General features: G+C 61.9%; 52 protein-coding genes and 2 riboswitches (2 of these 54 cut by a window edge). Of the genes, 25 read left to right on the forward strand and 27 right to left on the reverse strand.

Annotated elements, in window-relative coordinates:
• Positions 1–1,242: the 3' end of a dermonecrotic toxin domain-containing protein gene (locus B9N88_RS23785; protein ID WP_027606442.1), read on the forward strand. It extends 3,864 nt beyond the left edge of the window; only the last 1,242 of its 5,106 coding nucleotides appear in the window; its start codon lies off the left edge, out of view; it ends in the stop codon at positions 1,240–1,242.
• A 20-nt stretch (positions 1,243–1,262) separates the two neighbouring features.
• On the opposite strand, the gene B9N88_RS23790 is transcribed toward B9N88_RS23785, so the two are convergent.
• Complete coding sequence (locus tag B9N88_RS23790) at positions 1,263–1,532, reverse strand: PepSY domain-containing protein (protein ID WP_027606443.1); 270 nt, start codon at positions 1,530–1,532, stop codon at positions 1,263–1,265.
• Positions 1,533–1,674: 142 nt separating this feature from the next.
• Between B9N88_RS23790 and B9N88_RS23795 the strand changes: the two genes are divergently transcribed.
• The 7 genes from B9N88_RS23795 (at position 1,675) to B9N88_RS23825 (ending at position 7,688) form a co-directional block, all read left to right on the forward strand.
• Entirely contained in the window at positions 1,675–2,670 is a 996-nt protein-coding gene (locus tag B9N88_RS23795) for a FecR family protein (protein WP_027606444.1), read from the forward strand.
• 325 nt (positions 2,671–2,995) lie between these two features.
• The gene (locus B9N88_RS23800; protein ID WP_027606445.1) at positions 2,996–3,445 is read left to right on the forward strand and encodes a hypothetical protein; all 450 of its coding nucleotides are present in this window, start codon (positions 2,996–2,998) and stop codon (positions 3,443–3,445) included.
• On the forward strand, positions 3,445–3,996 hold the full coding sequence (locus tag B9N88_RS23805) for a hypothetical protein (protein ID WP_027606446.1): 552 nt from the start codon (positions 3,445–3,447) through the stop codon (positions 3,994–3,996). The genes B9N88_RS23800 and B9N88_RS23805 overlap by 1 nt, the downstream gene beginning before the upstream one ends.
• Positions 3,997–4,063: 67 nt before the next feature.
• Positions 4,064–4,810 carry a hypothetical protein gene (locus tag B9N88_RS23810; RefSeq protein WP_027606447.1) on the forward strand — a complete coding sequence of 249 codons (747 nt, stop codon included), beginning with the start codon at positions 4,064–4,066 and terminating at the stop codon, positions 4,808–4,810.
• A gap of 61 nt (positions 4,811–4,871) precedes the next feature.
• Positions 4,872–5,552 (forward strand): C39 family peptidase, encoded by a 681-nt coding sequence (locus B9N88_RS23815; RefSeq protein ID WP_027606448.1) that lies wholly within the window; start codon positions 4,872–4,874, stop codon positions 5,550–5,552.
• A 38-nt stretch (positions 5,553–5,590) separates the two neighbouring features.
• A complete protein-coding gene (locus tag B9N88_RS23820) occupies positions 5,591–6,334 on the forward strand; it encodes a hypothetical protein (RefSeq protein WP_027606449.1) in 744 nt (247 codons plus the stop codon).
• Positions 6,335–6,383: 49 nt separating this feature from the next.
• Complete coding sequence (locus tag B9N88_RS23825; protein WP_027606450.1) at positions 6,384–7,688, forward strand: hypothetical protein; 1,305 nt, start codon at positions 6,384–6,386, stop codon at positions 7,686–7,688.
• A gap of 81 nt (positions 7,689–7,769) precedes the next feature.
• On the opposite strand, the gene B9N88_RS23830 is transcribed toward B9N88_RS23825, so the two are convergent.
• Positions 7,770–9,092 (reverse strand): sigma-54 dependent transcriptional regulator, encoded by a 1,323-nt coding sequence (locus tag B9N88_RS23830; RefSeq protein WP_027606451.1) that lies wholly within the window; start codon positions 9,090–9,092, stop codon positions 7,770–7,772.
• Positions 9,093–9,436: 344 nt separating this feature from the next.
• Between B9N88_RS23830 and B9N88_RS23835 the strand changes: the two genes are divergently transcribed.
• Positions 9,437–9,697 carry a hypothetical protein gene (locus B9N88_RS23835; RefSeq protein ID WP_027606452.1) on the forward strand — a complete coding sequence of 87 codons (261 nt, stop codon included), beginning with the start codon at positions 9,437–9,439 and terminating at the stop codon, positions 9,695–9,697.
• 65 nt (positions 9,698–9,762) lie between these two features.
• Here the strand turns inward: B9N88_RS23835 and B9N88_RS23840 are convergent, their stop codons facing one another.
• The 3 genes from B9N88_RS23840 to gnd are packed head-to-tail and all read right to left on the reverse strand — an operon-like array spanning position 9,763 to position 13,132.
• Entirely contained in the window at positions 9,763–10,587 is an 825-nt protein-coding gene (locus B9N88_RS23840) for a Cof-type HAD-IIB family hydrolase (RefSeq protein WP_027606453.1), read from the reverse strand.
• A complete protein-coding gene (gene zwf, locus B9N88_RS23845; protein WP_027606454.1) occupies positions 10,584–12,107 on the reverse strand; it encodes a glucose-6-phosphate dehydrogenase in 1,524 nt (507 codons plus the stop codon). Before zwf ends, B9N88_RS23840 begins: the two co-directional genes overlap by 4 nt.
• On the reverse strand, positions 12,104–13,132 hold the full coding sequence (gene gnd, locus B9N88_RS23850; RefSeq protein WP_223841635.1) for a phosphogluconate dehydrogenase (NAD(+)-dependent, decarboxylating): 1,029 nt from the start codon (positions 13,130–13,132) through the stop codon (positions 12,104–12,106). The genes zwf and gnd overlap by 4 nt, the downstream gene beginning before the upstream one ends.
• A gap of 226 nt (positions 13,133–13,358) precedes the next feature.
• Between gnd and B9N88_RS32695 the strand changes: the two genes are divergently transcribed.
• The 4 genes from B9N88_RS32695 (at position 13,359) to B9N88_RS23865 (ending at position 18,150) form a co-directional block, all read left to right on the forward strand.
• A complete protein-coding gene (locus B9N88_RS32695) occupies positions 13,359–13,538 on the forward strand; it encodes a DUF6026 family protein (protein WP_256221270.1) in 180 nt (59 codons plus the stop codon).
• 160 nt (positions 13,539–13,698) lie between these two features.
• Positions 13,699–15,456: a phosphoethanolamine transferase CptA gene (locus B9N88_RS23855; RefSeq protein ID WP_027606456.1), complete on the forward strand. Its 1,758-nt coding sequence runs from the start codon at positions 13,699–13,701 to the stop codon at positions 15,454–15,456.
• Between the two features lie 114 nt (positions 15,457–15,570).
• The gene (locus B9N88_RS23860) at positions 15,571–17,796 is read left to right on the forward strand and encodes a TonB-dependent siderophore receptor (protein ID WP_027606457.1); all 2,226 of its coding nucleotides are present in this window, start codon (positions 15,571–15,573) and stop codon (positions 17,794–17,796) included.
• Between the two features lie 144 nt (positions 17,797–17,940).
• Positions 17,941–18,150, forward strand: a complete 210-nt coding sequence (locus B9N88_RS23865) for a hypothetical protein (RefSeq protein WP_027606458.1) — start codon at positions 17,941–17,943, stop codon at positions 18,148–18,150.
• Positions 18,151–18,252: 102 nt separating this feature from the next.
• Here B9N88_RS23865 and B9N88_RS23870 read toward each other — a convergent pair whose 3' ends face one another.
• From B9N88_RS23870 to B9N88_RS23925, 12 genes are all read right to left on the reverse strand, one after another.
• Positions 18,253–18,744: a GNAT family N-acetyltransferase gene (locus B9N88_RS23870; protein ID WP_027606459.1), complete on the reverse strand. Its 492-nt coding sequence runs from the start codon at positions 18,742–18,744 to the stop codon at positions 18,253–18,255.
• A gap of 173 nt (positions 18,745–18,917) precedes the next feature.
• Positions 18,918–20,021, reverse strand: a complete 1,104-nt coding sequence (zapE, locus tag B9N88_RS23875; RefSeq protein ID WP_027606460.1) for a cell division protein ZapE — start codon at positions 20,019–20,021, stop codon at positions 18,918–18,920.
• A gap of 15 nt (positions 20,022–20,036) precedes the next feature.
• Positions 20,037–20,372: a nuclear transport factor 2 family protein gene (locus tag B9N88_RS23880; RefSeq protein ID WP_027606461.1), complete on the reverse strand. Its 336-nt coding sequence runs from the start codon at positions 20,370–20,372 to the stop codon at positions 20,037–20,039.
• 51 nt (positions 20,373–20,423) lie between these two features.
• Complete coding sequence (locus B9N88_RS23885; RefSeq protein WP_027606462.1) at positions 20,424–21,140, reverse strand: helix-turn-helix transcriptional regulator; 717 nt, start codon at positions 21,138–21,140, stop codon at positions 20,424–20,426.
• Between the two features lie 566 nt (positions 21,141–21,706).
• Positions 21,707–24,364: an aminopeptidase N gene (gene pepN, locus B9N88_RS23890; protein WP_027606463.1), complete on the reverse strand. Its 2,658-nt coding sequence runs from the start codon at positions 24,362–24,364 to the stop codon at positions 21,707–21,709.
• A 13-nt stretch (positions 24,365–24,377) separates the two neighbouring features.
• The gene (locus tag B9N88_RS23895) at positions 24,378–25,208 is read right to left on the reverse strand and encodes a DUF2797 domain-containing protein (protein WP_027606464.1); all 831 of its coding nucleotides are present in this window, start codon (positions 25,206–25,208) and stop codon (positions 24,378–24,380) included.
• Complete coding sequence (locus B9N88_RS23900) at positions 25,205–25,465, reverse strand: YeaC family protein (RefSeq protein WP_027606465.1); 261 nt, start codon at positions 25,463–25,465, stop codon at positions 25,205–25,207. Before B9N88_RS23900 ends, B9N88_RS23895 begins: the two co-directional genes overlap by 4 nt.
• Positions 25,466–25,527: 62 nt before the next feature.
• A complete protein-coding gene (locus B9N88_RS23905; protein ID WP_027606466.1) occupies positions 25,528–26,451 on the reverse strand; it encodes a tetratricopeptide repeat protein in 924 nt (307 codons plus the stop codon).
• A complete protein-coding gene (locus B9N88_RS23910; protein ID WP_027606467.1) occupies positions 26,451–26,936 on the reverse strand; it encodes a hypothetical protein in 486 nt (161 codons plus the stop codon). The genes B9N88_RS23905 and B9N88_RS23910 overlap by 1 nt, the downstream gene beginning before the upstream one ends.
• A complete protein-coding gene (locus B9N88_RS23915) occupies positions 26,936–28,285 on the reverse strand; it encodes an ATP-binding protein (protein ID WP_027606468.1) in 1,350 nt (449 codons plus the stop codon). Before B9N88_RS23915 ends, B9N88_RS23910 begins: the two co-directional genes overlap by 1 nt.
• A gap of 38 nt (positions 28,286–28,323) precedes the next feature.
• A complete protein-coding gene (locus tag B9N88_RS23920) occupies positions 28,324–29,298 on the reverse strand; it encodes a metallophosphoesterase (RefSeq protein WP_166655324.1) in 975 nt (324 codons plus the stop codon).
• On the reverse strand, positions 29,295–30,185 hold the full coding sequence (locus B9N88_RS23925) for an NAD(+) kinase (RefSeq protein ID WP_003190745.1): 891 nt from the start codon (positions 30,183–30,185) through the stop codon (positions 29,295–29,297). The genes B9N88_RS23920 and B9N88_RS23925 overlap by 4 nt, the downstream gene beginning before the upstream one ends.
• Positions 30,186–30,332: 147 nt before the next feature.
• On the opposite strand from B9N88_RS23925, the gene B9N88_RS23930 reads away from it, so the two are divergent.
• Positions 30,333–31,280, forward strand: coding sequence for a DUF1853 family protein (locus tag B9N88_RS23930; protein ID WP_027606470.1), 948 nt, complete (start codon positions 30,333–30,335; stop codon positions 31,278–31,280).
• Positions 31,281–31,406: 126 nt separating this feature from the next.
• Here B9N88_RS23930 and B9N88_RS23935 read toward each other — a convergent pair whose 3' ends face one another.
• The 4 genes from B9N88_RS23935 to cobW all read right to left on the reverse strand — a co-directional run bounded on the left by B9N88_RS23935 (position 31,407) and on the right by cobW (position 38,116).
• Complete coding sequence (locus B9N88_RS23935) at positions 31,407–32,009, reverse strand: vWA domain-containing protein (RefSeq protein WP_027606471.1); 603 nt, start codon at positions 32,007–32,009, stop codon at positions 31,407–31,409.
• Between the two features lie 53 nt (positions 32,010–32,062).
• A complete protein-coding gene (locus B9N88_RS23940; RefSeq protein ID WP_027606472.1) occupies positions 32,063–33,061 on the reverse strand; it encodes an ATP-binding protein in 999 nt (332 codons plus the stop codon).
• A 228-nt stretch (positions 33,062–33,289) separates the two neighbouring features.
• Positions 33,290–37,051 (reverse strand): cobaltochelatase subunit CobN, encoded by a 3,762-nt coding sequence (gene cobN, locus B9N88_RS23945; RefSeq protein ID WP_027606473.1) that lies wholly within the window; start codon positions 37,049–37,051, stop codon positions 33,290–33,292.
• 3 nt (positions 37,052–37,054) lie between these two features.
• On the reverse strand, positions 37,055–38,116 hold the full coding sequence (gene cobW, locus B9N88_RS23950) for a cobalamin biosynthesis protein CobW (RefSeq protein ID WP_027606474.1): 1,062 nt from the start codon (positions 38,114–38,116) through the stop codon (positions 37,055–37,057).
• A 92-nt stretch (positions 38,117–38,208) separates the two neighbouring features.
• Positions 38,209–38,409, reverse strand: a riboswitch (cobalamin riboswitch).
• Positions 38,410–38,451: 42 nt separating this feature from the next.
• A riboswitch (cobalamin riboswitch) is annotated at positions 38,452–38,657 on the forward strand.
• Between the two features lie 96 nt (positions 38,658–38,753).
• On the opposite strand from cobW, the gene B9N88_RS23955 reads away from it, so the two are divergent.
• The 4 genes from B9N88_RS23955 (at position 38,754) to cobM (ending at position 40,864) form a co-directional block, all read left to right on the forward strand.
• Positions 38,754–38,942, forward strand: coding sequence for a CbtB domain-containing protein (locus B9N88_RS23955; protein ID WP_027606475.1), 189 nt, complete (start codon positions 38,754–38,756; stop codon positions 38,940–38,942).
• 11 nt (positions 38,943–38,953) lie between these two features.
• Entirely contained in the window at positions 38,954–39,658 is a 705-nt protein-coding gene (locus B9N88_RS23960; RefSeq protein ID WP_027606476.1) for a CbtA family protein, read from the forward strand.
• Positions 39,655–40,047: a cobalamin biosynthesis protein gene (locus tag B9N88_RS23965; RefSeq protein WP_027606477.1), complete on the forward strand. Its 393-nt coding sequence runs from the start codon at positions 39,655–39,657 to the stop codon at positions 40,045–40,047. The genes B9N88_RS23960 and B9N88_RS23965 overlap by 4 nt, the downstream gene beginning before the upstream one ends.
• Before the next feature lie 70 nt (positions 40,048–40,117).
• Positions 40,118–40,864 carry a precorrin-4 C(11)-methyltransferase gene (cobM, locus tag B9N88_RS23970; RefSeq protein WP_027606478.1) on the forward strand — a complete coding sequence of 249 codons (747 nt, stop codon included), beginning with the start codon at positions 40,118–40,120 and terminating at the stop codon, positions 40,862–40,864.
• Between the two features lie 247 nt (positions 40,865–41,111).
• On the opposite strand, the gene nfuA is transcribed toward cobM, so the two are convergent.
• Both nfuA and B9N88_RS23980 read right to left on the reverse strand, forming a co-directional pair.
• Positions 41,112–41,696 (reverse strand): Fe-S biogenesis protein NfuA, encoded by a 585-nt coding sequence (gene nfuA, locus B9N88_RS23975; protein ID WP_027606479.1) that lies wholly within the window; start codon positions 41,694–41,696, stop codon positions 41,112–41,114.
• A gap of 93 nt (positions 41,697–41,789) precedes the next feature.
• The gene (locus B9N88_RS23980; protein ID WP_027606480.1) at positions 41,790–44,081 is read right to left on the reverse strand and encodes a fatty acid cis/trans isomerase; all 2,292 of its coding nucleotides are present in this window, start codon (positions 44,079–44,081) and stop codon (positions 41,790–41,792) included.
• 165 nt (positions 44,082–44,246) lie between these two features.
• Here B9N88_RS23980 and metH point away from each other — a divergent pair, with 165 nt between their 5' ends.
• Positions 44,247–47,957, forward strand: a complete 3,711-nt coding sequence (gene metH / locus B9N88_RS23985) for a methionine synthase (RefSeq protein ID WP_027606481.1) — start codon at positions 44,247–44,249, stop codon at positions 47,955–47,957.
• A gap of 52 nt (positions 47,958–48,009) precedes the next feature.
• Entirely contained in the window at positions 48,010–48,228 is a 219-nt protein-coding gene (locus tag B9N88_RS23990) for a DUF2970 domain-containing protein (RefSeq protein WP_027606482.1), read from the forward strand.
• Here the strand turns inward: B9N88_RS23990 and B9N88_RS23995 are convergent.
• Positions 48,225–49,292, reverse strand: a complete 1,068-nt coding sequence (locus B9N88_RS23995) for an ABC transporter substrate-binding protein (RefSeq protein ID WP_027606483.1) — start codon at positions 49,290–49,292, stop codon at positions 48,225–48,227. The genes B9N88_RS23990 and B9N88_RS23995 overlap by 4 nt on opposite strands.
• 422 nt (positions 49,293–49,714) lie before the next feature.
• On the opposite strand from B9N88_RS23995, the gene B9N88_RS24000 reads away from it, so the two are divergent.
• Both B9N88_RS24000 and B9N88_RS24005 read left to right on the forward strand, forming a co-directional pair.
• Positions 49,715–51,373 carry a nitrite/sulfite reductase gene (locus B9N88_RS24000; protein WP_027606484.1) on the forward strand — a complete coding sequence of 553 codons (1,659 nt, stop codon included), beginning with the start codon at positions 49,715–49,717 and terminating at the stop codon, positions 51,371–51,373.
• Positions 51,357–51,851 (forward strand): DUF934 domain-containing protein, encoded by a 495-nt coding sequence (locus tag B9N88_RS24005; protein ID WP_003235539.1) that lies wholly within the window; start codon positions 51,357–51,359, stop codon positions 51,849–51,851. The genes B9N88_RS24000 and B9N88_RS24005 overlap by 17 nt, the downstream gene beginning before the upstream one ends.
• Positions 51,852–51,891: 40 nt before the next feature.
• Here B9N88_RS24005 and B9N88_RS24010 read toward each other — a convergent pair whose 3' ends face one another.
• On the reverse strand, positions 51,892–52,296 hold the full coding sequence (locus B9N88_RS24010; RefSeq protein WP_027606485.1) for a MerR family transcriptional regulator: 405 nt from the start codon (positions 52,294–52,296) through the stop codon (positions 51,892–51,894).
• Between the two features lie 71 nt (positions 52,297–52,367).
• On the opposite strand from B9N88_RS24010, the gene B9N88_RS24015 reads away from it, so the two are divergent.
• Both B9N88_RS24015 and poxB read left to right on the forward strand, forming a co-directional pair.
• Positions 52,368–53,600 (forward strand): NADH:flavin oxidoreductase/NADH oxidase family protein, encoded by a 1,233-nt coding sequence (locus tag B9N88_RS24015; protein WP_027606486.1) that lies wholly within the window; start codon positions 52,368–52,370, stop codon positions 53,598–53,600.
• Positions 53,601–53,677: 77 nt separating this feature from the next.
• Positions 53,678–55,402, forward strand: a complete 1,725-nt coding sequence (gene poxB / locus B9N88_RS24020) for a ubiquinone-dependent pyruvate dehydrogenase (protein WP_043293613.1) — start codon at positions 53,678–53,680, stop codon at positions 55,400–55,402.
• A gap of 250 nt (positions 55,403–55,652) precedes the next feature.
• Here the strand turns inward: poxB and B9N88_RS24025 are convergent, their stop codons facing one another.
• Positions 55,653–56,210: an NADPH-dependent FMN reductase gene (locus tag B9N88_RS24025; protein WP_027606488.1), complete on the reverse strand. Its 558-nt coding sequence runs from the start codon at positions 56,208–56,210 to the stop codon at positions 55,653–55,655.
• Between the two features lie 226 nt (positions 56,211–56,436).
• On the opposite strand from B9N88_RS24025, the gene B9N88_RS24030 reads away from it, so the two are divergent.
• Positions 56,437–56,673, forward strand: coding sequence for a hypothetical protein (locus B9N88_RS24030; RefSeq protein WP_027606489.1), 237 nt, complete (start codon positions 56,437–56,439; stop codon positions 56,671–56,673).
• A 63-nt stretch (positions 56,674–56,736) separates the two neighbouring features.
• On the opposite strand, the gene B9N88_RS24035 is transcribed toward B9N88_RS24030, so the two are convergent.
• Positions 56,737–56,777, reverse strand: partial view of a hypothetical protein gene (locus B9N88_RS24035; protein WP_027606490.1) — the 3' portion only. The gene runs 304 nt beyond the window's last position; the window shows 41 of its 345 coding nt (coding positions 305–345); its start codon lies beyond the right edge, outside the window; the stop codon is at positions 56,737–56,739.

Here is a 56,777-nt window from a genome sequence, read left to right on the forward strand (position 1 = left end):
GACAAGGCCTTTGCGCCCTCACCCGATAGGTCGGCTGACCTGGACCTGACCGCTCCCGGGCGTACCCATTTGCAAGCGTTTGAAAACCATGGGGTGGCCTTGGCTGATTTGAAGCAAGTTTCACCCAACAGCCCCTATCGAGATGAGACCGGCACCCGCGATTTTGTCGCGGTGGCAGGCAAGGTCTACCCGGTGAAAAAAGCCGGGCAACGCTGGCGCCTGAGCAACGGCGAGTTGCACGGCCCTTATGTACAACACCATGCCCAGGGCGGCTGGACACTGGACCTGGATCGACATCATCCACGCTACGGAAAAACCTTGAGTCGCTACACCGGCAGGGTGCAAACACGGGCGGCCGAGCGCGATGCCATCAATATCGAAGCGGCGGGCATGCGGGAAATTGCGGCGTTGTCGAGTTGGAAAGCCCAGTGCATCGATGAAGCGCTCAATGTCGCGACGTACTATGCGGTCACCTGCAAGCGCAACCTCCTGCACTTTGCCACGCACCTGGACCCCAACAGTCGTGCCGGGCGGTTTTTCAGTGAGTTGTTCGGCGTGATCACGCTGACCTCCGATCAAGTGCAAAGAGTCGAGCGACGCGTCGACGAACTGCTCGATGAGTTGACCAATCACACCCTGATCGGTCCCGACTCACAGCGTTTTGTCGCCGGCACCCATCGCTATAGCCCACACGACACGTTTGCCTTCGTGCTGCCCAATGACACGGAGCAGAAAATCTATTTGCTCGATCGCTTCTTCGACCCGCACATGGATATCTACCAAAACCGTCTGAACACGCCCTTCAACCTCTCTGCCCATGCACGGGCAACGGTGCTGATTCACGAAATCACCCACATCAAATCCTTGACCGAAGACCTGGCCTACCTGGACAGCATGCGGCCGTTCCACGACCTGATCAATGTCAGCATCCGCGGCGCCAGGCCGATGCAGACCGACCTGGCCGACTTGCGTGAGACCGCCTTGTCCACCCTCACGCCCGCCGCCCTGCTGTTCAAGACCTGGGACGATTTTTCCCAGGAATGGGAAGACTTCGGCAGCAACCGCGGGACCACACCGGCCAAGGACAAGGTGCTGAGCACCACCGGCACTCGCACCCTCAGTGATGCCCGTGCCATCTTCATGAGCGACGCCGATAAACGTATCGATACCATTCTGGCGAATGCCGACTCGGTGACCTACATGATCAGCCAACTCGGCCGGGAACTGGATGCGGGAGCCTGAACAGGCTCCCGGCGGGTCTATCAGTCTTTCTGGTCACGCAGGATATTGCCCGAAGCGCCATCGATGCGCGCTTCATACACGGTGCCGTCTGACTTGCGGCCCTTGACTTCCCAATAGCCGTTGTCATCGGCTTCGGCCGCATAGACTTCGATGTAGCCGGCCTTGGTCTTGGCCACTTCAATCGCCTTTTCAATGGTGATCCAGCCCGCACCGGGCTTATCGGCCATGGCGGCGCCGGCACTGAGCAGCGCGGTGGTTGCACACAGGGCGGCTAAGGTTTTCTTCAGCATATTCGTACTCCATTGTGGGAATGTCCTGAATTTTTTAGGTCCTGGCAAATAAGAATAAGTTCCAATTGATGTGCAATCGCCATGACGCCTGTTCTCGCGGTCCACCTCGGGAGGTTAGAATGTGCGAAATCAGGATGAGTTAATGAGCGAAAAGTCCGTTTCAGAAGCCGAATATGACGCCATCACCGACGCTGCCGCGCATTGGTGCATGCGCCTGCACGCCAGTGATTGCACCGCGGATGAACGTCAGGCTTTTGCGCAATGGCATGACTCCCATCCGCTGCACGCCTTTGAATACGCGGCCATGCTGGAAATCTGGGACGTCGCCGACCACCTGCCGCGCCACGAGATCCCGTCGGTGGTGGTGCCGTTCAAGCCGCGCAGCCGGCTGCGCACCTACGCGGTCGCGGCGGCGATCTGCCTGGTCGCCTTGCCTCTGGCCGCCTTCACTGGCTGGGAAGCCGGCTGGCTGCCGAGTTCCTATGAGCGTTTCCAGGCCGCCAACGGCTTGCGCCAGGTCACCCTGGGCGACGGCAGCCAGGTGGAACTCAACCTGGGTACCGAGCTGGTCTTCAGCAACTACAAGGATCAGCGCCGCGTCACGTTGAACAAGGGCGAGGCGTTCTTCAAAGTCAGCCATGACAGCGCCCATCCGTTCATCGTGCACGCAGGCGAAGGCCAGGTGCGCGTCACGGGCACCCAGTTCAACGTCTGGAAGTATGAAGACCAGGTGCGGGTCACGTTGCTCGAAGGCTCGGTGCAGATTGCCAGCGACGCGTTACACGGCAGCGTGCCCCTGACGCCGGGCATGCAGGCCAGCTACCAACAGGGCGATGCAACGCCGCGCATACAGGCAATCACCGCCAATGACAGCGCCCTGGCCTGGCGCCAGGGCAAGCTGGTGCTCGACAACCTGGCGCTGGTGGATGCGTTGCCGTTGATCAACCGCTACCTGAACAAACCGGTGATGCTGGCAGACGCCAACACCGGGACGATTCGCATCGGCGGCATCTACAACATCACCGAGGTCAATAACCTCATCCCCTCCTTGCCCAAGGTCTTGCCGGTCTATCTGACCCAGAACCAGGATGGCAACCCCGTACTCAATTCCATCCCGCGTAAATCCCCCAAAGGCTGAGCTTGCCCCCGGCTCGGGCGTCGTTGCGCCTGAAGTGTCCATTTTTGAGACACTCGACTCCCCTGGACCGCCCCTGTGGTGCGGATTCATCGTTTTGTCATAGGCAGTGTTACAACGCTGATACAGCTTGGTGAATCGTTTGTGGTACGGCGCTGTGTGTATGCCTGGGCGGCAGGTGTCTCAGCGCTGAAACAGCACTGACATCACTTCGCCCACAAACAACTCCAACCCATTGAATAACAACGGTAAATAAAAAGCGGCACGGCTTCTGCTCTATCCCTTGCAGCGCTGTTTAGGGTCAGCGCGACGAATAAGGAATGCCGCCGTGGCCACACTCACTCAAGGTTCGATGAACGTGCTGCTGATCAGCTGTGTACTCAGCGTCGGCATCAGTGTTCCCAGCTTTGCAGAGGATGGCGTGATCGTGACAGGGCGCAACGTACAGGCTCATATGTACGGCCGCGCCGCCTTCGGTAAAGACCCCTACCCCACCACCGCCAACGCCAACCCCAGCCGGGACATCATCGGTGCCACTGGCGAGCTCAGTGATATGGATATCGGCGGCATCAGCAGCGGCTCAAGCATTGTCCGCGCAGTTCAGACCAACGGCACCTTGACCGGCCTGCACGCCACACAAAACAGCATGTCCACCCTGGGGGCCGGCTCCGCTGCGGGCCACGGTGCGGGCAGCGGCATGGGCGGGCAGATCAGCGACTCGGTCCAGCGCGGCATGGCGCCGTTGAATAACATCGGCAGCATGCTGGGGGGCAAGTGATGAATCGTTCCCTGCTCGTTCTCGCCCTGTTGGCCAGCGCCCCGGCATTCGCCGACGACACGGCGGTGATCCACAACAGCGGCCAACAATACCAGGGTGTCGTGTCGATCAACCAGGCGGCCGGCAACCAGCAACAAATGTCCAACAGCCGCGCCATCGCGCTCGGTGGCCAGGCCACCAACGTCAACATCCAGCGCCTCGACGGCAGTGTCGACCCGTCCCTGAACGCCAGGGCGGCGATCCAGGGCAGCTCATTTACCAACGGCAACGGTGTACTGGGCATCAACCAGTCGGCCGGGGCCAATAACCAATCCATCAATGCCGTGCGGATCAGCATCAACCCTGGCCCGCAAAGCATCGATGACAGCGTCCTGTTGCAACAGAACACCACGACGCTGGCAACCGACTCAGGGCTCACCCCCACCACTGGCAGCCGCCTTGTCGTTACGAGCGACCAGGCCTTCACAGGCAGCCGAGGAGTGATTCAGGTGAACCAGAGTGCCGGGGTGGGGAACCGAGTGGCTAACACCCTGGGCATCACTATCAAGTAAACGCTTGGTAGCACTCGTTAGACCGTACCAACACTTAACCAACTAATTAGAAGCAAGGAGAAACACCATGAAACCTCAAATGGCTCTGAAACCACTGGTTTTCGCACTGGCCGCACTCATGGCTGCTGCTGCTCAAGCAGGTGGTGGCTGGCACCCTGCGCCTCAACCCACCGGTGTGGTTGCCTCTGTGGTGACCGATGTGCAGAACAGCGTGGGCAACAAGTTCGATGACACCAAAACCGAAAACAACGCCTCCGCCGACGGCTCGGTCACCAGCAACAGCGGTAACACCGGGGTCAACGTACAGGCGGGCAGTGGTAACCAGGCCGACAACTCCGGCGCCATCTCCAGTGCCAAAGGTGACTTTGCAACGGTATTCGCTGTCGTCGATGTCAATCAAAACAGCGGGCTCAACAACTTCGTCAACAAAGGCACCCAGAACAACGCCTCGTTGGATAACTCGGCTAACGGGAACTCCGGCAACCTGGGTTACAACGGCCAGGCCGGTCAAGGCAACCAGGGTAAAAACAACCTGGCAATCACCACCGCTGATGGCAAAAACATCGCAGCGGCCGCCAACACCGAGCAAAACTCGCTCGCCAACAGCTACCTGAACACTGCCGCTACCAGCTACGGGTATGGCCATGGCAGCAAAGCCCAATACGTGTCCAACAACTCCAGCCTCGACAACTCGGTTAACCGCAACTCCGGCAATGTGGGTGTGAACCTGCAATCCGGTTCGGGCAACCAAGGCAGCAACAGCCTGTCGATCGGTCAAGGTTGCAGCGTCTGCGCCAGCGGCGTGCGCTTCTGATCCAACGGGGCCTTGGCAACAAGGCCCTTTTTTATTCCAGTGTCCAGCAGGTCACACGATCATGCGCCTCGCGACCCTCACCCTCCTGATGCTGCTCACCGGCCCGACCTGGGCAGGCACCATGGCGATCTCCGCCCTGCCTGGCGGTACAGTGATCTACAAGAAGGTCGAGAGTATTCGTGAACGCCGGTTCGCCAACCTGGTGGAACAGAAAACCGATTTCAGCTGCGGTGCTGCGGCACTCGCTACCATTCTGCGCCAGGGTTATTGGCTGGATGTAGACGAAGATCACGTCATCAAAGGCATGCTGGTCAATGCCGACCAGGACCTGGTGCGTACCCAGGGCTTTTCCATGCTGGACATGAAGCGCTACCTCGAAAGCATCGGCATGCGTGCCCGGGGCTACAAAATCGCGCCAGAAACACTGGTCACCGTAAGGATCCCCGTGGTGGTCCTGCTGGAAATTCGTGGCTACAAGCACTTCGTGGTGATGCAGCGGGCCGACAAGGACTGGGTCTATATCGGCGACCCGGTACTGGGCCATAAGCGCTATTCCCATGATGACTTCGTCAAGGGCTGGAACGGCATCGTGTTCGCCGTGCTGGGTGAAGGTTACGACAAGGCCAACGCCCTGCTCGACCCGCCCACGCCACTGACCGCCAAGAACCAGTTGAATGAGTTCAGGCCCGTAGGCGATGCCGAGCTGATGGATTTCGGTTTTATCCAGAGCGACTTCTTCTAAGAAGCGCAATAAGGGGCAGGACGCTCCAGGAGCAAAAGATGAACACTTCCCGTTGGCTGACGGTCTTGTGTCTGGCAGCCTCAATGCCCGCTTATGCTTCGTCGGGGTTCAAACCCATCGAGCTCAAGGATTCGGAAATGGCCGACCTGCGCGGTCGTTACGTGATGCCGGGACGGATCATCAGCTTCGGCATTGTCATGAGCAGCACCTGGACCAACGCCGTGGGTGACACCATCACCGGCAAGGCCAGCATGCAGATCGATTCGTCGACCATCACCCCGCAATTCTACGTACAAACCACCGGCTCGACCGGCAACGGCACGAACCCGAACACCGGCACCGGCACGGTAACCGGCGGCGCCGGCCTGGGCAGCGGCCAGGGTGTGACACAAAGCGTACGCACCGCCGGCGATGGCAACACCGCCTACAACAATGTGGGCATCACCGTCGAGAACGGTTTTGCGCCCTCCAACATCGTGCAATCAGGACAGGTGCTGGTCGCCGGCGGCACGGTGACCGGTGACAGCGCGGCAGGCCGCGTGAGCGTGTCGGCCAACAACGGTGGCTTGCAGATGGCGATCCAGGCCAACCACAACCAGGGCAACAGCCTGCAGCAGATCGGCGGCGGGAATGTGCTGCAAGGCACGGTGCTGACCGGCAACACTAACTTCGTCAACAACATGACCCAACTTAACGTCGTGATGAACAACAACGGTTTGAACAACGGTGCGTTGAACTGCAATCTGGATCAACTCAAAGCCCTACGCACGCTCGGTTATTGAACTACGCTGACCGTCGACACTTACGCATTAGAAAAGGACGGCTTATTTCATGCATCGATCGTTATCGCTCCGTGCTGTGATCTGTTTAAGTACGCTCTTGCCCGCATCCGTTCTGTATGCAGCGCCAGACAGCGACATCGAAACCCTCAAACGGGAACTCCTGGAACTCAAGCAGCGGTACGAAGTGCAGCAAAAAGCGCTGGCCGTGCTGGAGCAGCGCGTGCGTCAGGTCGAAGACCAACCGGCAACCCCGGCCCCCAAACGCCTGGCCAAGTCGCCGGCAGACTTTCAAAAAGCCAACGGCACCACCGTCGCGGGCACGGGGGCCGCGGCGGCATCCGGTGGGGCGGGGGGCGGCGGCAGTTCCTACGGCCAGTCCCTCAAGGATGATTCGGCCCCGGCGCAAAGTGTCAGTAACCTCTATAACGAAGCCAGCGGCTTTTTCGGCAACGGCAAGTTCAGCTTCGAAACCGGCGTTACCTATGCCCGTTACGACGCCCGTCAGTTGACCCTCAACGGGTTCCTGGCGCTGGACTCGATTTTCCTCGGCAATATCAACCTGGACCGAATCAAGTCCGATAACTGGACCCTGGACCTGACCGGGCGCTACAACGTCGATAACCGTTGGCAGTTCGACGTGAACGTGCCGGTGGTGTACCGCGAGTCGACTTACCAGTCTGCCGGTGCCGGCAACAACGGCACCGCCACATCGGAACAATCGGTCACCCGCGACCCGACCATCGGCGACGTCAACTTCGGCGTGGCCTACAAGTTCCTCGACGAAACCCCCACCCTGCCGGATGCGGTGGTGTCGGTGCGGGTCAAGGCGCCCACCGGCAAAGAACCGTTTGGTATCAAGCTGATCAATACACCCGGCAACGACAACCTGTTCGTGCCGGAAAGCCTGCCTACGGGCAATGGCGTGTGGTCGATCACTCCGGGCATTTCCCTGGTCAAGACCTTCGATCCTGCCGTGTTATTCGGCTCGCTGTCCTACACCCATAACTTCGAAGAATCCTTCGATGACATCAGCAGTGACGTCAACCAGAAGGTCGGCGGCAAGGTCAGCCTGGGCGACAGCTTCCAGTTCGGGGTCGGCGTGGCCTTTGCCCTCAACGAGAAGATGAGTATGTCGTTCTCGGTGTCCGACCTGGTGCAGCGCAAGAGCAGGCTCAAGCCCAACGGCGGCGACTGGCAATCGGTGGTTTCCAGCGATGCCAACGCCGGTTATTTCAACGTGGGGATGACCATTGCCGCGTCGGATAACCTGACCATCGTGCCGAACCTGGCAATCGGCATGACAGACGATGCGCCGGACTTTACGTTCAGCTTGAAATTCCCGTATTACTTCTAACCCGACCGCTACAGAATCCGGTGCACAAGGAAAAGCCCCGCAACGATAAGGGTCGTTGCGGGGCTTTTCGGTTTACCCGCCCTAGCGGATCTGGTGTTTGTGCAGCAACCGGTAGAACGTCGGCCGGGAAATCCCCAGCACACGGGCCGCGACACTCAGGTTGTCGCTGTGCCGATTGAGCACATCGCACAGCGCCTGGCGTTCAGCACGGTGCTTATAGTCTTCCAGTGTAGCCATGGGTGGCGAAATTGCCTGTTCGCCCAGCAATCCCAGATCGGCGGCTTCGATCTGGCGCCCTTCGGCGAGTACCAGGCCGCGGCGCACGCGGTTGGCCAGTTCGCGCACATTGCCCGGCCACGGGTGTTGCCCCATGGCCACCAGGGCGTCATCGCTGAAGCTGCGGGGGCGGCGGCCGGTTTCCTGGCTGTAGAAGCGTGAAAAGTGGTTGGCCAGCATCGCCACATCACCATGGCGCTCGCGCAAGGGCGCGGTGACCACCTGCAGCACATTGAGCCGGTAGTACAAGTCTTCGCGGAAAGCGCCCTTGGCGACGGCCGCCTCAAGGTCGACGTGGGTGGCCGCCAACACCCGCACGTCCACCGGAATCGGCTGGCTGCCGCCGACCCGCTCGACCTGCTTTTCCTGGAGAAAGCGCAGCAGGTTGGCTTGCAGTTCCATGGGCAAATCGCCGATTTCATCGAGGAACAGGGTGCCGCCATGGGCCGCTTCGATGCGCCCGACCTTGCGTTGATGGGCGCCGGTAAACGCGCCCTTCTCATGGCCGAACAGTTCGGATTGGATCAGGTGTTCAGGAATGGCGCCGCAGTTGATCGCGACAAAGGGCCTGGCATGGCGCTGGGATTGGCGGTGCAGGGTCTTGGCCACCAGCTCCTTGCCGGTGCCGCTGTCGCCACGGATCAGTACCGGGGACTCCGTGGGCGCCAGCTTGGACAATAATTTGCGTAACTCACGAATGGGGCGGCTTTCCCCCAGCAACTCGTGCCCTTCATCTACCGGGGTGTGACCCTTGCCACGCAGGCGCGCCATGCCAAACGCGCGGCCCAGGGTCACCTGCACCCGCGCCACGTCGAATGGCAGGGTATGGAAGTCGAAAAACCACTCGCAGACGAAGTCCCCCACATTTTGCAGGCGCAACACATCCTGGCTGAGTACGGCGATCCACTCGGTGCCACTACGACTGATCAGTTCCTTGACCGCTTCAGGCCGCTCCAGATGATAGGGCTGCAGGCGCAATAGGCCGACATCGCATGAGCGCTCTCCTACCGATTCCAATGTGCAACTGTCGACATCCCACCCGGCCGTACGCAAACCGGGCAGCAACCCGTGGCAGTCGTCACAGGGGTCAACCACGAGCAAACGACGTTGGACGAGGGGCACACCCATGACTGATCCTTGGCGTCAAAAATCACTAAAGTTATTTAGAAACAACAGTTTGTAATGGTTGCCGATAACCCTAGCAAGATCTTGACAGCGTGCTTGTATCGTTTCGCTATAAGTGCGGACAAAAAGCCACTACTCGCGTTTGCAGGTCAAAAAGTTGCGTCTTCGCAAAACTTTCAATCAGCTTTCAAAACAGCCGCTTACATGACGTCCATCAGGAAAAGTTGAAATTTGTTGCTCTAACATGTGACCCGCACCCCGTCATCGCGCATCAGTACAAGTAACCCGCCGCACGGTCAGCCCAACCGCCGGTACTCACTTGAATGGGCATTTAGAGAGAGACCCACATGAACGCCCCGCTCCGCATCAACGAAGCTCTTTTGATCGCAGACCGTGCTTTCCAGCCCTTTCAATGCGTGGCCTGGCACGATGGCAATGGCGCCCTGAGCCTGAGTGTCATCGACCGCACCAATAACCGTATCGGCAGCAAACAGCTGTCGTCGAACACCTATAGCGACCCGGCGCAATTGGAAGACTTGCTGTTGCAGGCCCGCGCCGAACTCGACAAAGATGGCTACCAGTTGCAGTCCTGGGCCATGCCGAAGTAAATCGCGGCTAACTTGCGATCACTGCAAAACAGTGATCGCGAGTTGCACAATGGAACTTAAGACGCTTATCGCGCCGCTAGAATAAACCGTTCGATTGCTTCCGCAGCGCCCTCCTCGACATTGCTGCCGGTGACCACGCTGGCCTGGCGCTTGACGGCTTCTTCCGCCTGCCCCATGGCAATCGACAGCCCGGCCACCTGAAACATCGCCGGATCGTTCCCCCCGTCCCCGATGGCCGCCGTCTGCTCCAGCGGCACCCCAAGGTGCGCCGCCAGGGTCTTCAACGCCTCGCCCTTGTTGGCCAGCATGGCCGTCACATCCAGGTAAATCGGCTGCGAACGCGACACCTGGGCCAAGCCCTGGACCTTGGGCTGCAATTGCGCTTCCAACGCCACCAGCAATGGGGTGTCGTTGCTCGCGGCGACGATCTTGTCGATACGCTCCAGGTAGGGTTCGAAACTTTCCACCACCACCGGCCCATAACCCAGGCCATGGGCTTCCCGCGGTTCCACCGGCCCTGGCGGACCACGGCGCAGCCAGTCGCCGTCGGCAAACACCCAGACTTCCACATCCGGCTCGGCCGAGAACAGCGCCAAGGTCACCAGCGCCGCCTCCGCCGGCAGGTGGTGGGCAACCAGGATGCTGCCATCCGGGTTGATCAAGGTGCCACCGTTGAAGCCCGCCACCGGCACATCGATCCCGAATGTCTCGATCAGGTGCAGCATGGCCTTGGGCGGTCGCCCGCTGGCCAGGCTGAAAAACACCCCGGCCTCGCGCAGGGCGCTCACCGCGTCGACAGTACGCTGGCTCAGGCGGTGATCCGGATGCAGCAAGGTGCCGTCCACGTCGCTGAGGATAAAACGGATGGGATGAATCGCTGCATCACTCATCCGAGCGAGTGCCAGGTGCGGCCATCGCGCGCCAGCAACCCATCAGCCGCTGCGGGCCCGTCTTCACCGGCCTTGTAGGTCTGGATCCCGTCGTCCTCCTTCCATGCATCGAGGAACGGTTGCACTGCTCGCCAGCCGTTTTCGATGTTGTCGGCGCGCTGGAACAAGGTCTGGTCGCCGGTCATGCAGTCGTAGATCAGGGTTTCGTACCCGGTCGACGGTTGCATCTCGAAGAAGTCCTTGTAGGCAAAGCCCAGCTGGATGTTGGCCATGTCGAGGGTCGGCCCGGGCTTTTTCGCCAGCAGGTCGAACCACATGCCTTCGTTGGGCTGGATCTGGATCTTCAAGTAGGTGGGCTTGACCTCGTCCACCTCGGTGTCACGGAATTGCGCATAGGGCGCCGGCTTGAAGCAGATCACGATTTCGGTGTCGCGCACGCTCATGCGCTTGCCGGTGCGCAGGTAGAACGGCACGCCGACCCAGCGCCAGTTATCGATCATCACCTTGAGGGCGACGAAGGTCTCGGTGCTGCTGTCGGGAGCGACGTTGGCTTCTTCGCGGTAGCCGGGCAGTGGCTTGCCGGCGATTTCGCCCGCGGTGTATTGCCCGCGCACCGAGTTGGCCCGCGCGTCTTCCAGGGACCACGGGCGTACCGCACCGATGACCTTGGCCTTTTCACCGCGCACCGCATCGGCACCAAAGGCAGCCGGGGGCTCCATGGCCACCATCGCCAGCAGCTGGAACAGGTGGTTGGGCACCATATCGCGCAGGGTGCCGGTTTTTTCGAAGAAATTGCCTCGCGTCTCCACGCCGACGGTTTCGGCGGCGGTGATTTGCACGTGGTCGATGTAATGGTTGTTCCAGAACGCTTCGAACAGCACGTTGGAGAAACGGCTGATGAGGATGTTCTGCACCGTCTCCTTACCCAGGTAATGGTCGATGCGATAGATCTGCTTCTCGCTCATCACCTTGAGCAGGCTGGCGTTCAACGCTTCGGCGGTGGCCAGGTCGGAGCCGAAGGGCTTCTCGATCACCACGCGCCGGAAACTGTCATCGGTTTCCGTCAACAGGCCGGCACTGCCCAGGCGCTGCACCACGTCACTGAAGAAGCGCGGTGCGGTGGCCAGGTAGAACACCGCGTTGCCGGTACCGCTGCCGGCGATCTTCTTGCCGATGTCGGCGTAGGTGCTGTCATCGAGGAAATCGCCCTCGACGTAGCTGATGCCTTTGGCCAGTTGCGCCCACAATGCCGGATCGAGGGCGTTATCCCCATTGCCCTTGACCTTGCTCGCCGCCTCGGTGCGGATAAAATCCTCGAGTTTCTTGGCGAAGTCGGCATCGCTGATGGCGTTGTGATCGACGCCAACGATACGCAGGCCATCGCCCAGCAAGCCATCACGACTGAGGTTGTACAGCGCCGGCATCAGCAGGCGCTTGACCAGGTCGCCATGGGCGCCAAACAGAAACAGGGTGGTGGGTGGAGCAGGTTCGGCCTTGAGTTTCTTGCCGTTGGCGGTCATTTTTTGGAAGTCTCCACGTGGCCGCCAAAGCCAAAGCGCATGGCAGACAGCATCTTGTCACCGTAGGTGCTCTGCTGGCGCGAGCGGAACCGCGCGAACAACGACGTGGACAGTACCGGCACCGGTACGGCTTGCTCCATGGCGGCTTCGATGGTCCAGCGGCCTTCGCCACTGTCGGCCACGGAACCGGAGTAACCGTCCAGCTTGGGGTCGGTGGCCAGGGCGTCGGCGGTCAGGTCCAGCAACCAGGACGAGACCACGCTGCCACGGCGCCAGACTTCGGCGATATCGGCAACGTTGAGGTCGAAGCGCTGGTCTTCGGGCAGGTTTTCCGAGTTCTTGGTCTTGAGGATGTCAAAACCCTCGGCAAACGCCTGCATCATCCCGTACTCGATGCCGTTGTGGATCATCTTGACGAAATGCCCGGAGCCCGCCGGGCCGGCGTGGATGTAGCCCTGCTCGGCACGCTTGTCAGCCGACGCGGAACGGTCCTTGGTGCGCGGGATGTTGCCCAGGCCCGGTGCCAGGCTGGCGAAGATCGGGTCGAGGCGCTGCACCGTCTCGGTGTCGCCGCCGATCATCATGCAGTAGCCACGCTCCAGGCCCCAGACCCCGCCGGAGGTACCGACATCGACATAGTGCAGGCCCTTTTGCGCCAGGGCCTTGCCGCGACGCACGTCATCCTTATAGTTGGTGTTGCCGCCGTCGATGATCACGTCACCGTCTTCCAGCAGCTCACTGAGTTCATTGATGGTGTTTTCGGTGGGGTCGCCTGCCGGCAACATCACCCAGACGGCACGGGGTTTCTGCAGCCCGGCCACCAGGGCCTTCAAGTCGGCAACGCCGGTGGCGCCCTCTTCGCTCAAACCTTTGACAAATGCTTCGTTACGGTCGTAAACAACGGTGGTATGCCCATTGAGCATCAGGCGCCGTGCAATATTCCCGCCCATGCGGCCTAGTCCGATAATCCCCAGTTGCATGTGCTGATGCTCCCAACTACTGAATAAATGTGTGACATAGTTTATAGCGCAATGAGGCTAATGAGGGTTAGTCCAGGGCAGATCCGTGTAGTTTCATGGGAAAAAATTGCCATCGTTTCACCATCACGCCTCCGAAAGTCACACGACCACCAAAAATAAAAAAGTTCCATTGAAGTGGAAAAGAATTCAGAATTGCTTCCGACTGTTGCCGAGAACCTCGACTCAAGCGTTCTGGCACACCGCGACACACCGGCTATTTGCGAGGCAAGCAATGAGCACAGCACAGATGACCCGTCCTCCACAGACCCTCTACGTCACACTCCGTCGCGATGAATTGCGCCAGTTGAAAGACGAACGCGATCAGTTGCAGCTTGAGGTCATGCGCCTGCGTGCCCATATCATTCAAGCCCAGCTGGACCAGCCTTCCGGTGTGCAGCCCGCGCTCTGCTGAGCCCGTCATCACTTTGTAAGATAACGGCTACATAAATCTCACAAAGTTTTCACATGCCCTTCCCGATACTCCCGCCCCCAAGGGCCATCCCATGCAAGGGTGGCCTCTGTTGCGTGCAGCCCTGCGCGTCAACTGAAAAATTATCGGGTTGGAGCGCTGGATGGCGATGTTCGAACGCAGCAGCAAGTCTGCGAAAGGCTTTGATTGGGCCGGTCTTGCCTGGCTATTCGTGTTTTTCTGGTACTTCTCCGGCATTACCCAACTGCTGATCCAACTCAGCGGCACTTCCGGCTTCAGTGGTTTTCGCCAAGCCTTCTTCATGAGCGCGATATGGCTCGCGCCCCTGCTGGTATTCCCCCGCCGTACGCGCCTGCTGGCCGCTGTGATCGGCGTGGTGCTGTGGGCCTGTTCCATGGCCAGCCTGGGTTATTTCTTCATCTACCAGCAGGAATTTTCCCAAAGCGTCATCTTCATCATGTTCGAGTCGAACATCTCCGAAGCCGGCGAGTACGCCACCCAATACTTCGCCTGGTGGATCGTGCTGGCGTTCATTGCCCACACCGCCGTGGCTATTTTCCTGTGGACCCGGGTACGCCCGGTGTATTTGCCGCGCGGCCAGGCCCTGGTGGCGGCAACGGCGATCCTGGTGGCGATCATCGGTTACCCGCTGGTCAAGCAGATTGCCCGCAGCGACACCCTGGACGACGCCATCGACCGCTTCGAATCGCGCATCGAACCGGCCGTGCCCTGGCAGATGATCGTTGCCTACCGCCGCTACACCGAACAGCTGGACAACATGCAGGGCATGCTCGACAGCGCCAGCCAGATCGCGCCCTTGACCAACCTCAAGGACACCATGGCCGGCCAGCCGTCGACCCTGGTGCTGGTGATCGGCGAGTCCACCAACCGTCAACGCATGAGTCTCTACGGCTATCCGCGCAACACCACGCCGGAACTGGACAAGCTGCGCGACCAACTGGCGGTGTTCGACAATGTCATCACCCCGCGCCCCTATACCATCGAAGCCCTGCAACAGGTACTGACGTTCGCCGACGAGGAGAACCCCGATCTCTACCTCAAGACACCGTCGATCGTCAGCGTGATGAAACAGGCCGGGTACAAGACCTACTGGATCACCAACCAGCAGACCATGACCAAACGCAACACCATGCTCACGACCTTTTCCGAACAGGCCGACGAGCAGGTGTACCTGAACAACAACCGCAACCAGAACGCCCGCCAATACGACGGCGATGTACTGGAGCCATTCTCCAAGGCCCTGGCCGATCCGGCCGAGCGCAAGTTCATCGTGGTGCACCTGCTCGGCACCCACATGAGCTACCAGTACCGCTACCCACCGACCTTCGACAAATTCACCGACCGCCAGGGCGTGCCTGCCGGGATCAGTGACGATCAACTGCCCATCTACAACAGCTACGACAATGCGGTGCTGTACAACGATTTCGTGGTGTCGAGCCTGATCAAGGACTACGCCAAGACCGATCCCAACGGCTTTTTGCTGTACCTGTCGGACCACGGCGAAGACGTATTCGATTCCGCTGGCCACGCCACGCTGGGGCGTAACGAAGGCAAGCCGACAGCGCCGATGTACACCATTCCGTTCATGGCCTACGCCTCGCCGAAATGGCGTGAAACCCACGACTGGAAGTTTGCCGGCGACTTGCAACGCCCTTACAGCAGCTCGCAATTGATCCACACCTGGGCCGACCTCGCAGGGCTGAGTTTCAACGAACTGGACCGCAGCAAGAGCGTCGTGAGCGACAGCTTCACGCCGCGCCCGCTGATGATCGGCAACCCCTACATGCGCCCGCAAAAGGCCTTGATTGACTTCAGCCTGATCAAGCCCAAGAAGGTTAATCCGACCGATGTGGTCCTGCAGGAACCGCCGGCCTTGTAACAGAAAGATAACAATCATTCTCGTTTAGCCCTAAAGTTCCCCCGCTCCTTTCGTCTTTGAGCCAAGGCCTTCCCTTTCCGGGGTGGCCGCAAAGACGACAAGGAGTCTTCCGCGATGTTCGCGCCTTTTACCCGCTCCATGACCCTCACGCTCGGCCTGTGCGGCGCCGCCCTAAGCCCGGACCTGCTGGGTGAAACCGACCCCGAACACACCCCGCTCGAACTCGGCGCGACCAACATCTCCGCCGAAGGCCTGGGCGCCACCACCGAACACACCGGTGCCTACACCACCGGCTCGATGAGCACCGCCACCCGCCTGAACCTGTCGGTCAAGGAAACCCCACAATCGATCTCGGTGATCACTCGCCAGCAGATGGATGATTTCAATCTCAACACGTTGACCGACGTGCTGCGCCAGACCACCGGGATCAACGTCCAGCACAACGACTCCGACCGCGTGTCCTATTCCTCCCGCGGCTACGGCATCACCAACTTCCAGATTGACGGAATGCTCAATACCTTCGGCTACATGAAGTCCGACGCCGATACCATCATCTATGACCACATCGAGGTGGTACGCGGTGCCACGGGCTTGACCACCGGCGCCGGCGACCCCTCGGCCACCATCAATATGGTGCGCAAGCGCCCGACGGCCCAATGGCAGGCGAAAACCGGCGTCAGCGCCGGCAGCCATGACAACTATTACAGCTACGTGGACGTGGGCGGCCCGCTGGCGTTCGACGGCAAGCTGCGCGGACGCACGGTGCTGGCCTACCGTGACAGCCAATCGTTCCGCGACAACTATGGCCTGCAGCGGGCGGTCGGCTACGGCATCCTGGAAGGCGATCTTTCCGACGATACCGTGCTGGCCGTAGGTTTCGATTACCAGAACAAGCAGGTCCAGGGCACCTCATGGGGTACCGTGCCGTACTGGAACAGTGAGGGCGGCAAGGCCGGACTGTCGCGCTCCACCAATATGGCGGCGCACTGGAGTTCCTGGCCGCTGACGGACAAGACCACCTTCGCGACCCTCGACCATCGGCTGGGCGGCGACTGGCACGTGAAGGCCGCCTACACCCATCGCCAGAGCGATACGGATGGCAAGGTGTACTACGGCGGCGCAGGCTTCCCCAACGATGACCGCAGCGGCATGACCGCCTGGGCGAGCCATATGCGCGGCACATCGAGAATGGAGGCCGTCGACCTCAACCTCGCCGGCAGCTATGCACTGCTGGGCCGCGAACATGCACTGATGATGGGCTATGGCGAGGCCACGCAGCGGGACGTCTCCCCCGTGATGCGCAGCAACCTACCCGCCGGCTATTACACCATCGAAGACTGGAAATACATGGGCGGGATCGCCAAGTTCGGCGACACCGTCACCGACCTCAAGGGCGAACACAGCAGCAAGCAACAAAAGGCCGGCTACCTGGCCACGCGACTGAGCCTTACCGACCGCTTGCATGCGGTGCTGGGCAGTCGCTATGGCAGTTGGGAACTGAAAAGCGCCGCCCCGCACTACGATGCCAACGACCAGCTTACCGCCGCCGGGAAAACCAGCCAGACCCACAATGATATGTGGACGCCCTACGCCGGCCTGCTCTACGACCTGACACCGGAGTACACCGTCTACGCGAGCTATACCGACATTTTCAAACCCCAGAGCCTGCGGGATGCCAACAAGAAGTACCTGGAGCCCGTGGTCGGCAGCAACTACGAGGTAGGCCTCAAGGGCAGCGTGCTCGACGAACGCTTGAACCTGGCGGCGGCATATTTCTGGAGCACCCAGGACAACGTCGCCGAGCGGGACGATTCGGTGGAGCGAAACCCGACCACCGGCGAGGAGTACTACAAGTCCGGCGGCAAAGGTAACAAGGTCAACGGCTTCGAATTGGAAGCTGCCGGAGAAATCCTGCCCGATTGGAACCTGACGGCCGGTTATACCTACACCCATTCGGTCAACGGCTCGGGCAAACGCAACAACACCGGGCAGCCGCTGAACCTGCTGAGAGTGTCCAGCGCCTACCGTTTGCCGGGGGCGTGGCGCAACCTCACGGTCGGCGGCGCGGTGAACTGGCAGAGCGACATTTACGATTGGAGCAATCGACCTACAGGGGTACGCGTCGGCAACACACCGGTGACCGAACGGGCGAAGATCACACAACAGGCGTACACGGTGGTCAACCTGATGTCCCGCTATCAATTCGACGAGCACGTCTCAGCGTCGCTTAACGTCAACAACCTATTCGATAAAAAGTATTACGAACGCGTCGGCTTTTATAACGGCGTGTATTGGGGCGACCCACGCGCCATTACGCTGGCCTTGGACTGGAAGCTTTAAAGCCGGCCATCCGAAGTTAACGATATTGTTAACTTCGGATGTTTCTCGCGTTAATTCCCACTTAATAAGATCGCACCAGAATCGCCCCAAGATTCTGATCAAGGACAGAGCAGATAACCGATCACACTTAATGAGTAAACACAGATGAAACTCTCGACCTTGATGCTTGCCAGCCTGATGACCCTGGGCTCCGCCGCCGCGTTTGCCGAAGGCGGCTCGGAGCGCTCGAAGGAGTTCTACAACAACTTCACCTTCACGCAGCAGACGCTTCACGGCACGACTGAACAAACGGCGTCCGCCAACGGCAAGACACCGAACACCAACACGACCGAACAGGAACAGCCCAAGAGTTAATTTAATCGTTAGTTAATCCGCAATACCCTCGGCCATTCCGCTCCGTTGGCAAAGGTTTATTGGGCGCCCTCTGCTGGCGCCCTTTTTTTCGCCGGTTATTTATTAAAGCGGCTTGTTCCAGAACAACATGCGCCCATGGGCCGGATCAAACTTCGCATCATCAAAACCAAACTTGCGATACGCCGACTGGGCGACGGCATTACCTTCCAGCACCTCCAGGGTGATCTTGCAGCAACCACGTTGGCGGGCGATGTCCTCGACCTTCAGCAGCATTTTCTGGCTCAGCCCCAAGCCGCGAAACTCATTCATCACCACCACGTCGTGCACGTTGACCAAGGGGCGGCAGGCAAAGGTGGAAAACCCTTCAAAGCAATTCACCAGCCCCGCCGGTTCACCGCCGACAAACGCCAGCACACTGAACGCATGGGGGCGCTTGGCCAACTCGGCCGGCAGTTGCTCCAGCAGGTCGGCTGGCAGGCTATGGCCGCCGCCCATGGGGTCTTCGGCGTAATGGTTAAGCACCTTGGCAATGGCTTCGGCATGTACAGGATTGGTGTAGCTGGCTTGCAGCACCAGGATATCTGGGGTGTCCATTTCCGTCCTCGATCACGACTACAAGGGAATCTGTTCCCTTTGAGGGGCACGATTGTAAGCGTGGAGTCAGCACCAGATGAAGGAGATTAACTACAAATGTGCGCCCGAAAGCGCGAAGGCTTTGGCACTAAAAAAACCCAAAGTGCCCATCCAGGGCTTTTTTCGTACAGGCCTCAGCCGAAGCGCTGCAGCTGCATTTCTTGCAACCGGCTCAGGGTGCGACGGAAAGGAAACGCCAGGTAACCGTCGGTATACAGGCGCTCCAGTGGCACCTGGGCGTCGATGAACAACGGCACCTTGCGGTCGTAGCACTCGTCCACCAAGGCGATGAAGCGACGCACACTGTCGTCGTGCACCGACAACTGCGGCAACTCGCGATCACCGGCCACCACGCGCTCGACCCCATCCTCGGTGCCGCGGGCAATCCGGCCTGGGCGCTGTTGCGCACTCAGGTTGGGCACGTCCCCCAACAGGATCGCCTTGAAGCGGTCGCACAGCAGCATGAAATCCATTGCCGCCAGGGGTTGTTCGCAGAGGTCGGCATAGCGGCACCACAGTACGCTGTCACTGGCCTGCACGCACACGATGGAACGATGGCCGACGGTGACCGGGCCACGACTCACCGCCTGGCCTTCGGCCAATTGCGCGAACACGTTCGCCAGCGCATCGGGCTGGTTCACCCAATAGCGCTGCCGGCCCACGCCTGGATGCAAGCGATGATCCTCGCCACCGTCGACCGCCACCACGTGCATATGCCGCCCGATCGCCGCAATGCCCGGCAGGAAGCGCTCCCGATTGAAGCCATCGGCATACAGCTGGGCCGGTGGTTGATTGGAGGTGCAGACCATCACCACACCTTCCTCGAACATGACCTGGAACAGCCGGCCGAGGATGATCGCGTCACCGATGTCACTGACGAACAGCTCATCGAAACACAATACCCGCACCTCCCGGCTCAGCTCCCGCGCCAGGGCCTGCAACGGGTCATGGGTGCCGGTGAGCTGGAACAGACGCTGATGCACCCAGCCCATGAAGTGGTGAAAATGCTGACGCCGCGCGGGCACCCGCAGGCTTTGGTAGAACTGATCCATCAACCAGGTCTTGCCGCGCCCCACCGGCCCCCATAGGTAAACGCCAGTCACGGGCGAACGGCCTTGATGCAAGGCCGCATGACAGGCTTGCAGGGCATCCACCGCCCGGCGCTGGGCGTCGTCGGCAACGAAACCCTGTTGGGCGATGGCGTGTTGGTAAGCAGCGAGGGGCGAGTCGAAAGTCATGCCCGCGATTATGACCTACAGGGAGATGTCCAGCCGTGAAATCTTGCCCTTCGCGTCCAGGCGAAAGGTGTAGCGCAACTCCAGCGGGCTGCCGGGAAAATTGCCGGAGACCACATTGCTGACCAGCACCTTGCCGGTACGGTGCTGCACCTTGAGCACCTCGACACGCGGCTGGTAGCGGCGCCCGGTGTCTTCCATCCAGCGTGCAATGGCGGCGGTGCCCACCTGGTGCTGGCCTTCATCGAACACATTGGCATCGTCGGCAAAACACTGGGCAATGACCGAGGTGTCGCGGGTATTGGTCGCCGCGATATAGGCGGCGATGGCGGGGGCCAATTCAGGCTGGGACATGGCAAAGCTCCTTTTCAGGTGGTTGTAACAGCATGCTAAGCCAGGGGTGTGTCAGTTTTTGTCAGGAGTGAACGGCCCGGATTCATTCTGCTCCATCAGCTTGCGCCAGGCCCGCAGCCAGTCGCTGCGCCGCCCCGGATAACGTTCGCCGACGACCTCGGCACTCGCCACGCGGTCGGTGCGAAAGGTGCGATACGCGCCGCGCAGCTCACACCAGGCCACGATCACCCGCACTTCATTGAGAAACCCCAGGGCCAGGGGCCAGATCAGGCGTTGACTCTGGGTCTGGCTGGCATCGGCGTAGTCGATATGCAGCTTGTCCTGATGCCGAATCGCTTCGCGAAATACATCCAGCGGCACGCGGTTTTCCGGGTAGCCAAACCCTGGCGGGCCGGGCAGCAATGTCGGGTTGCGCAAGGCTTCCTGCGCCGTCGGGTCGAGCACATCGGCGATTTTCGCCAAGGCGTTGGCGGCGGCACGGCTGAGCACGTCATCGCCGCGCTGGTCCACATAACGCAAGCCCAGCACGATCGCTTCGGTTTCTTCGGCGTTGAGCATCAAGGGCGGCAAAAACAGGCCGCTGCGCAGCACATACCCTACCCCGGCCTCGCCGAAAATCGGCGCGCCCAGGGCGGTCAACTCGGCAATGTCGCGGTACAGCGTACGCTCGGACACCTCCAATTGCGCCGCCAGCACGGCGGCGGTCACCGGGCGTTTCTTGCCCCGCAGGGCCTGCAACAACGTCAGTAAACGAGTGGTACGCGACACGTTGATCCTGCCGAAAAACAAAAGAGCTGCAGATTAGCAGAGCACCCTGTCAGAAAATGTCAGCAGGAAAACAGCCCCGATCAGACGAGCCCCGTCATTTAAGGAAGAACACTGCACTTGTGGCGAGGGAGGTGCCACTACCTCTTCGACGTAGCGCTGTCGCGCAGCAAACTGGGACCTCTGTGGCGAGCGGGCTTGTCGAATCGTCGCACCGCCCGCGCTGGGGCGCGAAGCGCCCCTGATGGAGACAAATGTGGTGTATCAGACACTCCTCTGCGCCTGGTTTTGGGGCTGCTGCGCAGCCCAACGCGGGCGGTGCGACGATTCGACAAGCCCGCTCACCACAAAAATGCGCTCGCCTGAAATTATTTATGCAGGACTCAAGACTTCAGTGTGAAATTTTATCCCTTTAAAATCAGTGAGTTATTTTAAGCTTGATAAGAGCTTGCTCCCGTCCGGGTCGCGAAGCGCCCCCAAAAGAGGGGACTGCTACGCAGTCCAACGGGAGCAAGCTCCCTCGCCACAAGTTACCCGTTGCACGTTCTATCGCTTACCTGGCCGGCGCTTTAAGCAAGACTCTTGCTGACCACCTCGAACACATCGCTGGACAACTCACCCGACCCACGAATGCGCTCCAGCTCCGCCTTCATCAACGCCTGGCGCGCGCCGTCGTATTTACGCCAGCGGGTCAGCGGCGCCAACTGGCGCGAAGCGATCTGCGGGTTGAACGCATTCAACTGGATCACCAGGTCCGCCAGGAAGCGGTAGCCCGAACCGTCGGCGGCGTGGAAGTTGATCAGGTTCTGCCCGGCAAACGCGCCGATCAGTGCACGCACCTTGTTCGGGTTCTTGAGCGTGAACGCCGGGTGCTCCATCAACGCCTTGACCCGCGCCAGCCCGCCCGGCAACGGGCTGCCGGCCTGCACGCTGAACCACTGGTCCATGACCAACGGGTTGTCCTTGAAGTTCTCGGCAAATACCGCCAGCGCCTGGGCCTTCTCCGCTTCGAACGGCGAGTTCACCAGCACCGCCAGCGCGGTCAGGCGCTCGGTCATGTTGTCGCTGGTGTCGAACTGCTCAAGGGTCGCCGCCAGCACTTCGGGCTTGCCGCTGAGCATCAGGTACGACAGCGCGATGTTCTGCAAGGCCCGCCGGGCGAAGTGCTCGGCCGCCGCCACATAAGGCGTCTGCTTGGACAACTCGCGGTTGGCCTGGTAACGCAACCACAGCGGTTCATGCAGGTTGTCAGCCAGTTGCCTGCGAGCAAACTCACGCGCGGCGTGGATGGCATCCACGTCCGCGACGTCGCTGATTTCCGTCAGGTAGGCCTCGCCCGGCAACGACAGCATTTCCGCAACCATGGCCTGGTCCAGGCTTTCGTCGCTCAACACACTGCGCAAGGCCGTGATCAGGCGCTGGTCCATCTGCAACGCCTGGCCCTGCTGATGCTGGCCGATCAGTTCCTGCAACACCTGCACCGACAGCTGCTGGCCCGCATCCCAACGGTTGAAGCCGTCGCTGTCATGCTGCATCAGGAACATCAGTTGGTCGCGGTTGTACGGGAAGCTCAGTTTCACCGGCGCCGAGAAGCCGCGCAGCAGCGACGGCAACGGCTGTTCGGCGATGTCGACGAAGGTGAAGGTTTGCTCGGCTTCGGTCACCGAGATTACGCGGGACGTGGCGCCGGCCGTGGCTTCACCGGCCAGGCGCAAGGCCATGCCCGCGCCCTGCCCGTCCAGCAAGCCCAGCTCGACCGGGATCACGAACGGCAGTTTCTCGACCTTGTCCGGGGTTTCCGGGCAGCTCTGGCGGAAGGTCAGGCTGTAGGTTTTGGCCGCAGCGTCGTAGGACTCGCTCACCGCCAGGCGTGGCGTGCCGGCCTGGCTGTACCAGCGCTTGAACTGGCTGAGGTCGGCGCCGTTGGCGTCTTCCATGGCCTTGATGAAATCGTCGCAGGTCACGGCCTGGCCGTCATGGCGTTCGAAGTACAGGTCGCTGCCTTTGCGGAAGCCTTCGGCACCGAGCAAGGTGTGGATCATGCCGACCACTTCCGAGCCTTTTTCGTACACGGTCAAGGTGTAGAAGTTGGAGATCTCGATAAAGCTGTCCGGGCGCACCGCATGGGCCATGGGGCCGGCATCTTCCGCAAACTGGTGGGTACGCAGGTAGGCCACGTCCTGGATGCGCTTGACCGTGGCGGAGTTCATGTCGGCGGAGAAGCCCGAATCACGGAACACGGTAAAACCTTCCTTCAGCGACAGCTGGAACCAGTCGCGGCAGGTCACGCGATTGCCCGACCAGTTGTGGAAGTATTCGTGGGCGACGATCGCCTCGACCCGCTGGTGCGCGGCGTCGGTGGCGGTTTCGGCGCGGGCCAGCACGGCGCTGGAGTTGAAGATATTGAGGCCCTTGTTCTCCATGGCGCCCATGTTGAAATCGTTGACCGCGACGATCATGAAGATGTCGAGGTCATACTCGCGGCCGTAGGTTTCTTCGTCCCAGCGCATGGATTTTTTCAGGCTGGTCATGGCGTGCTGGCACTTGTCGATATTTTCCGGCTCGACGTAGATGCGCAGTGCCACTTCACGCTGGGTCATGGTGGTGAAGCTGTCTTCGACACACCACAGGTCACCGGCCACCAGCGCGAACAGGTAGGCGGGTTTCTTGAACGGGTCTTCCCAGGTCGCCCAGTGACGGCCGTCTTCACCCGGACCGCTGGCAATCGGGTTGCCGTTGGAGAGCAGCACCGGGTAGCGGTGTTGCTCGGCGATCACCGTGGTGGTGAAGGTGCTCATCACGTCGGGGCGGTCGAGGTAATAGGTAATCTTGCGGAAGCCCTCGGCCTCGCACTGGGTGCAGAACATGCTGCCGGACTTGTACAGGCCTTCCAGGGCGGTGTTGGTTTCCGGGTGGATGCGCACGCTGGTGTCGACCGTGAAGGTCTCGCGGGTCGGATGCAGGGTCAGGTGGCTGTCCGTCAGCTGGTAGTCAGCCTCGCTCAGTTCCTGGTCGCCGAGGTTGACGGTCAGCAACTCCAGTTGCTGGCCGTCGAGTACCAGCGGCGGCAGGCCGGCGCCACGCTCGGGGTTACGGCGCATTACCAGCTGCGCGTGGACCAGGCTGTGGTCCTCGAACAACTCGAAGGTCAGGTGCGTCTCTTCGATCAGGTAGTCCGGCGCCTGATAGTCCTTCAGGTAAATCATCTTCGGTTGTTCGGTGCGCATGGGTGGCATCCTTCTACTGATGCACGGCGAGCTGGTAGGCCGTGTACTTACGAATATTGATAACGCCGGTGTCGAAGATCAGGTATTGGCCCTTGATCCCCAGCAGCGTGCCTTCGGCAATCGGGTTCTTGTCCAGGTTGAAGCTGACGATCTTGGCTGGATACTGCTCCACCGGGTAGCGGATTTCCAACGGTTCGAGGTCGGTTACCGGTTGGATGGCCTGCAGGCCGAAGCGTTCCTGCAATTGCAGCAGGCCATCGGCGCAGGAGGCGAACAACTCGTCGCGCACCTGCTTGAGGTCCACCGCCACCGCGTCGCCCTTGAGCAACGCACGCCAGTTGGTCTTGTCCGCCACCTGGCTACGCAATACATCCTCGACAAACCCGGATTGCTGGCGCGTCGCCACGCGCATGATCGGCAGCGCCTGGCTGGCGCCCTGGTCCAGCCAACGCGTCGGCAATTGGGTGGCACGGGTGATGCCGACCTTGATGCCCGACGAATTGGCCAGGTACACCACGTGATCGGTCATGCAGAATGTCTCGCCCCAGCCCGGATCGCGGCAGGTGCCGGCGTCGTAATGGCAACGCTCGGGGCTCATGATGCACAGGTCACACTGGGCCAGCTTGGTCATGCACGGGTAGCAATAGCCCTGGCTGAAGCTGGTCTTGGTCTTGCGGCCGCAATGGCTGCAATGGATGGCACCGAGGTATTCCAGGCGCACATGGGTGCCGATCAGGGGGTTGACCGGCACCTCGGTATCGCCCAGGCGAAACGCATATTGAACGGTCGGTTCACCGAGTTGCGCCGACATTTTGCTGACTGCACCGCGACCAATTTCAATCAATGGATCGCATCCGACTTGAACAGGATGTTCGGCACGGTGGTCGACTTCGACTGGCATTCCTGCGGGCCCATGTAGCCGGTGCGCTGGTCTTCCGGCAGGTTCTGGATCTCCCAGGCGATCATGGCCTGCAGGGACAGCTCGCGCTGCTCGGCACTGAGCTTGCGGCCATCGGACCACTTGCCGATTTCCACGGCGAGCTTGAGGCTCGCGTAGATGTCCGGGGTGATGTTTTCGATCATTTCAGCAAAAGACGACATGTGAACAACCTCTGATAACGGTCGCTGGTTCAGCGAGTACATGGGTGACAGGGCCTGGCCCGTCAGAATTCCTTGGAGAGCTTGACCTGTACCAGCTCCTTGTCGAGCAAGCGCCGGAAGATCTGCGGCGCGGCAAAGGTGTAGGCGGCAAACGCCAGCCACACCCAGTTGACCATCTCGGCCACTTGCGGATAGCCCTGGGCTGTCAGGGTAATGACCACTACACGGTAGACCACAAACATGAACAAAAGCAGGATGATGGCGCGGGTAGCGCTGCGCTCGTTCATCCAACTGTTGAAACGCCACCAGGTGCCGAGGAACACATTGCTGCGAGCCTTGACGGCGGTGAGCAAATGCAGCGCCGCGACGTTTGTGGCGTTTTCCTGCAGGGCCCAGATCGCGTGGTCACGGGCGCCGTTGATGTCACCTTCGCGCAGCAACAGGTGACCAAGCACCACCACCGCGGCCGCGTTCGAAGGGTCTGCCTGTAAAGCCTGGCGGGCGAATTGATACGCCTGGTCCCAATGGCTGCTGGCGCGGTGGAACTGCGCCATGGCCACCAGGTTGGCCGGATCGTCCGGCCCCAGTTCCAGGGCTTTTTCCAACGGCTCGCGGCTCTGTGCCAAACGGCCGGTCAACTGATACAGGTCGGCCAGGCAACGATAGTTCACCGGGTTGAGCGGCTCCATATCCAGCAGTTGGGTCACATGGTCCTGCGCCAACTTGAACTTGCGTAAGGCGATGGCGACTTGCGCGGCCGCGTAATGGGCCAACGGCAGTTGTGCATCGGCGGCCAGGGCCAGTTGCACTTCACGCTTGGCGGCATGCACCCGGCGCATGTTCATCAGGCAGATCGCCAGCAAGGCGTGGGCTTCGGCCGAATGCGGGTCGCTGGCGAGCAATTGGCGCAGCGCGTCGATTGCGCCGTCGTTATGGTCGGCCTGCAGGCGTTGGTAGGCCAGTTGCAGCAGATAGTCGGTATTCATCAGCTCACCACCAGATACCACAGGGTGTACGGCAGCCATTTGACGACCATGCCTTTAAGCACGAAGCCACCAATCAACGCCAAGGGAAAACCAAAGCGGCTCAACTCGCCGCCGTAATACTGGTAAATCTCGATGGTCGCGTTTTGCTGCATGTACAGCAGGTAGCCAATGTTGAGTTTCCACACCACCAGCACCAGCAAGGCGTATTGAATTTCCGCCTGGGTCTGGAGATAACCGGCGCCCACCAGTTGCAGCAGTACAAACCCGATCACCAGGCTGCCCAGCAGCGCCACACCCGCAAGTATCCACTCGCGCACGCGCGTCGGACTGCCGACGGCAATCGAGTTGAACACAAACCACGGCAAGCCCAGCCAGGCACCGCCGAGCATCAAGCCTAACAGCGGCCAGAACGGCGAAACCGCCCACTTGGCCAAGGCCCCCGGACGCGGTTCATCTTCGATGCGGTAACCACCGTACTGCGCCATCAGCGGCCCTTCCCGTGTTTGTCGAGGAAGGCCAGGACTTCGTCGTACTGGTTGCCTTCATTGGCGTACCGCGCGTAGTTACGCGCCGTGGTCAGCCATTCCAGGGTCGTGGCGCGCACTTCTTTCAACGCCGCCTTGAAATGCCGATCGCAGATGGACTGCTCGGTGCCACTGTCGATCGAGGCCTCAATCGCTTCGTCAGCCGCAGTCTCCACCAGCTCGCTGAGGTCGGCGCCGGAGAACCCCGAGGTGTTCTTGGCCAGGAAGGCAAAGTCGATGTCGTCAGCCATAGGGCGACCTTTCATCATCGACTTGAGCATGCTTTCCCGCGCCGGACGGTCCGGTGGCGGCACAAACAACACCCGGTCAAAACGGCCAGGGCGACGGAACGCCGAATCCACCGACCATGGCACGTTGGTCGCCGCGAGAATCAGCACGCCATGGTTGTCATTGGTGAAGCCATCCATTTCGGAGAGGAACTGGCTCACCAGCTTGGACGACGTCGACTCACGGGTATTGGCACGCTTGCCACCCAGCGCCTCGACCTCGTCAAAAAACATCACCGCCGGCGCCTGGGCCCGCGCCTGTTCGAACAACGCGTGCAACTTGCGCTCGGACTCGCCGATGTACATGTCCAGTACATCGGAAATTGCCACGTTGAAGAAGGTTGCCTTGCACTCCCCCGCCGTAGCGCGGGCCAGCATGGTCTTGCCGCAACCCGGCGGACCGTACAACAGCACACCGCCGCCGACTTTCTTGCGAAAGCGCTGGAACAGGCCCGGCTTCTGGTACGGCAGGATGATCTTTTTATGGATGGTCTTTTTCAGCTCATCCAGGCCACCGATGTCGTCAAAGGTCAGGGTTTCCTTTTCCGGCACCAGCAGGCGCACCACTTCGCTCTGGTCGGTGTCGTCATTGGAGATCACGCGCAAGCGCGGGCGGCCCTCGGCACCTGGAAAGTCCACCACCGACACGTTCAAGCGGCGCCACAACGCCATATCTTCCAGGGCCGGGTTGGCATCCACTGCCGCCCGGTATTCCACCTGGGCCTCTTTAAGGCGCTCGAGCGCTGCCAGGGTGCGAGCCTTGAGCAGGCGCGCGGCTGGGTCTTCACCCTCGATCAAAGGCAATGCCTTGTGCGCCTGGCCGGCGGCCAGCAGTAGTTGGGCGGCCGCCAGCTTCAACGCCGGGGCGTCAGGCCACTGTTCAAGGTCGGCGGGCAACAGCTTCAGCCCGCGCTCATGCTCGCCGCGCTCAAGGCTGGCACCGAGCAGCAGGGTCAGCAGCGCGACGTTACCGGGGGCAGCGGACAGCGCGGCCTCCAGTTGGTCGAACGTCGAATCATCCATGGAGTTTCCTCAAAAGTGCGTTTGCAGCGCGCAGGGGCTCATGTGAGCACCTCCGGCCGCTCGACATCGACCCACACGAACTTACGCGGGTCGAGGCGGGTTTCCTGGTCCAGCCGATACGCCACCAACTTGCCGTACAGCACTGCGCTGTAGTCCAGGCACGCCAGGTTCGGGCGGATCGGCGCCGGTTTGCCGCTGCGCCAGTAATGGCCGACGAACAGCAAGGGTTCGTCGGCGCCGTAGCGCAGCAGGGAATTCTTTTCATGGGGCGACAATGGCGTGCGCGCCACCGGCTCCGGCAGTGCGTCGGGCTGGAACACGATGTCGCCGTAGGTCTTAGGGTCGTCTTCCCAGAACTTGGTGCGGAAGAACGAGCGCGTCAGGCCATCGCCACCGGTCAGCGTCAGGCCATCCGGCAGGCGCATATCGGTGCCGCGCAACAGGCGGTCGAAGGCGTTGCAGGCAAAACTGCCGGGCACGGCGGCGGCCTGCAGGAAGTGCTGGTCGATGCAGCCATCCGGGAACGTCGCGCGCAGCGGCTGGATAAAGCCGTCGTCCCAGCACGCATGCACCACGCGGAAACGCCCGGCATCGACAAACAGCGGCATGTCGTAGAACCAGGCGAGGAAGTCGTGCCAGTCAGCCGGGTGCTGCTCGAACTGGGTCAGGGTCTCGTGGATCAGCCGCTCATGCCGTGGGGTGTGCTCGCGCACGAACTGCCTGCCACTGCCCGGCGGCGCCGGTGTGGCCCAACCCAGTGCATTGAACTCGTGGTTGCCCATGATGCACAGCGCCTGGCCGGCCTCGGCCATGTCGTGGACGATATGCAGCGCCTCGCGAATGCGTGGGCCACGGTCGATGATATCGCCGAGGAACACCGCCATGCGCGAAGGATGGCGCCAGGTGCCGCCCTGCTTGTGGTAACCCATCTGGTCGAGCAAGTGCTCAAGGGTATGAGCGCAACCGTGCACGTCACCAATCAGGTCGTAGCTACGCGCGGGATCGAGCATCAGTCGCCTCCACCCCCCAAGCGGCTGCCCCAGCCCAACTTGGTGCGGCACACTTCGTAGTAGTTGTGATCCAGCGGGTGGATCAAGCGCAACTTCTGTGCCTTCTTGCTCACGGTGATGGTGTCACCGGGGGCGCAGGTGAAATGGTTCTGCCCGTCGCAGGAGACTTGCGGGTAGATCTGCATGTCTTTGGACACCACGATTTTCAGCTCACTGTTGCCATCGACCACAATCGGTCGGCTGGACAACATATGGGGGTACATCGGCACGATCACAATGGCATCGAGCTTGGGGTGCATGATCGGGCCACCGGCCGACAGCGCGTAGGCGGTGGAGCCGGTGGGCGTGGCGACGATCAGGCCGTCGGCCTTCTGGCTGCACACGAACTGGCCGTCGATGTACAGCTCGAATTCGATCATCCGCGTGGATTTGCCCGGGTGCAGCACCACGTCATTGAGCGCATCGCCCTGGCCGATGGCTTCGCCGTGGCGGCGCACTTCGGCCTGCAGCAGGAAGCGGTTTTCCACCAGGTAATGGCCGTCGAGCACCTTGGCCACTTCGACTTCCAGCTCATCGGGGCGGATATCGGTGAGAAACCCCAGGCTGCCACGGTTGATCCCCAGCACCGGCACGTTATGCCGCGCCAGGGCCCGGGCCGCGCCGAGCAGGCTGCCGTCGCCGCCGACCACGATGACCATGTCGCAGACTTCGCCGAGCATCTTGCGCGACGAGGTTTGCAGGCCGTGGCCGGGGAGGATTTCGGCGATGGTGTCTTCGAGGATCACATGCAGGTGGCGTTCCAGCAGGAATTTTTTCAGCCGGCGGACGGTGTCCAACACCTGGGTACTGCCCAGGCGACCGATAATGCCGATATTGCGAAAGTGCTCCATGGGGCTCCTGCGGGATTGGGGGGTGGGGCAAAAAAGAAACGATTATGGGCGAAAGGCCGGCTCAGGCAAAATCCTTTGTCGCCGTGAAGCCTTGATGACAACGGTTCTCAGCCCCCTGCGCAACGGTTAAAAGGCTATGCTCGGACCATGACTGTGTTCCCGGATTTGCACAACCTGCCCCGCCAGCTGCGCCACCCCGAGGTGCGCGACCTGGCGTGGGTGATGCTTGCCCCGCCGATGCTCGCGCAGACACCGTGGCCACAGCGCCACCCGCTGGCGGGCAGCGACTGGGTGCAGGCGCCCGACCTCCTTGAACACTGGCTACGTGCACTCGACCGGGACAGCCGTGCCTTGCAGCACTGGTTGAGCCTGTCACGCACCCGGCGCCTGGGCCTGTACTACGAACGCCTGTGGCAGTTCGCCGTGCAGCATGCGCCGGGGGTAGAACTGCTCGCCGCCAACCTGCCGATCCGCCGCGCCGGGCACACCCTGGGCGAGCTGGACATGCTGCTGCGCGACCGTGATGGCGTGCACCACCTGGAACTGGCGATCAAACTCTACCTGGGCCCGCAGGACGGCAACGGCCAGGACACCGCGCAGTGGCTGGGCCCAGGCTGCCACGATCGGCTGGACCGCAAGCTGGCGCACCTGGCCCAGCATCAACTGCCGATCTCGGCGCGGGCAGAAAGCCGCGAGGTGTTGGCGGCCCTGGATATTCAGCAGTTTGATGCGCACCTGTGGCTAGGCGGATATTTGCTCTATCCCTGGCCTGGACTGGCCGAACCGCCCCACGGCGCACACCCGCAGCATCTGCGCGGGCGCTGGCTGCATCAGCGGGACTGGCGGGATTTTGTCAGCGCCAGTGCGCCAGGCCGCTGGCAACCATTGCCCCGGCACGCGTGGCTGGCGCCGGCGCACTACCCGGCGGATGAAGTGTGGAGTGAAGAACAGATGCAGGCCTGGCTGGCAGACCTTGATCCGATGGCGCCTGCGCAGTTGCTGGTGCGCATGGTGCAGAACGGCGAGGATTGGGAGGAAGCCGAGCGCTTGTTCCTGGTGGCGGATCTTTGGCCGAATGTGCCGGGGGCTGGCTGATAGCGTGTGTGGTGTATGTGAGGGCCTCATCGGGGGCAAGCCCCCTCCCACACTGACTGCATTCCAAATGGGTGTACTCGATCAAATGTGGGAGGGGGCTTGCCCCCGATGGCTGTGGTACCGCCACTACACCTCATCGATATGCCGATAATCCAACTGCAACCCCACCGCCAGCTCCTGGGCCCGCCCCAGCCTGATCGGCCCGCGCTCGATATCCACCAGCAACCCCGCAGACGCCAATAACGGCAACCCACCGATGTCCTTGAGCCGCCCATCCGTGATCACCAGTACACGCTGCTGCTCGGCCGGATAACGCTTGCGCCGCGCCACCAGCCAATGCGCGGCCTCGGTCAGCGCCGCCAGCAACGGCGTACCACCGCCCGCGCCCAACTGATCCAGCCAGCCCGCCAGGCCTTTCGCTGCTTTCAAACCCTGTACCTGCCACTTCGGTGCCTGGCCGCTGGCAGTCAACAACGCCATGCGTGCCCGTTGCCGGTAGGCGTCGTCAAACAGCTGGGCGAGCAAGCCCTTGGCGTCGGTTAATGCACGATGCCGCCGCGTGGACGCCGACGCATCCACGATCACCAGCCACAACTCATGGGCCGAGCGGCTGCGCAGGTGGTAGCGCAGGTCTCCACGGGAGTGCGGCCGGCCGCCGAGCAAGGTGCCCGGCCAGTTGATCGAACCCTGCTGTGCGCCGCGTGCCTTGCCCTGCCTGCCGTTGTCCAGTCGCCCCGCCTTGGGCCGGGCATCCGCCCCCGCGCCAGGTCGGGGGCGAATGCCTAGGGCTTTTTTGGCCAGGCAGGCACGTCTCGGCGAGCGCCAGTGGGCAGTGCCGGTGCGGGCATATCGCCCCATTGGCCTTGGCCGGGCGAGGTGTCCGAGGGTGTCGGCGCCTGCCCTTGATTGGGTGGGCTGGCCGGTGGGGATTGCACCTGGCGACGGTGGCGCAAGGCAAATTCCGCCACTGCTTCGATGTCTTCTTCGGCAATGGTATCCGCGCCCCGCCACGCCGCGTGGGCCCGGGCGCCGCGCAGCCAGACCAGGTCGGCGCGCAAGCCGTCGACACCGGCAGCAAAGCAACGCTCGGTGATCTGCGCCAGGGCCTGATCATCCAGCTCGATACTGTCCAGCCGCGCCCGCGCCTGGGTACAGCGCTGGCGCAGCGCCGCCTGTTGCCCGGCCCACTGGGTGCAGAACGCGGCGGGGTCGCTGTCGAAATCCAGGCGCCGCCGGATAATCTGCCCGCGTTCGGCCGGCAGCGTCTGCCCGCTCAGCGCCACGTTGAAACCGAAGCGGTCCAGCAGCTGCGGGCGCAACTCGCCCTCCTCCGGGTTCATGGTGCCGATCAGCACAAAGCGCGCCGAATGGCGATGGGAAATGCCGTCGCGTTCGATCAGGTTGGTGCCGCTGGCGGCGACGTCGAGCAACAGGTCCACCAGGTGATCGGGCAACAGGTTGACCTCGTCGACATACAGCACGCCGCCGTCGGCCTTGGCCAACACCCCAGGGGAAAACTGCGCGCGGCCTTCCCCCAGCGCGGCATCCAGGTCCAGGGTACCCACCAGGCGCTCTTCGGTGGCGCCCAACGGCAAGGTGACGAATTGACCGCTGGCCAGCAGATCCGCCAGGCCACGGGCCAGGGTGGATTTGGCCATGCCACGCGGGCCTTCGATCAGCACGCCGCCGATCTTCGGGTCGATGGCGGTCAGGCACAGCGCCAGTTTCAGGTCGTCGGCAGCGACCACGGCGGACAGCGGGAAATGGGGAATATCGGTCATCCGTTCTCTCTTTAAATTCTGCTGTACAAGTAATCACCCGGTCATGAGCAAGCTACTTGTGGTGAGCGGGCTTGCCCCGCGCTGGGCTGCGAAGCAGCCCCAATAGGAGCGCTGCAGTGTGCCAGGTAGCTCCGGGACTATGTTTTTGGGGCCGCTTCGCAGCCCAGCGCGGGGCAAGCCCGCTCACCACAACAAGCCCGCCAGCCACAACAAGCCGCATCTCGCGTTCTAGCTGTCTTCTTCTATATCCAGCAACAGGTTTTCCAGCGCCTCGCGGTACGCCCCCGGCTCCTGCCACAGGCCACGCTGCTGGGCTTCGAGCATGCGCTCGGTCATGTCGCGCAGCGCCGCAGGGTTGTGCTGCTGCACGAACGCGCGGGTGTCAGGGTCCAGCAGGTAGGCGTCAGCGAGCAACGCATATTGATGATCGTCGATCAGCGCCGTGGTGGCATCGAAGGCGAACAGATTGTCCACGGTCGCGGCCATTTCGAACGCACCTTTATAGCCATGGCGCTTCACGCCGTCGATCCACTTGGGGTTGGCGGCGCGGGAACGGATCACCCGGTTCAGCTCTTCCTTCAAGGTGCGAATCCTCGGCAGGTCCGGCTGGCTATGGTCGCCGTGATAGCTGGCGGCCTTGTCGCCGCTCAGGGTTTCCACGGCGGCGAGCATGCCGCCCTGGAATTGGTAGTAGTCGTTGGAGTCGAGCAGGTCGTGCTCACGGTTATCCTGGTTCTGCAACACCGCCTGCACCTGGCTCAGGCGCTGGGCAAACTGCGCGCGAGCAGCGGTGCCTTCGTCGGAGCCGCCATAGGCGTAGCCGCCCCAGTTCAGGTAGACCTCAGCCAGGTCCTCGCGGCTTTGCCACAGGCGCCCGTCAATGGCGCCCTGCACGCCCGCGCCATAGGCACCGGGCTTGGCCCCGAAGATACGCCAGCCGGCCTGTTTCGCCGCGGCCTCCGCATCCAGGCCGGAGGCCAGCAATGCCGCGCGCTCACTGCGCACCTTGGCGGCCAGCGGGTTCATGTCGTCCGGCTCATCCAGGGCCGCCACCGCCTGTACCGCCGCGTCGAACAGGCGGATCAGGTTGGCGAAGGCATCGCGGAAAAACCCGGACACGCGCAAGGTGACGTCCACGCGCGGGCGGTCCAACAGGCTGATGGGCAGGATTTCAAAATCATCCACCCGCTGACTGCCGGTGGCCCACACCGGCCGTACGCCCATCAGCGCCATGGCCTGGGCAATGTCGTCGCCACCGGTGCGCATGGTGGCCGTGCCCCACACCGACAGGCCGAGTTGGCGCAGGTGGTCGCCGTGGTCCTGCAGGTGCCGTTCAAGTATCAGGTTGGCGGACTGGAAGCCGATGCGCCACGCGGTGGTGGTGGGCAGGTTGCGCACGTCAACGGTGAAGAAATTGCGCCCGGTCGGCAGCACATCCAGGCGCCCCCGGCTCGGCGCGCCGCTTGGCCCAGCAGGCACAAAGCGCCCGCCGAGGGCCTCCAGCAAGCCATGCATTTCCGCCGGGCCGCAGGCGTCCAGGCGTGGCGCCACGACGATGCGCAGGCTTTCGATCACCGCCTTCACTTCTTCCCAGCCGGGCTCTTCCAGCTGTTCCAGCGGCCCTTCCAACGCCTGCTCGATCATTCTCGCAGCGTACAGTTCCAGGCGCTCGCGGGTATCCCCGGCGGTGCGCCACTGCTGCCCATCGATCTTCTGCAACACCGCCGGGCGTCGCCCGGTCCAGGGCTCGGCCAGGGCGCAGTCCAGGGGGTCAAAACCCAGCGCGAACGCCTTGGCCAACACGCGCAGCAGGCTCGATTGCGGGCCACGGCCGTCGCCACGCGGGATGCGCAGCAAGGCCAGCAAGGTGTCGATGCGCAAACGGCCCACGGGGGATTCGCCAAAGATGTGCAGGCCGTCGCGTATCTGCGACTCCTTCAAGTCGCACAGGTAGGTGTCGAGGCGCGGCAGCCAGATAGCGGCATCGGCGTCGCCATCCAGTTCAAGCTCCTGATCGATGCGGGTCTCACGCACCAGCTTGAGGATGTCTTTTTGCAGCTCGCGGGCCCGGCGTGGGTCGAGCAGTTGGGCTTCGTAATATTCGTCCGCCAACAGCTCAAGGTCCCGCAGCGGCCCGTAGGTTTCGGCGCGGGTCAGCGGCGGCATCAGGTGGTCGATGATCACCGCCTGGGTACGCCGCTTGGCCTGGGCGCCCTCGCCCGGGTCATTGACGATAAACGGGTAGATGTTCGGCAGCGGTCCCAGCAGCGCATCCGGCCAGCAGTTTTCCGAGAGTCCCACGCCCTTGCCCGGCAGCCATTCGAGGTTGCCGTGCTTGCCCACATGGATCACGCCATGGGCGCCATAGGTGTGGCGCAACCAAAAGTAGAACGCCAGGTAGCCATGGGGCGGCACCAGGTCCGGGTCGTGATACACCGCGCTGGCATCCACCTGGTAACCCCGGGCCGGCTGGATGCCGACGAAAGTCTGGCCCAGGCGCAGGCCGGCGATCATCAGGCGGCCGTCGCGGAACATTGGATCGTTGTGCGGGGCGCCCCATCGCTCCAGCACCGCCTGGCGGTTGGATTCAGGCAAGCGCTTGAACATCGCCTCGTAGTCGTCCAGGCCCAGGCTTTGATGACAGGGGCGCAGGTCGAGGCTGTCGAGGTCGTTGGTGACGCCGCCGAGCAGCTCATGGATCAGCGCGGTACCGCTTTCGGGCAGTTGCTCCGGCACCGGATAGCCTTCGGCTTGCAGGGCACGCAGGATATTCAACGCGGCGGCCGGGGTATCCAGGCCCACGCCATTACCGATACGACCATCGCGGGTCGGGTAGTTGGCAAGGATCAGGGCGATGCGTTTATCCCCATTCGGCACCCGTGCCAGCTCGACCCAACGGCGCGCCAGTTCGGCGACGAAGTCCATGCGTTCGGGCGCTGCGCGGTAGCACACCACGTCCGACTGGCTGCGTTCGCTGCGCCAGGCCAGATCCTTGAAGCTGATAGGCCGGCTGATAATCCGTCCGTCCAACTCGGGCAAGGCAATGTGCATCGCCAGGTCGCGCGGGCCCAGGCCTTGTTCGCTGGCCTGCCAGCCCGGCTGGTTATCCTGGGCGCAGATCGCCTGGATCACCGGGATATTGCGGCGAAACGGCCGCAGATGCGGGGCTTCGGGGCTGGATTGGGCAAAACCGGTGGTGTTCAGGATCACCGCCGCACCGACCTCATCCAGCAGGTCCTCGACCACCCTCAGGCAGCCGGGCTCTTTCAAACTGGCCACCGCCATCGGCAACGGGTTAAGGCCCGCCGCCTGCAAGCGCTGGCAGAACACATCGATAAAACCGGTATTGGCCGCCTGCAGGTGGGAGCGGTAGAACAGCACCGCCGCCACGGGCCAATCCGCGTGCCAATCGGTCTGCCAGTCATTGAGGCGAGGGTTGGCTTTGTGCGGGTGATAGATCGCGGTGCGCGGCAAGGTCTGCGGCTCGGCCCACGGGTAATCGCGGTCCAGGTAGCCGCTGGCCAGGCAGCGGAAAAAATCCAGCGCGTTAGCGAGCCCGCCCTGGCGCAGGAAGTGCCACAGGCGGTCGCGCTGTTCGGCATTCACCGTGCTCAGGCCGCTGAGTTCCGGGTCCGGGCGATCATCCCCCGGCACCAGGATCAGCGTAACGCCACGCTCGGCCAGCTCCACCAGGCGCTCGATACCGTAGCGCCAATAACCGATGCCGCCGTGCAGGGAAATCAGGATGACCTTGGCGTGGCGCAGCACCTCGTCGACATACAAATCGACCGAGGCGTGGTTCTGCACCTGCATCGGGTTGGCCAGGCGCAGGCTGGGGTAATCCTCGGGCAACTGCTGGGCGGCTTCGGCCAGCAGCGCCAGGCTGGAATCGCCGCTGCACAGGATCACCAGTTCGGCGGGAGTTTGGCCAAGGTCGGCAATATTGTCGTCCGCGACGAAACCACCGGGCTGAGTCCTGAGCAGGTGCATGGGTTAAACGCTGAGGGCAGCGCGCAGTTGCGCTTCGAGGCCCGCCGCGTCCAGCTCCTGGCCGATCAGCACCAGCCGCGTGATGCGCGCTTCGTCGGCGCCCCAGGCACGGTCGAAGTGCTTGTCGAAACGCGTACCCACACCCTGGATCAGCAGGCGCATCGGCTTGTTCGGGATGGCGGCGAAGCCCTTGACCCGCAGGATGCCGTGCTGAACCACCAATTGGTTCAGGGCGTCGAGCAGCAGCGCTTCGTCGGCTTGGGGCAGGTCGATGGAGATGGAATCGAAGGCGTCGTGATCATGCTCGTCTTCACCTTCGTGGTGATGATCGTGGTGGCTATGGCGAGCGTCGATATGTTCTTCGGACCCCGCGCCCAGGCCGATCAATACGTCCAACGGCAGGCGACCGCTGCTGGCTTCGATGATCTTCACCGCTGGTGGCAGTTCTTCGGCGACTTCCAGGCGCACACGGGCCAGGTCTTCGGCGCTGATCAGGTCTGATTTATTGAGGATCACCAGGTCGGCGCTGGCCAGTTGGTCGGCAAACAGCTCGTGCAGCGGCGATTCATGGTCCAGGTTCGGGTCGAGTTTGCGCTGGGCGTCGACCTGGTCCGGGAACGCGGCAAAGGTGCCAGCGGCCACGGCCGGGCTGTCGACCACGGTAATGACCGCATCAACCGTGCAGGCGCTGCGGATTTCCGGCCACTGGAAGGCCTGTACCAAGGGTTTCGGCAGGGCCAGGCCCGAGGTTTCGATAAGGATATGGTCGAGGTCGCCGCGACGGGCGACCAGTTCGCGCATCACCGGGAAGAACTCTTCCTGCACCGTGCAGCACAGGCAGCCGTTGGCCAGCTCGTACACACGGCCGTTGGCCTCTTCTTCGGTGCAACCGATGGAGCACTGCTTGAGGATCTCACCGTCGATACCCAGCTCGCCGAACTCGTTGACGATCACCGCAATGCGACGGCCCTGGGCGTTGTCGAGCATATGGCGCAGCAAGGTGGTCTTGCCCGAACCGAGGAAGCCGGTAACGATGGTGACGGGGAGTTTGGCCAGTGTTTTCATCGGATGCCCTTTGGGGCGGGCATACGGGACGATAGGCCCTGCGGCGGCGCGCAGAAGCGGATTTCGTCACCGGATCACCCCGCCCGGTTGAATTGGAAAATCGGTGGCGAGGCAGGTCTCCTGGCTTGGGGCTTGCGGGTCTTGCGACCGGCGCCGACTGCGCCTTCCCGCCGCAGTGGCAGTGGCGTGGCAGTCAGATAAACCCTTCACAGTTGCGGGGGCAGCCGCGGCTTGGACCGCGTTCCCTTCTTAGCTTCGGCCTGGGCCGAAGAACCTCGAGGGTGCAAGGCTACAGGGGCTCGCCGCATTTGACTACCGTCCCCGGCCCATGCTCTCCTACACATCTTGTTTCGGGTGCCCTTCACAGGGTGAAACGGGAAACCGGTGAGTCATGGCGTCATGACGAGTCCGGTGCTGCCCCCGCAACGGTAAGCGAGTGAAGCGTCAGATCCACTGTGCCTGTACGGCATGGGAAGGCGACGCTTTATAGACCCAGTGTCCCTCGCAAGCCCGGAGACCGGCCCGAATAACATCGAATAACAAACCCGCGGTGGGCGGGCGCTGTTAAAACCCTGCGTGCCTGGCTCGCGGGGTTTGCATGCGCTCGTGTCACCCTGACACCTGAAAGGGACGCGCCATGTCGATCATCAGCAGCACCTCGCACACCGCCAGCAGCTCCGCCACCCTCAGCCAACGCCTGACCGCCGCCATCGGCGCGTCGATCCTTGGCGCGTGCCTGGTGTATTTCGCCGGTTTCTCCCATATCGAGGCGGTGCACAACGCGGCCCACGATACCCGCCACAGCGCCGCGTTCCCGTGCCACTGAGGCCTGCCGACATGATCAAGCGTATTGCGCAAACCGCAGGGTTCACCGGCTTGCTGGCCGCCCTGCTGCTGACCCTGCTGCAAAGCTTCTGGGTCGCTCCGCTGATTCTGCAGGCGGAAACCTTTGAAAAAGCCCCGGCCGCGACCGAAGTCGTGCACGAGCACGCCGCTGGCGCCGCTGCACACTCCCACGACGCCGAAGCCTGGGAGCCCGAAGACGGCTGGCAGCGTGTACTGTCGACCACCGGCGGCAACCTGGTGGTGGCCGTCGGCTTCGCCCTGATGCTGGCCGGCCTCTACACCCTGCGCGCACCGACCCGCACGGCCCAAGGCTTGCTGTGGGGCCTGGCCGGTTACGCGACTTTTGTGCTGGCGCCCACCCTGGGCCTGCCGCCGGAGCTGCCGGGCACTGCCGCCGCCGACCTGGCGCAACGGCAAATCTGGTGGATCGGCACTGCTGCTTCCACGGCGGCCGGGATTGCGCTGATCGTGTTTGGTCGCAACTGGCTGCTGAAAGTCTTGGGCGCGGCGATCCTCGTGGTGCCGCATGTGATCGGTGCACCGCAGCCGGAAACCCATTCGATGCTGGCGCCGGAAGCCCTCGAAGCGCAGTTCAAGATCGCTTCGCAGTTGACCAACGTGGCGTTCTGGCTGGCCCTGGGCCTGATCAGCGCCTGGCTGTTCCGCCGCAACCGCGACGATCAATACTCGGCATGACCCTGGTGGTCGGCCTGGGTTGCCAGCGGGGTTGTGATGTAGACACCCTGCTGGGCCTGTTCGACAGCGCCCTGGCCGAGGGCGGGGTCGAGCGCCAGCGTGTCACCGCACTGGCCAGCATCGACCGTAAACAGAACGAGCCAGGGTTACTCGCCCTGGCCCGACTGCTCGACCTGCCCTTGCAGTGCTTCAGCGCCGGGCAACTGGCCGTTTACGAAGCCCGGCTGAGCCACAAATCGGCGGTCGCGTTTGCCCATACCGGCTGTTACGGCGTCGCCGAAAGTGCCGCCCTGGCCCTGGCCGAACAGCTCTGCGGCGGCCCTGCCCGCTTGTTGATCACCCGCCAGAAAACCGCCCAGGCCACCTTTGCATTGGCCTGCGCCGGCTAAAATCCCGATAATCGCCCTTCCCGATCATGAGCAATCTTCATGCTCGCCCGTTTTTCCACAGGAATTCTCCATGACCATCTACTTCATCGGCGCCGGCCCCGGCGATCCGGAATTGATCACCGTCAAAGGCCAACGCCTGATCCGCAGTTGCCCGGTGATCATCTATGCCGGCTCACTGGTGCCGGCGGCGGTGCTGGAAGGTCATCAGGCGCAACAAGTGGTCAACAGCGCTGAACTGCACCTGGAACAGATTATCGAACTGATCAAGACCGCCCACGCTAATGGCCAAGACGTGGCACGGGTGCACTCCGGCGATCCGAGCCTGTATGGCGCGATTGGCGAGCAGATCCGTTATTTGCGTGAGTTGGGCATCCCCTTTCAGATCATTCCCGGCGTCACCGCAGTGGCCGCCTGCGCAGCCTTGCTGGAGACCGAACTGACCCTGCCGGACATCGCCCAAAGCGTGATCCTGACCCGCTACGCCGATAAAACCCGCATGCCGGCCGGGGAAGACTTCGACAGCCTGGCCCGACATGGCACGACCATGGCGATTCACCTGGGGGTCAATCATTTGGAGAAGATCGTCGCCGAACTGCTGCCGCACTATGGCGCGGACTGCCCGATTGCCGTGGTGCACCGGGCGACATGGCCGGATCAGGATTGGGCGGTCGGCACGCTCAGCGATATTGCCGACAAAGTCGCCGCCAAGGGCTTTCGGCGTACGGCGTTGATTGTGGTGGGGCGAGTACTGGCGAGTGACAGTTTCAGTGAGTCGTCGTTGTATCGGGCGGGGCATGCGCACCTTTATCGGTCTTGATTATTTACTTTAAAAAATCAACGCAATCCATTGATTTTAATAGATAAACACAAAAAAATGTGGGACGGAGCTTGCCCCCGATGGCGGTGTGTCAGCCTGCTCATGAGTCGACTGAGGCACCGCTATCGGGAGCAGGCCCCTCCCACACTTAATCCTACTTGTTAGATAGATGGCATAACTGCTTGAATTTTAATAATAAAAAACGGCGCTCACGGGCGCCGTTTTTTGTTCGCAGTGAACGCCTTACTCAGTAGTAGGCGTTTTCTTTCTGCGTGTGGTCTGTCACGTCACGGACGCCCTTGAGCTCCGGAATACGCTCGAGCAAGGTCCGCTCGATGCCCTCGCGCAGGGTCACGTCTGCCTGGCCGCAGCCCTGGCAGCCGCCGCCGAACTTCAATACGGCAATGCCGTCATCGACGACGTCGATCAGGCTGACCTGACCGCCGTGGCTCGCGAGCCCCGGGTTGATCTCGGTTTGCAGGTAGTAGTTGATGCGCTCGTTGACCGGGCTGTCGGCATTGACATTAGGCACCTTGGCGTTGGGCGCCTTGATGGTCAATTGGCCGCCCATGCGGTCGGTGGCGTAGTCGACCACGGCATCGTCCAGGAAGGCTTCGCTGAAGTTGTCGATATACGCGGTGAAGCTTTTCAGCCCCAGGGCGGTGTCTTCAGGTTTCTCTTCACCGGGCTTGCAGTAGGCGATGCACGTCTCGGCGTACTGGGTGCCAGGCTGGGTGATAAAGACGCGGATGCCGATTCCCGGGGTGTTCTGCTTGGACAGCAGGTCAGCCAGGTAATCGTGGGCGGCGTCGGTAATGGTTATGGCAGTCATGGAAACTCCTCACAGGCTTGCCGGCAGTTTACGCCAAAATATTACGCAGGTACAAAGTCCGAGTAATTTTGTCGGAAAAGACGTTCGCCTCTGTCAGAGGTTTTCATAACGGTTCATATCCAGCACCCCTTCTTCCACCGGCGTCGTCTCGCGGATGTACTGGGACAAATCGTGGAAATACTGCCAGAACAACGGGTGGCTGCGGCGCACCCCCCAGCGGTCGACAATTTTCTCAAAGCGATTGGCATCCTTGGCCCGCTCCATTTCGGCGACGAATTCGGGCACCTCCTGGGCAGGGATGTTGAACATGAAGTTCGGGTAACTGCTGAGCACTCCAGGGTAAAGGGTCAGCGTGTCCAGGCCCGGCTGATAGCGATAAGCCTCACCCAGCAGAAATGCCACGTTACTGTGAGCGCGATTGCGCAGCAGGCTGTAGACCACGCGCTTACCGCTGGCGGTTTCGACGCGCAGCATCGTCGCTTCAGGTAACTGGTCAATCACCTTGAGCCCCGCCGCCGGGCGTGAAGTCAGGCGGCTGAGCGCCTGTTCGGCGTCCTGCAGCGCCGGGTCGATACCGTCGCGCGAACAAAACGCGCCCCCGCAACGGTTGATCGGATCCGGGCTGGCATTCAGGTCACCGTAGCGGGCAAGCAACTGGTTGGCGAAGTCGCGCTTGGGGTCCTTTTTATCCAGGTGCAAGGCGGTAGGCGTGTCGTCGTCGATGGCTTCGTAATCCAGCCACAGCTTGATCTTGCCGCTGTTCTGGTACCAATCATCCATAAAGGCATCGCGGCTATTGGCCGGCATCAGGCGCAGGAAGTTCTGCTCGGCACCGTTGCGGATCAGGTCGAAGTACAGCCGGGTCTGGGCCTGGTGCGATACGTTGCCGAACACATCGAAATTGACCACCAGTTGGTAGTAGGTGCGTTCGAGCAACGGATAGTCGAACAACCACAGTGTCTGCGGGACTTCACCGATCAGGCCCTTATTGACCGAGGCGCTGTCGAAGTGGCGGAAGATGCTTAGCAGGGCATTGTCATTGCCGGCCCACAAGGTCGACCAACTGGGCGCCGGCAGCTCGGCATAGCTGTCTCGCCGCAGGGCTTCGTACTGGTTGCGCTTATCGCGGTATTCGAGCCACAGGCTGAGCACACTGCCCACGTCGTCATTCTGCCCTGGCATCGCCAGCAACGGCGTGGCCTGGCCGCGATAGCGGGCATCGGTGATGTACAGGTCGTGGTCGGGCGCCTGGAACAACGCCCAGAAATTGTCGCGGATCACGTCCGTGGCAATTTGCCCGCGACACACCGGCCCGCGAATAAACGTGCGCACAAAGTATTCGGCGTTATCCAGCATGAACTGGTAACGCGCCTGGGCCGGAATCGCCTCGAACGTCTCGAAAGGGTTGGCCCGCCGGCCGGGACCGTAGCCGGGCAAGGCGCTGACCTGCCAGTCGCCGCTGTAGAACAGGGCTTTGACCCGCGCCATTTTCTCCGCGCTGAGGGGGTAGGTGATGTGGGTCTTGTGGACGATCACCCCTTCCACCGGCCACAGACGGTAGTACACGCGGGTGCCGGGATCGTCATTGGGGCGGCGGGTATTGATCAGGTCAATCGGCTGGCCGCTGGGGGTACGCGAGCGCACCCACTGGAAGAAATGCCCAGGCTCACCGTCTTCGAAATACAGATGCGCAATGAACAGGTGCTCGAACAACCAGCGGGCCACCAGGCTTTCCCGCGCGCCGGGGGCGTTGAGCAGGTTCTCCCATTGCAGCACCTGTGCGGCTTCCCGGGCGCTGGGGGCCACGCCTTGCTGGTCAATCGGTGCACCGGAGGCCAGCCAGCGTTGCAGGGTCTGGTACTGCTGGTCACTCAGGCCGGTGACCGCCAACGGCATGCCTTCCTTGGGATGGGCACCGGCGTAGGCGTTGAACTCTCCCGGCGTGGCGCACATGTTTTCGCGGTTCAGGCCCAATACGATCTCTTCGGGCAACCTGGCATTGGGCTTCAGCGCTGCGGTATGCCCCAGCTCCAGCATGCGCGCCATCAACGCGGCCTGGCTGCCCTGGGCGTCGAGTACCGAATAAAAGCCCTTCTGCTGCCAGGCCTGCTTGCCGAAGGCATCATAGAACAAGCGCGTGGTGGGTGTGGCCTGGCTGCGCTCGCCGTCATAGACCGGCACTTTGGTCGCACCGCGCGCCGCGCCCTCGGCACTGCCCAGGTTGAGCTGGCACGCGGAGTCATAGCACGCATGGCAGGCCACGCATTTCTCGGTGAAGATCGGCTGGATGTCGCGGGTATACGAGATCGCCGGAGCGGGACCTTCTGCCAGAGCGCTGCTGGCTATCAATGCCAGGACGGCGCTGACGATAAGACGAAGTGACATGTATCCGGTCCCGATTCAATGCGTGCGATTTAGAGTGGCGGTGATTCTACCGGGCCATGCACCCGCTCAACATGAGCGATATTCATGCAAAACCCCGGCATGCCGCAAATCCGCACAGGTTTGTTATGATCCACGCCCTCCGTAATGCCTGACCAGAGTAGTCCCATGTCCGATCGTAGCGCTCGTCTGCAAGCCCTTCACCACGCCCTCAAGGAACGCATCCTGATCCTCGACGGCGGCATGGGCACGATGATCCAGAGCTATAAACTGGAAGAACACGACTACCGCGGCAAACGCTTCGCCGACTGGCCGAGCGACGTCAAGGGCAACAACGACCTGCTGGTGCTCACCCGCCCGGACGTGATCGGCGGGATCGAGAAGGCCTACCTGGATGCCGGTGCGGACATCCTCGAAACCAACACCTTCAACGCCACCCGCATCTCCATGGCCGACTACGGCATGGAAGAACTGGCCTATGAACTGAACGTCGAAGGCGCACGCCTGGCGCGCAGGATCGCCGATGCCAAGACCGCCGAGAACCCGGCCAAGCCGCGTTTCGTCGCCGGCGTCCTCGGCCCGACCAGCCGCACCTGCTCGCTGTCGCCCGATGTGAACAACCCTGGCTACCGCAACGTCACCTTCGATGAACTGGTGGAGAACTACACCGAGGCCACCAAGGGCCTGATCGAAGGCGGCGCCGACCTGATCCTGATCGAGACCATCTTCGACACCCTCAACGCCAAGGCCGCGATCTTCGCCGTGCAGGGTGTGTTCGAAGCACTCGGTATCGAATTGCCGATCATGATCTCCGGCACCATCACCGACGCCTCCGGCCGCACCCTGTCGGGCCAGACCACCGAAGCCTTCTGGAACTCGGTGGCCCACGCCAAGCCGATTTCCGTGGGCCTGAACTGCGCCCTCGGCGCCAGCGAGCTGCGCCCTTACCTGGAAGAGCTGTCCAACAAAGCCAACACCCATGTGTCCGCGCACCCCAACGCCGGCCTGCCCAATGAATTCGGCGAGTACGACGAATTGCCGTCGGAAACCGCCAAGGTCATCGAAGAATTCGCCCAGAGCGGCTTCCTCAATATCGTCGGCGGCTGCTGCGGCACCACCCCGGGCCATATCGAAGCCATCGCCAAGGCCGTGGCCGGCTACGCGCCGCGCCCGATCCCGGACATCCCCAAGGCTTGCCGCCTGTCGGGCCTGGAGCCGTTCACCATTGATCGCAGCTCCTTGTTCGTCAACGTCGGCGAGCGCACCAACATCACCGGTTCTGCGCGTTTCGCCCGCCTGATCCGTGAAGACAACTACACCGAAGCCCTGGAAGTCGCCCTGCAACAGGTGGAAGCCGGCGCCCAGGTGATCGACATCAACATGGACGAGGGCATGCTCGATTCGAAGAAGGCCATGGTGACCTTCCTCAATCTGATTGCCGGCGAGCCGGACATCTCCCGCGTACCGATCATGATCGACTCCTCCAAGTGGGAAGTGATCGAAGCCGGCCTCAAGTGCATCCAGGGCAAGGGCATCGTCAACTCCATCAGCATGAAGGAAGGCGTCGAGCAGTTCATTCACCACGCCAAGCTGTGCAAACGCTACGGCGCCGCCGTGGTGGTGATGGCCTTCGACGAGGCCGGCCAGGCCGACACCGAAGCGCGCAAGAAGGAAATCTGCAAGCGCTCCTACGACATCCTGGTGGATGAAGTCGGCTTCCCACCGGAAGACATCATCTTCGACCCGAACATCTTCGCAGTCGCCACCGGCATCGAAGAGCACAACAACTACGCCGTCGATTTCATCAACGCCTGTGCCTATATCCGCGACGAGCTGCCGTATGCGCTGACCTCCGGTGGCGTGTCCAACGTGTCGTTCTCGTTCCGCGGCAACAACCCGGTGCGGGAGGCGATCCACTCGGTGTTCCTGCTGTATGCAATCCGCAACGGCCTGACCATGGGCATCGTCAACGCCGGCCAGCTGGAGATCTATGACCAGATCCCGGCCGAGCTGCGCGATGCCGTGGAAGACGTGGTGCTCAACCGCACCCCGGAAGGCACCGACGCCCTCCTCGCCATCGCCGACAAGTACAAGGGCGACGGCAGCGTAAAAGAAGCCGAGACCGAAGAGTGGCGCGGCTGGCCGGTCAACAAGCGCCTGGAACACGCGCTGGTCAAGGGCATCACCACCCACATCGTCGAAGACACCGAAGAATCGCGGCTGTCGTTCGCCCGCCCGATCGAAGTGATCGAAGGCCCGCTGATGTCCGGCATGAACATCGTTGGCGACCTGTTCGGCGCCGGCAAGATGTTCCTGCCCCAGGTGGTGAAATCCGCCCGAGTGATGAAGCAGGCCGTGGCCCACTTGATCCCGTTCATCGAGCTGGAAAAAGGCGACAAGCCGGAAGCCAAGGGCAAGATCCTGATGGCCACGGTGAAGGGCGACGTGCATGACATCGGCAAGAACATCGTCGGCGTGGTGCTCGGCTGCAACGGCTATGACATCGTCGACCTCGGCGTGATGGTGCCGGCGGAGAAGATCCTGCAGGTGGCCAAGGAGCAGAAGTGCGACATTATCGGGCTGTCCGGCCTGATCACGCCGTCCCTGGACGAGATGGTGCATGTGGCCCGCGAGATGCAGCGCCAGGACTTCCACCTGCCGCTGATGATCGGCGGCGCGACCACCTCCAAGGCGCACACGGCGGTGAAGATCGAGCCCAAGTACAGCAACGACGCGGTGATCTACGTCACCGACGCTTCCCGTGCGGTGGGCGTGGCCACGCAGTTGCTGTCCAAGGAATTGAAGGCCGGCTTCGTCGAGAAGACCCGCCTGGAATACATCGACGTGCGTGAACGCACCTCCAACCGCAGCGCGCGCACCGAGCGCCTGAGCTACCCGGCGGCCATCGCCAAGAAGCCGCAGTTCGACTGGAACAGCTACACGCCGGTCAAGCCCACCTTCACCGGTTCCAGGGTGCTGGACAATATCGACCTCAACGTCCTGGCCGAGTACATCGATTGGACCCCGTTCTTTATCTCCTGGGACCTGGCCGGCAAGTTCCCGCGCATCCTGACCGATGAAGTGGTGGGTGAAGCCGCCACCGCGCTGTATGCCGACGCCCAGGAAATGCTCAGGAAACTGATCGACGAAAAACTCATCAGCGCCCGTGCAGTGTTCGGTTTCTGGCCCACCAACCAGGTGCAGGACGATGACCTGGAAGTCTACGGTGAAGACGGCCAGCCGATTGCCAAACTGCACCACCTGCGCCAGCAGATCATCAAGACCGACGGCAAGCCGAACTTCTCCCTGGCCGACTTCGTCGCGCCCAAGGACAGCGGCGTGACCGACTACATCGGTGGCTTCATCACCACCGCCGGCATCGGCGCCGAGGAAGTGGCCAAGGCCTACCAGGACGCGGGCGACGACTACAACTCGATCATGGTCAAGGCCCTGGCCGACCGCCTGGCCGAGGCCTGTGCCGAGTGGCTGCACCAGCAGGTGCGCAAGGAACACTGGGGCTACGCCAAGGACGAGCAACTGGACAACGAAGCGCTGATCAAGGAGCAGTACAGCGGTATCCGCCCTGCCCCCGGTTACCCGGCGTGCCCGGACCACACCGAGAAAGCCCAGTTGTTCCAACTGCTCGACCCCGAGGCCCGCGAAATGCACGCTGGGCGCAGCGGCGTGTTCCTCACCGAGCACTACGCGATGTTCCCGGCGGCGGCGGTCAGCGGCTGGTACTTCGCCCACCCGCAGGCGCAGTACTTTGCCGTGGGCAAGGTCGACAAGGACCAGGTGACCAGCTACACCGCGCGCAAGGGCCAGGACCTGGCCGTGACCGAGCGCTGGCTGGCGCCGAACCTGGGCTACGACAACTAAGCCGGCCTGGATTGTCTATGCTGTCCCTCACACACCTTGTGTCGAGGGATGTATGGACGATCCGGTCAACAACAAGCCGCCGACCTTCTGGCAGATGCTCCACAGCGTCATGGCCGCCGCCTTTGGCGTGCAGAGCGGCAAGAATCGCGCCCGCGACTTCACCCACGGCAAGCCCAGCCACTTCGTGATCCTGGGCATTCTGTTCACAGCAGTATTCGCCTTGACGCTGTTCGGCATCGTCAAGCTGGTGCTGCACCTCGCCGGCGTCTAGCGCAGCAGCAGGTGCAGGCTGAACGGGTAACGATAGGACACGGGCTTGCCCTGGGCGGACAACGCGCGGAAATCCACCGAGGGTGTCGGCCCCAACAAGCGCCGCGCCTGGCCGGCATCGATCAATTGGAATAGCGCCAACTGCCGGTCGCGTCCGCCATAGGCGCCAATGTCCAGGCCCTTGGCATCGTCATGGACCAACACCATGGCCCAGCCGCCCACGGTGAAATGCCCGGCGACCAGGGACGACAAGCGTCCATCCAGGCGTGCCTGCAGGATCTCCGGCGAGCTGTTGAGCGCGCTGAACAGCACGTCCCTGCCCGGTAACCGCCCACTGCCCTGCAGCGCCTGCATGGCGCCCAGCGCCATCTGATCGTTGGCCGACCACACCAGCGCCGTCTGCGGGTAGCGCTTGAACAGTTGCTTCGCTTGTTCGAAGGCGCGTTCGCGGTTCCATTCGCCGTAGACCAACTGACGCAGGCGCACCTCGGGATGCTCGGCCAGCGCCCGACGCATGCCGCGCTCACGCAATTGCGCGACCGGCGTGGTCTTGACCCCGGAAAAGGCCAACAGGTCGAGGGACTGGCCGGACGCAACCGGGCCGTGCTGGCGCAACAGGTCGCGGAGCATCAGGTAGCCAGCCTGTTCATCGTCAGCCACCAGGCTGCCGATCAGACGGATGCCACGGCGGGTTCCCAGCAATTGCACCTGATCGGAGGTCAGCGCGCTGTTCACCAGCAGCAGCTTGACGCCGCTGCCCTCGGCCATGCGCAGGATCTGCGGAGCGACGTACTGCTCATTCACCAGCACCAGGTAATCGGGCCGCTGGCTGCCTTGCAGCACCTCACGCGCCTGGGCCAGCGTGTTGCCGGCATCACGCTCGCCATAACGCACACGCAAGTCCAGGCCGAGGTCCTTGGCGGCGGCCTTCATGAATTGCGCGTAGCTGACCCAGAAGGTTTCCGTCGCCATGCCCGGATTGAGAAACACCACCGACGTTGCATGAGCCATCACCCCATACGTCGATCCCAACAACCAGACACACGTAATCAACACCTTCAACATGGATGCTTGAGCCTCGAAAATAGGCCGCCATGATAGTGGCAATGCCTGAACCAATCGAGGCTCAATCCACGTCCTTTATTGGTGGCTGACCCAGAATACGGCCGTTCCCACCACCAGAATGATCAGGAACAGAATGGCCCAGGCATCAACGGTACTGTCAGGTTTACGGGCTTTGGTCGGATTGCTCATTGCATCGCCTCTTGTCGGTTTTATAGGTGATTGCACTCAAACACGCTCACAGTAAAGTTCACGATTGCCCGCATGACAAATGTGGGTATCGCGATAACCCTTCTCATTAGTCATTTTGGTTATGTGCATATACTCAAACATCACTTTTGCGCATAAACGCAAACTGGTATCGTGCGCCGGCTCCGTTGGGAGTGCGCGGCCGTGCGCGCAGATTTGCCGAGAACAGGACCTATATGTACGTATACGACGAATACGATCAGCGCATCATCGAGGACCGCGTCAAGCAGTTCCGTGATCAGACCCGACGCTACCTAGCAGGTGAACTGAGCGAAGAAGAGTTCCGCCCTCTGCGCCTGCAAAATGGCCTTTATGTCCAGCGCTTTGCGCCGATGCTGCGGGTGGCCGTGCCTTATGGCCAACTGACTTCGCGCCAGACCCGCATGATGGCCAAGATTGCCCGCGACTTCGACAAAGGCTATGCCCACATCAGTACCCGCCAGAACGTGCAGTTCAACTGGCCGGCCCTGGAAGATGTGCCGGATATCCTGGCTGAACTGGCCACCGTGCAGATGCACGCCATTCAGACCAGCGGTAACTGCCTGCGCAACGTGACCACCGACCAATTCGCCGGGGTTGCCGCCGACGAGCTGATCGACCCACGCCCGTGGTGTGAAATCGTCCGCCAGTGGACCACCTTCCACCCCGAATTCGCCTACCTGCCGCGCAAGTTCAAGATCGCCATCAATGGCTCGACCTCGGACCGTGCCGCCATCGAAGTACACGATATCGGCCTGGAGCCGGTGTACAACGCGGCCGGCGAGCTGGGTTTCCGTGTCCTGGTGGGTGGCGGCCTGGGCCGTACCCCGGTGGTGGGTGCGTTCATCAACGAGTTCCTGCCATGGCAGGACCTGCTGAGCTACCTCGACGCCATCCTGCGCGTCTACAACCGCTACGGCCGTCGTGACAACAAATACAAGGCGCGGATCAAGATCCTCGTCAAAGCGCTGACCCCTGAGGTGTTCGCCCAGAAAGTCGACGCCGAGATGGAGCACCTGCGCGGCGGCCAGACCACCCTGACCGAAGCCGAAGTGCACCGTGTGGCCAAGCACTTCGTCGATCCTGAGTACAAGGCCCTGGGCAACCAGGATGCCGAGCTCGCAGCGCTCGACCAGCAGCACCCAGGCTTCGCCCGCTGGCGCACCCGCAACACCCTGGCGCACAAAAAGCCGGGCTATGTGGCGGTGACCCTGTCACTGAAACCGACCGGTGTTGCACCGGGTGACATCACCGACAAGCAGCTGGACGCCGTCGCCGACCTGGCCGAGCGCTACAGCTTCGGCCAGCTGCGCACCTCCCACGAGCAGAACATCATCCTCGCGGACGTTGAGCAGAGCCAACTGTTCACCCTGTGGGGCGAACTGCGCGAAGGCGGTTTCGCCACGCCGAACATCGGCCTGCTGACCGACATCATCTGCTGCCCAGGGGGCGATTTCTGCTCCCTGGCCAACGCCAAGTCGATCCCGATCGCCGAATCGATCCAGCGCCGTTTCGACGACCTGGACTACCTGTTCGACATCGGCGAGCTGGACCTGAACATCTCCGGTTGCATGAACGCCTGTGGTCACCACCACGTCGGCCACATCGGCATCCTGGGCGTGGACAAGAAAGGCGAAGAATTCTACCAAGTGTCCCTGGGTGGCAGCGCCAGCCGCGATGCGAGCCTGGGCAAGATCCTCGGCCCGTCCTTCGCCCAGGAAGCCATGCCCGAGGTGATCGGCAAGCTGATCGACGTGTACATCGAACAGCGCACCGAAGATGAGCGTTTCATCGACACCTACCAGCGCATCGGCATTGACCTGTTCAAGGAGCGCGTCTATGCAGCGAATCATTAAGAACAACGAAGTCCTCGACGAAACCTGGCACCTGCTGCCCAAGGATGCGAGCTTCGACGGCATCTCCAACTGCGACGACCTGATCGTGCCGCTGGCGCTGTGGCGCGAACACGGCCACGCGCTCAAGGCCCGCGACGGCGGCCTGGGTGTGTGGCTGGACGCCGATGAAGAAGCCGAAGAGATCGGCGCTGACGTGGAGCACTTCCAGGTCATCGCCCTGAACTTCCCGGCCTTCACCGACGGTCGCAACTATTCCAACGCACGCCTGCTGCGTGACCGCTACGGTTACAAAGGCGAGCTGCGGGCCATTGGCGACGTGCTGCGCGACCAGTTGTTCTACCTGCGCCGTTGCGGGTTCGATGCCTTCGCCTTGCGCGCCGACAAAGACCCGTACGAAGCACTGGAAAGCCTCAAGGACTTCTCGGTGACGTACCAGGCTGCAACGGATGAACCGCTGCCGCTGTTCCGTCGTCGCTGAGTCTGCACAAATGAAAAAGCCCTGGCATGCCAGGGCTTTTTTATGAGTTGAGCTTGATCGACGCTAGCACCTGCTTCTGCCCCATCGAACACGGCACACCTTCCGGTTGCGCGCGTACCGCGTCGATCACCCCGACTAACTGCGCCTTGCTGTGCGCCAGTTGCGCCTGCATCGCTTCAATCTGCTCGACCTTGCGCTCGAGCGCCTCGATCAGCTCGGCGCGCTTGTGCTCGCCTGGGGCCGGCATCAGCGCCTTGAGTTCCTGCAAGGTGAAACCGGCCTGCTGCGCGCTCTGAATCAAGCGCAGCGTCTGCAAGGCCTCCGGTGCATAACGGCGATAGCCATTGGCCTGGCGCCCCACCTGGCTGATCAACCCTTCTGCTTCATAGAAGCGGATACGCGACGCCGCCAGCCCGCTCTGTTTTGCCAGCTCTCCAATATTCATCAAAACGCCTGCTTGACATTAAAGTTAACTTTAAGCTTAGCCTGAGGCCTCCCCTGCTCAGGAGTCAACCCATGTCACCCTTTGAACCCTTGCAACTGCCCAATGGCCAAGTCCTCGCCAACCGTATCGCCAAGGCGGCGATGGAAGAAAACATGGCGGATGCGCAACAGGCGCCCTCCCGCGAATTGAAGCAGTTGTACAAGACCTGGGCGGACGGCGAGCCCGGCCTGCTGCTGACCGGCAATGTGATGATCGACCGCCGCGCCATGACCGGTCCCGGCGGCGTTGCCCTCGAAGACGAACAGCACCTGGACAGCTTTCGCGAGTGGGCCGCCGTGGCCCGCGACAAGGGCGTGCACTTTTGGGTACAGCTCAGCCATCCGGGGCGCCAGACCATGGCCAACCTCGGCCAGCAGGCCCTGGCGCCCTCCGCGATTGCACTGGACCTCGGCGGCTTTTCGAAGATGTTCGCCAAGCCCAGGGCCATGACCGAAGACGACATTCAAGACGTGATCAAACGCTTCGCCACCAGCGCACGCCTGGCCGAGAAAGCCGGGTTCACCGGGGTGCAGATCCACGGCGCGCACGGCTACCTGCTCAGCCAGTTTCTCTCCCCACTCAGCAACCAACGCACTGACCGTTGGGGCGGCCCCCTGGAAAACCGCGCACGCCTGCTGCTGGAAGTGATCCACGCCGTGCGTGCCAGCGTCAGTCCTTCATTCTGTGTGGCGGTCAAACTCAACTCGGCCGACTTCCAGCGCGGCGGCTTCGACGCCAACGACGCGCGCGCCGTGGTCGAGCTGCTCAACCCGCTGCCCATCGACCTGCTGGAATTATCCGGCGGCAGCTACGAAGCCCCGGCCATGCAAGGCGAAGCACGGGACGGCCGCACCCTGGCCCGCGAAGCGTATTTCCTGGAGTTCGCCAAGGAACTGGCGACCATCGCCAAGATGCCGCTGATGGTCACCGGCGGCATTCGCCGCCTGCCCATCGTGCAACAAGTACTGGACAGCGGTATCGCCATGGCCGGCATCGCTACCGCCCTGACCCTGGAACCGCAACTGATCAAGCACTGGCACGAGGGTCGCGACCCCAACCCGCAACTCAAGCCGATCAGTTGGAAACGCAAACCCTTGGCCGCCCTCGCCACCCTGGCCGTGGTGCGGGACCAGATGCGCCGCCTGAGTCGTGGCCGACTGCCTAAACCCAATGTCGTGCCATGGCTGGCGCTGGCGTGTGACCAATGGTTTATCGCCCGGCGCACCCGGCAATACCGCGCGGCCATGACGCAATCTTCACATTAAAAGCGGAGCATTCGCCGTGATCGAACTGTCCCCTATTGATCAGCAACTTTTAACCTCACTGACGATTGGAGTTCTTCATGGCGAAAATCAACCTGGCCCAGCAATTGGCGACCACCCTTGAACAGGCGGGGATCAAGCGCATCTGGGGCCTGACCGGCGACAGCCTCAACGGCCTCACCGACGCCCTGCGCACCATGGACAGCATCGAGTGGATGCACGTGCGCCACGAAGAAGTCGCCGCCTTCGCCGCCGGTGCCGAAGCGGCGGCCACGGGTGAACTGACGGTGTGCGCCGGCAGTTGCGGGCCGGGCAACCTGCACTTGATCAATGGCCTGTTCGATTGCCATCGCAACCATGTGCCGGTGCTGGCGATTGCCGCACAAATCCCCTCCTCCGAGATCGGCCTGAATTACTTCCAGGAGACTCATCCCCAGGAACTGTTCAAGGAGTGCAGCCACTTTATCGAGCTGGTCACCAACCCCGAACAGATGCCGCACGTGCTGCACCGCGCCATGCGTTCGGCGATCCTCAACCGCGGCGTGGCGGTGGTGGTGATTCCGGGGGACGTATCGTTGCTGGAAGTCGAAGACAAGCTCAAGCCCTGGCCGGCCCTGCACACACCGCGTACCCTGCCGGCGGAACAGGACCTGCAACGACTGACCGAGATCCTTGAAAGCAGCAAGAAGGTCACCCTGCTGTGCGGCAGTGGCTGCGCCGGTGCCCACGATCAAGTGGTGGCCCTGGCCTACACGCTGGGGGCTCCGGTGGTGCACGCCCTGCGCGGCAAGGAGCATGTGGAATGGGACAACCCATTTGATGTGGGCATGACCGGCCTGATCGGCTTCAGCTCCGGTTACCACGCCATGCTCGACTGCGACACGCTGATCATGCTCGGCACGGACTTTCCGTACCGCCAGTTCTACCCTACCGATGCCAAAATCATCCAGGTTGACCGCAACCCGCAGGCGCTCGGCCGTCGCGCCACGCTGGACCTGGGCATCGCTGCCGATGTGAGCGAGACCCTCGACGCGCTGCTGCCGCGCCTGACCCGCAAGACCGACCGCAGCTTCCTCGAGACCTCTCTGAAGCACTACGAAAAAGCCCGCCAAGGCCTGGACGACCTGGCGCAACCGTCAAAGGCCAACCGGCCGATCCACCCGCAATACGTGGCGCGCCTGCTCAGCGAACTGGCGGACGACGATGCAATCTTCACCGCCGACGTGGGCTCGCCGACCGTGTGGGCGGCGCGCTACCTGAAGATGAATGGCAAGCGTCGCCTGATCGGTTCGTTCAACCACGGCTCCATGGCCAATGCCATGCCCCAGGCGATCGGTGCCCAGGCGGCCTTTCCTGGGCGCCAGGTGATCTCAATGTCCGGCGACGGCGGGTTTGCCATGCTGATGGGGGATTTCATTTCACTGGCGCAGTTGAACCTGCCCGTCAAAGTCATCGTGTTCGATAACTCGTCCCTGGGCTTTGTCGCCATGGAAATGAAGGCTGCGGGCTATCTGGATGCCGGCACCGAGCTGAAAAACCCGGACTTCGCCGCCATGTCCAACGCCATGGGCATCCTCGGCATTCGCGTGGAGCAATCCGAAGACCTGGAACCGGCCCTGCGCCGCGCCCTGGCCCACAATGGCCCGGTGCTGGTGGATGTGGTGACGGCCACCCAGGAATTGGTGATGCCGCCGAGCATCAAGCTGGAACAGGCCAAGGGGTTCAGCCTGTACATGCTCAAGGCGGTGATGAGTGGGCGTGGAGATGAAGTGATCGAGTTGGCGCGGACTAACTGGTTGCGCTGATACAACACTGAGGGAGCGGGCAAGCCCTAACTCCAGTCAGTTAAACCTGTAGTGAGCGGGCTTGCCCCGCGCTGGGCTGCGCAGCAGCCCCGAAACACAGCCCCGGACCTGCCTGGCACACTGCAGCGCTCTTATTGGGGCTGCTGCGCAGCCCAGCGCGGGGCAAGCCCGCTCACCACAGTTACAGTGTTCATCCTTAACTGACTGGCGTCAGGGCTCGCCCCTCCCACAGTGGACAATGGGCGCCGATTCAAGCTGTCTGTTTTTCTACCCATTTGCCGTAGGCATCAATAAATGCCTGCAGGAACGGCCTGGTCTTTTCCGACACCTTGCCGGCGTCGTCGAACACGCTGCCCGCTCCGCCCAGGTAGGCTTCGGGCTGCTGCATGCATGGCACATCGAGGAACACCAGGGACTGACGCAGATGGTGGTTGGCGCCAAAACCGCCAACGGCGCCCGGCGATACGCTGATGATCGCCCCCGGCTTGCCGCTCCAGGCGCTTTGGCCATAAGGGCGGGAGCCGACGTCAATCGCATTCTTCAATGGCGCGGGTACGGAGCGGTTGTACTCCGGCGTCACAAACAACACCGCGTCGGATGAACGTACCTGCTGACGGAAAGTACTGTAGGCTGCGGGCGGTGATGCCCCGTCGATGTCCTCGTTGTAGAGCGGCAAATCGCCAATTTCCACAATGTTCAACTTCAGGTTGGCGGGGGCCATTTCGGCCAGTGCCAGGGCGACCTTGCGGTTGATCGAGTCTTTTCTCAGGCTGCCAACCAGGACGGCAATCGTGTAGACCTTGCTCATTGGGTTTCTCGACGTCTGACTAAGGGAGCTTGTAGTTATAAAGGCTTCGCAGTGCGTTCACCAGAAGGTTTTGATAATCCTCCAGACGTTTGGCCCGCGATTTGATGCGTAGGAACCGTCTGAAAATGTCAGCGAATAGTATTTTTTTTCAATAGGTAAACTCCCCCTCTTTATGACGGTCTACAGCACCGCGAATTGAGTGTTTATCTCCAGAGGTTCTAAACAGATGGCAGCAGTACTAGTCGGACAGTTTCATGCCAGAGACGCAGAAGGACGCGTGTATTCGGTGCATGAGTTCCAGGAATCCAACCCGGCGCAAGGCGACCTGGCTGGCTCGGCACCCACCACCACCTACAAGCTGGCCATTGGCGACCGGGTAGAAAAACTCGAAGGCGATGAGTTCAAACTGATTCAGTCGGGGACCATTATCGTCCGCGAATCGCAGACCACCCTCGCCTCATAAGCTTGATCGCCCAGGCGTACCTGCTCAGTCCCGGCCATTGACGGCATCGACTGGGCCGGGCGGTCACGGGCTGCGAATTTCCGTCACTTCAAGCCCCGACTCAC

Origin of the sequence: Pseudomonas sp. LAMO17WK12:I1, assembly GCF_900177315.1 — a bacterium.
Classification (GTDB): domain Bacteria; phylum Pseudomonadota; class Gammaproteobacteria; order Pseudomonadales; family Pseudomonadaceae; genus Aquipseudomonas; species Aquipseudomonas marginalis.

What these genes read in the sequence shown, in the direction of transcription:
- B9N88_RS32695 (WP_256221270.1), top strand. Translation starts at nt 13,359, where the DNA reads ATGAGCACAGCACAGATGACCCGTCCTCCACAGACCCTCTACGTCACA.
- B9N88_RS24000 (WP_027606484.1), top strand. Translation starts at nt 49,715, where the DNA reads ATGTACGTATACGACGAATACGATCAGCGCATCATCGAGGACCGCGTC.
- B9N88_RS23820 (WP_027606449.1), top strand. Translation starts at nt 5,591, where the DNA reads ATGAACACTTCCCGTTGGCTGACGGTCTTGTGTCTGGCAGCCTCAATG.
- B9N88_RS23855 (WP_027606456.1), top strand. Translation starts at nt 13,699, where the DNA reads ATGGCGATGTTCGAACGCAGCAGCAAGTCTGCGAAAGGCTTTGATTGG.
- B9N88_RS23810 (WP_027606447.1), top strand. Translation starts at nt 4,064, where the DNA reads ATGAAACCTCAAATGGCTCTGAAACCACTGGTTTTCGCACTGGCCGCA.
- B9N88_RS24030 (WP_027606489.1), top strand. Translation starts at nt 56,437, where the DNA reads ATGGCAGCAGTACTAGTCGGACAGTTTCATGCCAGAGACGCAGAAGGA.
- B9N88_RS23925 (WP_003190745.1), bottom strand. Translation starts at nt 30,185, where the DNA reads ATGGAGCACTTTCGCAATATCGGCATTATCGGTCGCCTGGGCAGTACC.
- B9N88_RS23870 (WP_027606459.1), bottom strand. Translation starts at nt 18,744, where the DNA reads ATGGACACCCCAGATATCCTGGTGCTGCAAGCCAGCTACACCAATCCT.
- B9N88_RS23905 (WP_027606466.1), bottom strand. Translation starts at nt 26,451, where the DNA reads ATGAATACCGACTATCTGCTGCAACTGGCCTACCAACGCCTGCAGGCC.
- B9N88_RS23955 (WP_027606475.1), top strand. Translation starts at nt 38,754, where the DNA reads ATGTCGATCATCAGCAGCACCTCGCACACCGCCAGCAGCTCCGCCACC.
- B9N88_RS23835 (WP_027606452.1), top strand. Translation starts at nt 9,437, where the DNA reads ATGAACGCCCCGCTCCGCATCAACGAAGCTCTTTTGATCGCAGACCGT.
- B9N88_RS24025 (WP_027606488.1), bottom strand. Translation starts at nt 56,210, where the DNA reads ATGAGCAAGGTCTACACGATTGCCGTCCTGGTTGGCAGCCTGAGAAAA.
- zwf (WP_027606454.1), bottom strand. Translation starts at nt 12,107, where the DNA reads ATGACCGCCAACGGCAAGAAACTCAAGGCCGAACCTGCTCCACCCACC.
- B9N88_RS23865 (WP_027606458.1), top strand. Translation starts at nt 17,941, where the DNA reads ATGAAACTCTCGACCTTGATGCTTGCCAGCCTGATGACCCTGGGCTCC.
- B9N88_RS23880 (WP_027606461.1), bottom strand. Translation starts at nt 20,372, where the DNA reads ATGTCCCAGCCTGAATTGGCCCCCGCCATCGCCGCCTATATCGCGGCG.
- B9N88_RS23795 (WP_027606444.1), top strand. Translation starts at nt 1,675, where the DNA reads ATGAGCGAAAAGTCCGTTTCAGAAGCCGAATATGACGCCATCACCGAC.
- B9N88_RS23965 (WP_027606477.1), top strand. Translation starts at nt 39,655, where the DNA reads ATGACCCTGGTGGTCGGCCTGGGTTGCCAGCGGGGTTGTGATGTAGAC.
- zapE (WP_027606460.1), bottom strand. Translation starts at nt 20,021, where the DNA reads ATGACTTTCGACTCGCCCCTCGCTGCTTACCAACACGCCATCGCCCAA.
- B9N88_RS23915 (WP_027606468.1), bottom strand. Translation starts at nt 28,285, where the DNA reads ATGGATGATTCGACGTTCGACCAACTGGAGGCCGCGCTGTCCGCTGCC.
- B9N88_RS23790 (WP_027606443.1), bottom strand. Translation starts at nt 1,532, where the DNA reads ATGCTGAAGAAAACCTTAGCCGCCCTGTGTGCAACCACCGCGCTGCTC.
- B9N88_RS23940 (WP_027606472.1), bottom strand. Translation starts at nt 33,061, where the DNA reads ATGACCGATATTCCCCATTTCCCGCTGTCCGCCGTGGTCGCTGCCGAC.
- B9N88_RS23805 (WP_027606446.1), top strand. Translation starts at nt 3,445, where the DNA reads ATGAATCGTTCCCTGCTCGTTCTCGCCCTGTTGGCCAGCGCCCCGGCA.
- B9N88_RS23840 (WP_027606453.1), bottom strand. Translation starts at nt 10,587, where the DNA reads ATGAGTGATGCAGCGATTCATCCCATCCGTTTTATCCTCAGCGACGTG.
- B9N88_RS23825 (WP_027606450.1), top strand. Translation starts at nt 6,384, where the DNA reads ATGCATCGATCGTTATCGCTCCGTGCTGTGATCTGTTTAAGTACGCTC.
- B9N88_RS23900 (WP_027606465.1), bottom strand. Translation starts at nt 25,465, where the DNA reads ATGTCGTCTTTTGCTGAAATGATCGAAAACATCACCCCGGACATCTAC.
- B9N88_RS23860 (WP_027606457.1), top strand. Translation starts at nt 15,571, where the DNA reads ATGTTCGCGCCTTTTACCCGCTCCATGACCCTCACGCTCGGCCTGTGC.
- pepN (WP_027606463.1), bottom strand. Translation starts at nt 24,364, where the DNA reads ATGCGCACCGAACAACCGAAGATGATTTACCTGAAGGACTATCAGGCG.
- metH (WP_027606481.1), top strand. Translation starts at nt 44,247, where the DNA reads ATGTCCGATCGTAGCGCTCGTCTGCAAGCCCTTCACCACGCCCTCAAG.
- B9N88_RS23910 (WP_027606467.1), bottom strand. Translation starts at nt 26,936, where the DNA reads ATGGCGCAGTACGGTGGTTACCGCATCGAAGATGAACCGCGTCCGGGG.
- cobM (WP_027606478.1), top strand. Translation starts at nt 40,118, where the DNA reads ATGACCATCTACTTCATCGGCGCCGGCCCCGGCGATCCGGAATTGATC.
- B9N88_RS24005 (WP_003235539.1), top strand. Translation starts at nt 51,357, where the DNA reads ATGCAGCGAATCATTAAGAACAACGAAGTCCTCGACGAAACCTGGCAC.
- cobW (WP_027606474.1), bottom strand. Translation starts at nt 38,116, where the DNA reads ATGAAAACACTGGCCAAACTCCCCGTCACCATCGTTACCGGCTTCCTC.
- B9N88_RS23830 (WP_027606451.1), bottom strand. Translation starts at nt 9,092, where the DNA reads ATGGGTGTGCCCCTCGTCCAACGTCGTTTGCTCGTGGTTGACCCCTGT.
- B9N88_RS23990 (WP_027606482.1), top strand. Translation starts at nt 48,010, where the DNA reads ATGGACGATCCGGTCAACAACAAGCCGCCGACCTTCTGGCAGATGCTC.
- B9N88_RS24010 (WP_027606485.1), bottom strand. Translation starts at nt 52,296, where the DNA reads ATGAATATTGGAGAGCTGGCAAAACAGAGCGGGCTGGCGGCGTCGCGT.
- B9N88_RS23995 (WP_027606483.1), bottom strand. Translation starts at nt 49,292, where the DNA reads ATGTTGAAGGTGTTGATTACGTGTGTCTGGTTGTTGGGATCGACGTAT.
- B9N88_RS23960 (WP_027606476.1), top strand. Translation starts at nt 38,954, where the DNA reads ATGATCAAGCGTATTGCGCAAACCGCAGGGTTCACCGGCTTGCTGGCC.
- poxB (WP_043293613.1), top strand. Translation starts at nt 53,678, where the DNA reads ATGGCGAAAATCAACCTGGCCCAGCAATTGGCGACCACCCTTGAACAG.
- B9N88_RS23930 (WP_027606470.1), top strand. Translation starts at nt 30,333, where the DNA reads ATGACTGTGTTCCCGGATTTGCACAACCTGCCCCGCCAGCTGCGCCAC.
- B9N88_RS24015 (WP_027606486.1), top strand. Translation starts at nt 52,368, where the DNA reads ATGTCACCCTTTGAACCCTTGCAACTGCCCAATGGCCAAGTCCTCGCC.
- cobN (WP_027606473.1), bottom strand. Translation starts at nt 37,051, where the DNA reads ATGCACCTGCTCAGGACTCAGCCCGGTGGTTTCGTCGCGGACGACAAT.
- B9N88_RS23980 (WP_027606480.1), bottom strand. Translation starts at nt 44,081, where the DNA reads ATGTCACTTCGTCTTATCGTCAGCGCCGTCCTGGCATTGATAGCCAGC.
- nfuA (WP_027606479.1), bottom strand. Translation starts at nt 41,696, where the DNA reads ATGACTGCCATAACCATTACCGACGCCGCCCACGATTACCTGGCTGAC.
- B9N88_RS23815 (WP_027606448.1), top strand. Translation starts at nt 4,872, where the DNA reads ATGCGCCTCGCGACCCTCACCCTCCTGATGCTGCTCACCGGCCCGACC.